The 55,972-nt window shown below is 64.7% G+C and carries 56 protein-coding genes (1 of these 56 cut by a window edge); 32 read left to right on the top strand and 24 right to left on the bottom strand.

The genetic code is table 11. The features are described from left to right. The 5 genes in view from V8U06_RS21380 to V8U06_RS21360 are tightly spaced (at most 12 nt apart) and all read left to right on the top strand, a layout consistent with a single transcriptional unit that may run on beyond the window. Positions 1–1,370: the 3' portion of an ABC transporter substrate-binding protein gene (locus V8U06_RS21380; protein ID WP_427142413.1), read on the top strand. Its footprint begins 280 nt before the window's first position; only the last 1,370 of its 1,650 coding nucleotides appear in the window; its start codon lies off the left edge, out of view; its stop codon occupies positions 1,368–1,370. Between the two features lie 12 nt (positions 1,371–1,382). Further along, complete coding sequence (locus V8U06_RS21375; RefSeq protein WP_427142412.1) at positions 1,383–2,444, top strand: ABC transporter permease; 1,062 nt, start codon at positions 1,383–1,385, stop codon at positions 2,442–2,444. Next, complete coding sequence (nikC, locus tag V8U06_RS21370; RefSeq protein ID WP_427142411.1) at positions 2,441–3,358, top strand: nickel transporter permease; 918 nt, start codon at positions 2,441–2,443, stop codon at positions 3,356–3,358. The genes V8U06_RS21375 and nikC overlap by 4 nt, the downstream gene beginning before the upstream one ends. Then, positions 3,355–4,188 (top strand): ABC transporter ATP-binding protein, encoded by an 834-nt coding sequence (locus V8U06_RS21365; protein WP_427142410.1) that lies wholly within the window; start codon positions 3,355–3,357, stop codon positions 4,186–4,188. Before nikC ends, V8U06_RS21365 begins: the two co-directional genes overlap by 4 nt. Next, positions 4,185–4,934 carry an ABC transporter ATP-binding protein gene (locus tag V8U06_RS21360; RefSeq protein WP_427142409.1) on the top strand — a complete coding sequence of 250 codons (750 nt, stop codon included), beginning with the start codon at positions 4,185–4,187 and terminating at the stop codon, positions 4,932–4,934. Before V8U06_RS21365 ends, V8U06_RS21360 begins: the two co-directional genes overlap by 4 nt. Before the next feature lie 50 nt (positions 4,935–4,984). On the opposite strand, the gene V8U06_RS21355 is transcribed toward V8U06_RS21360, so the two are convergent. Further along, positions 4,985–7,384 (bottom strand): transketolase-like TK C-terminal-containing protein, encoded by a 2,400-nt coding sequence (locus V8U06_RS21355; protein ID WP_427142408.1) that lies wholly within the window; start codon positions 7,382–7,384, stop codon positions 4,985–4,987. 131 nt (positions 7,385–7,515) lie between these two features. On the opposite strand from V8U06_RS21355, the gene V8U06_RS21350 reads away from it, so the two are divergent. Next, positions 7,516–8,001 carry an Lrp/AsnC family transcriptional regulator gene (locus V8U06_RS21350; RefSeq protein WP_226923054.1) on the top strand — a complete coding sequence of 162 codons (486 nt, stop codon included), beginning with the start codon at positions 7,516–7,518 and terminating at the stop codon, positions 7,999–8,001. On the opposite strand, the gene V8U06_RS21345 is transcribed toward V8U06_RS21350, so the two are convergent. Genes V8U06_RS21345 through V8U06_RS21305 form a run of 9 tightly spaced genes read right to left on the bottom strand, consistent with a single transcriptional unit; the run spans position 8,002 to position 15,477 of the window. After that, entirely contained in the window at positions 8,002–8,325 is a 324-nt protein-coding gene (locus tag V8U06_RS21345; protein ID WP_427142407.1) for a 2Fe-2S iron-sulfur cluster-binding protein, read from the bottom strand. Positions 8,326–8,342: 17 nt separating this feature from the next. Then, positions 8,343–8,723, bottom strand: a complete 381-nt coding sequence (locus tag V8U06_RS21340) for a RidA family protein (protein WP_427142406.1) — start codon at positions 8,721–8,723, stop codon at positions 8,343–8,345. Between the two features lie 4 nt (positions 8,724–8,727). After that, positions 8,728–9,345 carry a TetR family transcriptional regulator C-terminal domain-containing protein gene (locus tag V8U06_RS21335; RefSeq protein WP_427142405.1) on the bottom strand — a complete coding sequence of 206 codons (618 nt, stop codon included), beginning with the start codon at positions 9,343–9,345 and terminating at the stop codon, positions 8,728–8,730. Between the two features lie 55 nt (positions 9,346–9,400). After that, positions 9,401–10,402, bottom strand: coding sequence for an ABC transporter substrate-binding protein (locus V8U06_RS21330; protein WP_427142453.1), 1,002 nt, complete (start codon positions 10,400–10,402; stop codon positions 9,401–9,403). A gap of 32 nt (positions 10,403–10,434) precedes the next feature. Beyond that, positions 10,435–11,802 carry an FAD-binding oxidoreductase gene (locus tag V8U06_RS21325; protein WP_427142404.1) on the bottom strand — a complete coding sequence of 456 codons (1,368 nt, stop codon included), beginning with the start codon at positions 11,800–11,802 and terminating at the stop codon, positions 10,435–10,437. After that, entirely contained in the window at positions 11,799–13,010 is a 1,212-nt protein-coding gene (locus tag V8U06_RS21320; RefSeq protein WP_427142403.1) for an amidohydrolase family protein, read from the bottom strand. Before V8U06_RS21320 ends, V8U06_RS21325 begins: the two co-directional genes overlap by 4 nt. 5 nt (positions 13,011–13,015) lie before the next feature. Continuing rightward, the gene (locus V8U06_RS21315; protein WP_226923047.1) at positions 13,016–13,870 is read right to left on the bottom strand and encodes an ABC transporter permease; all 855 of its coding nucleotides are present in this window, start codon (positions 13,868–13,870) and stop codon (positions 13,016–13,018) included. After that, complete coding sequence (locus V8U06_RS21310; RefSeq protein ID WP_427142402.1) at positions 13,851–14,675, bottom strand: ABC transporter ATP-binding protein; 825 nt, start codon at positions 14,673–14,675, stop codon at positions 13,851–13,853. Before V8U06_RS21310 ends, V8U06_RS21315 begins: the two co-directional genes overlap by 20 nt. A gap of 1 nt (position 14,676) precedes the next feature. Next, positions 14,677–15,477, bottom strand: coding sequence for a creatininase family protein (locus V8U06_RS21305; RefSeq protein ID WP_427142401.1), 801 nt, complete (start codon positions 15,475–15,477; stop codon positions 14,677–14,679). A gap of 217 nt (positions 15,478–15,694) precedes the next feature. Here V8U06_RS21305 and V8U06_RS21300 point away from each other — a divergent pair, with 217 nt between their 5' ends. From V8U06_RS21300 to V8U06_RS21285, 4 genes are all read left to right on the top strand, one after another. Continuing rightward, the gene (locus tag V8U06_RS21300; protein ID WP_427142400.1) at positions 15,695–16,657 is read left to right on the top strand and encodes a 2-hydroxyacid dehydrogenase; all 963 of its coding nucleotides are present in this window, start codon (positions 15,695–15,697) and stop codon (positions 16,655–16,657) included. 151 nt (positions 16,658–16,808) lie between these two features. Next, positions 16,809–18,011, top strand: coding sequence for an NAD(P)/FAD-dependent oxidoreductase (locus V8U06_RS21295; protein ID WP_427142399.1), 1,203 nt, complete (start codon positions 16,809–16,811; stop codon positions 18,009–18,011). A 127-nt stretch (positions 18,012–18,138) separates the two neighbouring features. Continuing rightward, on the top strand, positions 18,139–19,296 hold the full coding sequence (locus V8U06_RS21290; RefSeq protein ID WP_427142398.1) for a CaiB/BaiF CoA transferase family protein: 1,158 nt from the start codon (positions 18,139–18,141) through the stop codon (positions 19,294–19,296). Next, entirely contained in the window at positions 19,293–20,438 is a 1,146-nt protein-coding gene (locus tag V8U06_RS21285) for an extracellular solute-binding protein (RefSeq protein ID WP_427142397.1), read from the top strand. The genes V8U06_RS21290 and V8U06_RS21285 overlap by 4 nt, the downstream gene beginning before the upstream one ends. On the opposite strand, the gene V8U06_RS21280 is transcribed toward V8U06_RS21285, so the two are convergent. Then, positions 20,422–21,210 (bottom strand): IclR family transcriptional regulator, encoded by a 789-nt coding sequence (locus V8U06_RS21280; RefSeq protein ID WP_427142396.1) that lies wholly within the window; start codon positions 21,208–21,210, stop codon positions 20,422–20,424. The genes V8U06_RS21285 and V8U06_RS21280 overlap by 17 nt on opposite strands. Before the next feature lie 160 nt (positions 21,211–21,370). On the opposite strand from V8U06_RS21280, the gene V8U06_RS21275 reads away from it, so the two are divergent. From V8U06_RS21275 to V8U06_RS21230, 10 genes are all read left to right on the top strand, one after another. Then, positions 21,371–22,687: a sugar ABC transporter substrate-binding protein gene (locus V8U06_RS21275; protein WP_427142395.1), complete on the top strand. Its 1,317-nt coding sequence runs from the start codon at positions 21,371–21,373 to the stop codon at positions 22,685–22,687. 223 nt (positions 22,688–22,910) lie between these two features. Beyond that, positions 22,911–23,807 carry a carbohydrate ABC transporter permease gene (locus V8U06_RS21270; RefSeq protein WP_226923039.1) on the top strand — a complete coding sequence of 299 codons (897 nt, stop codon included), beginning with the start codon at positions 22,911–22,913 and terminating at the stop codon, positions 23,805–23,807. A gap of 1 nt (position 23,808) precedes the next feature. Beyond that, positions 23,809–24,675 carry a carbohydrate ABC transporter permease gene (locus tag V8U06_RS21265; RefSeq protein ID WP_427142394.1) on the top strand — a complete coding sequence of 289 codons (867 nt, stop codon included), beginning with the start codon at positions 23,809–23,811 and terminating at the stop codon, positions 24,673–24,675. 3 nt (positions 24,676–24,678) lie between these two features. Next, the gene (locus V8U06_RS21260; protein WP_427142393.1) at positions 24,679–25,776 is read left to right on the top strand and encodes an ABC transporter ATP-binding protein; all 1,098 of its coding nucleotides are present in this window, start codon (positions 24,679–24,681) and stop codon (positions 25,774–25,776) included. Between the two features lies 1 nt (position 25,777). Then, positions 25,778–26,896: a mandelate racemase/muconate lactonizing enzyme family protein gene (locus V8U06_RS21255; protein ID WP_427142392.1), complete on the top strand. Its 1,119-nt coding sequence runs from the start codon at positions 25,778–25,780 to the stop codon at positions 26,894–26,896. Between the two features lies 1 nt (position 26,897). After that, on the top strand, positions 26,898–27,227 hold the full coding sequence (locus tag V8U06_RS21250) for an L-rhamnose mutarotase (protein WP_427142391.1): 330 nt from the start codon (positions 26,898–26,900) through the stop codon (positions 27,225–27,227). 47 nt (positions 27,228–27,274) lie between these two features. After that, on the top strand, positions 27,275–28,342 hold the full coding sequence (locus V8U06_RS21245) for a Gfo/Idh/MocA family protein (RefSeq protein WP_427142390.1): 1,068 nt from the start codon (positions 27,275–27,277) through the stop codon (positions 28,340–28,342). 9 nt (positions 28,343–28,351) lie between these two features. Next, positions 28,352–28,801, top strand: a complete 450-nt coding sequence (locus V8U06_RS21240) for a MaoC/PaaZ C-terminal domain-containing protein (protein ID WP_427142389.1) — start codon at positions 28,352–28,354, stop codon at positions 28,799–28,801. 15 nt (positions 28,802–28,816) lie between these two features. After that, positions 28,817–29,548, top strand: coding sequence for an SDR family oxidoreductase (locus V8U06_RS21235; protein ID WP_427142388.1), 732 nt, complete (start codon positions 28,817–28,819; stop codon positions 29,546–29,548). A gap of 95 nt (positions 29,549–29,643) precedes the next feature. Continuing rightward, positions 29,644–30,924 (top strand): L-fuconate dehydratase, encoded by a 1,281-nt coding sequence (locus V8U06_RS21230; RefSeq protein ID WP_427142387.1) that lies wholly within the window; start codon positions 29,644–29,646, stop codon positions 30,922–30,924. 140 nt (positions 30,925–31,064) lie between these two features. Here the strand turns inward: V8U06_RS21230 and V8U06_RS21225 are convergent, their stop codons facing one another. Next, positions 31,065–31,547, bottom strand: coding sequence for a hypothetical protein (locus V8U06_RS21225; protein ID WP_427142386.1), 483 nt, complete (start codon positions 31,545–31,547; stop codon positions 31,065–31,067). 265 nt (positions 31,548–31,812) lie between these two features. Between V8U06_RS21225 and V8U06_RS21220 the strand changes: the two genes are divergently transcribed. The 4 genes from V8U06_RS21220 to V8U06_RS21205 all read left to right on the top strand — a co-directional run bounded on the left by V8U06_RS21220 (position 31,813) and on the right by V8U06_RS21205 (position 35,866). Further along, entirely contained in the window at positions 31,813–33,747 is a 1,935-nt protein-coding gene (locus V8U06_RS21220) for a methyl-accepting chemotaxis protein (protein WP_427142385.1), read from the top strand. Positions 33,748–34,030: 283 nt separating this feature from the next. Further along, positions 34,031–34,513: an NUDIX hydrolase gene (locus V8U06_RS21215; protein WP_427142452.1), complete on the top strand. Its 483-nt coding sequence runs from the start codon at positions 34,031–34,033 to the stop codon at positions 34,511–34,513. Between the two features lie 262 nt (positions 34,514–34,775). After that, positions 34,776–35,084: an I78 family peptidase inhibitor gene (locus V8U06_RS21210; RefSeq protein ID WP_427142384.1), complete on the top strand. Its 309-nt coding sequence runs from the start codon at positions 34,776–34,778 to the stop codon at positions 35,082–35,084. A gap of 278 nt (positions 35,085–35,362) precedes the next feature. Next, positions 35,363–35,866 (top strand): DUF2165 family protein, encoded by a 504-nt coding sequence (locus tag V8U06_RS21205; RefSeq protein ID WP_427142383.1) that lies wholly within the window; start codon positions 35,363–35,365, stop codon positions 35,864–35,866. Between the two features lie 111 nt (positions 35,867–35,977). Here V8U06_RS21205 and V8U06_RS21200 read toward each other — a convergent pair whose 3' ends face one another. Next, positions 35,978–37,189 carry an MFS transporter gene (locus tag V8U06_RS21200; protein WP_427142382.1) on the bottom strand — a complete coding sequence of 404 codons (1,212 nt, stop codon included), beginning with the start codon at positions 37,187–37,189 and terminating at the stop codon, positions 35,978–35,980. 105 nt (positions 37,190–37,294) lie between these two features. Here V8U06_RS21200 and V8U06_RS21195 point away from each other — a divergent pair, with 105 nt between their 5' ends. Then, positions 37,295–38,260 (top strand): LysR substrate-binding domain-containing protein, encoded by a 966-nt coding sequence (locus V8U06_RS21195; RefSeq protein WP_427142451.1) that lies wholly within the window; start codon positions 37,295–37,297, stop codon positions 38,258–38,260. Positions 38,261–38,295: 35 nt separating this feature from the next. Here the strand turns inward: V8U06_RS21195 and V8U06_RS21190 are convergent, their stop codons facing one another. After that, positions 38,296–38,541 (bottom strand): WGR domain-containing protein, encoded by a 246-nt coding sequence (locus V8U06_RS21190; RefSeq protein ID WP_226923025.1) that lies wholly within the window; start codon positions 38,539–38,541, stop codon positions 38,296–38,298. Between the two features lie 381 nt (positions 38,542–38,922). Here V8U06_RS21190 and repA point away from each other — a divergent pair, with 381 nt between their 5' ends. From repA to repC, 3 genes are all read left to right on the top strand, one after another. Beyond that, positions 38,923–40,176 carry a plasmid partitioning protein RepA gene (gene repA, locus V8U06_RS21185; protein WP_427142381.1) on the top strand — a complete coding sequence of 418 codons (1,254 nt, stop codon included), beginning with the start codon at positions 38,923–38,925 and terminating at the stop codon, positions 40,174–40,176. Continuing rightward, a complete protein-coding gene (repB, locus tag V8U06_RS21180; protein ID WP_427142450.1) occupies positions 40,176–41,261 on the top strand; it encodes a plasmid partitioning protein RepB in 1,086 nt (361 codons plus the stop codon). Before repA ends, repB begins: the two co-directional genes overlap by 1 nt. Before the next feature lie 310 nt (positions 41,262–41,571). Beyond that, positions 41,572–42,786 (top strand): plasmid replication protein RepC, encoded by a 1,215-nt coding sequence (gene repC / locus V8U06_RS21175; RefSeq protein WP_427142380.1) that lies wholly within the window; start codon positions 41,572–41,574, stop codon positions 42,784–42,786. A gap of 132 nt (positions 42,787–42,918) precedes the next feature. On the opposite strand, the gene V8U06_RS21170 is transcribed toward repC, so the two are convergent. From V8U06_RS21170 to V8U06_RS21140, 7 genes are all read right to left on the bottom strand, one after another. Continuing rightward, complete coding sequence (locus V8U06_RS21170; RefSeq protein WP_427142379.1) at positions 42,919–43,941, bottom strand: LLM class flavin-dependent oxidoreductase; 1,023 nt, start codon at positions 43,939–43,941, stop codon at positions 42,919–42,921. 157 nt (positions 43,942–44,098) lie between these two features. Further along, positions 44,099–44,476, bottom strand: a complete 378-nt coding sequence (locus V8U06_RS21165; protein ID WP_427142378.1) for a glyoxalase superfamily protein — start codon at positions 44,474–44,476, stop codon at positions 44,099–44,101. Positions 44,477–44,636: 160 nt separating this feature from the next. Beyond that, positions 44,637–44,933, bottom strand: coding sequence for a hypothetical protein (locus V8U06_RS21160; protein ID WP_427142377.1), 297 nt, complete (start codon positions 44,931–44,933; stop codon positions 44,637–44,639). Between the two features lie 167 nt (positions 44,934–45,100). Next, a complete protein-coding gene (locus V8U06_RS21155; RefSeq protein WP_427142376.1) occupies positions 45,101–46,315 on the bottom strand; it encodes a multidrug effflux MFS transporter in 1,215 nt (404 codons plus the stop codon). Between the two features lie 136 nt (positions 46,316–46,451). After that, positions 46,452–46,874: a GFA family protein gene (locus V8U06_RS21150; protein WP_427142375.1), complete on the bottom strand. Its 423-nt coding sequence runs from the start codon at positions 46,872–46,874 to the stop codon at positions 46,452–46,454. 259 nt (positions 46,875–47,133) lie between these two features. Next, complete coding sequence (locus V8U06_RS21145; protein ID WP_427142374.1) at positions 47,134–48,075, bottom strand: lytic transglycosylase domain-containing protein; 942 nt, start codon at positions 48,073–48,075, stop codon at positions 47,134–47,136. Positions 48,076–48,182: 107 nt separating this feature from the next. Further along, on the bottom strand, positions 48,183–49,310 hold the full coding sequence (locus V8U06_RS21140) for a tyrosine-type recombinase/integrase (RefSeq protein ID WP_427142373.1): 1,128 nt from the start codon (positions 49,308–49,310) through the stop codon (positions 48,183–48,185). 125 nt (positions 49,311–49,435) lie between these two features. Here V8U06_RS21140 and V8U06_RS21135 point away from each other — a divergent pair, with 125 nt between their 5' ends. Continuing rightward, the gene (locus V8U06_RS21135) at positions 49,436–50,389 is read left to right on the top strand and encodes a DUF1403 family protein (RefSeq protein ID WP_427142372.1); all 954 of its coding nucleotides are present in this window, start codon (positions 49,436–49,438) and stop codon (positions 50,387–50,389) included. Positions 50,390–50,391: 2 nt separating this feature from the next. Beyond that, the gene (gene scpB, locus V8U06_RS21130) at positions 50,392–51,078 is read left to right on the top strand and encodes an SMC-Scp complex subunit ScpB (protein WP_427142449.1); all 687 of its coding nucleotides are present in this window, start codon (positions 50,392–50,394) and stop codon (positions 51,076–51,078) included. 326 nt (positions 51,079–51,404) lie between these two features. Here scpB and V8U06_RS21125 read toward each other — a convergent pair whose 3' ends face one another. Further along, positions 51,405–52,748, bottom strand: coding sequence for an NAD(P)/FAD-dependent oxidoreductase (locus tag V8U06_RS21125; protein ID WP_427142371.1), 1,344 nt, complete (start codon positions 52,746–52,748; stop codon positions 51,405–51,407). A 143-nt stretch (positions 52,749–52,891) separates the two neighbouring features. Here V8U06_RS21125 and V8U06_RS21120 point away from each other — a divergent pair, with 143 nt between their 5' ends. Together V8U06_RS21120 and V8U06_RS21115 are read left to right on the top strand one after the other, a co-directional pair. Beyond that, positions 52,892–53,173 carry a LysR family transcriptional regulator gene (locus V8U06_RS21120; protein ID WP_427142370.1) on the top strand — a complete coding sequence of 94 codons (282 nt, stop codon included), beginning with the start codon at positions 52,892–52,894 and terminating at the stop codon, positions 53,171–53,173. After that, complete coding sequence (locus V8U06_RS21115) at positions 53,170–53,787, top strand: LysR substrate-binding domain-containing protein (RefSeq protein WP_427142369.1); 618 nt, start codon at positions 53,170–53,172, stop codon at positions 53,785–53,787. The genes V8U06_RS21120 and V8U06_RS21115 overlap by 4 nt, the downstream gene beginning before the upstream one ends. Here the strand turns inward: V8U06_RS21115 and V8U06_RS21110 are convergent. Both V8U06_RS21110 and gfa read right to left on the bottom strand, forming a co-directional pair. Beyond that, positions 53,784–55,193 (bottom strand): FAD-binding oxidoreductase, encoded by a 1,410-nt coding sequence (locus V8U06_RS21110; RefSeq protein WP_427142368.1) that lies wholly within the window; start codon positions 55,191–55,193, stop codon positions 53,784–53,786. The two genes, V8U06_RS21115 and V8U06_RS21110, sit on opposite strands and share 4 nt — an antisense overlap. 62 nt (positions 55,194–55,255) lie before the next feature. Continuing rightward, on the bottom strand, positions 55,256–55,828 hold the full coding sequence (gfa, locus tag V8U06_RS21105; protein WP_427142367.1) for an S-(hydroxymethyl)glutathione synthase: 573 nt from the start codon (positions 55,826–55,828) through the stop codon (positions 55,256–55,258). Positions 55,829–55,972: the final 144 nt, after the last annotated feature.

Here is a 55,972-nt window from a genome sequence, read left to right as displayed (position 1 = left end):
TTTCCGACGACGGCCTCACCTATACGTTCAAGCTGAAGCCGGGCATCAAGTTCGCCTCCGGCAACCCTGTTACCGCCGAGGACGTCGCCTGGTCATTCGAGCGCGTCGTCAAGCTCGACAAGAGCCCCGCCTTCATCCTCACCCAGTTCGGCCTGACGGGCGAGAACGTCGCCGAGAAGGCCAAGGCCGTCGACGAGACGACCTTCGTCTTCACCGTGGACAAGCCCTACGCGCCGAGCTTCGTGCTGAACTGCCTCACCGCCACCGTCGGCGCCGTGCTCGACAAGAAGCTGGTGATGGAGCACGCTGCCGCCACCACGCCGAGCGACGAGTACAAGTACGACACCGATTTCGGCTATGCCTGGATGAAGACCAATTATGCCGGCTCCGGTCCCTTCAAGATTCGCGACTGGCGCGCCAACGAAATCCTCGTGCTCGAGCGCAACGACAATTATTACGGCGACAAGCCGGCGCTGACCCGCGTCATCTACCGCCATGTGAAGGAAAGCGCGACGCAGCGCCTGATGCTGGAAGCCGGTGACGTCGACGTCGCCCGCAACCTGGAGCCGGGCGACCTCGACGCCGTTTCCAAGAATCCGGAGATGACGACGGCCAGCGCGCCGAAGGGCACGGTCTACTATATCAGCCTCAACCAGAAGAACGAGAACCTCGCCAAGCCCGAGGTGCGCGAGGCCTTCAAGTATCTGGTCGACTACGACGCCATCGGCGCGACGCTCATCAAGGGCATCGGCGAGATCCGCCAGACCTATCAGGCCAAGGGCGTGCTCGGTGCGCTGGATGCGAGCCCCTACAAGCTGGACGTCGCCAAGGCCAAGGAACTGCTGGAAAAGGCCGGCCTTAAGGACGGTCTCTCCGTCACCTTCGACGTGCGCAACACCCAGCCGGTGACCGGCATCGCCGAATCCTTCCAGCAGACGGCCGGCCAGGCCGGCGTGAAGATCGAGATCATCCCCGGCGACGGCAAGCAGACGCTCACCAAGTACCGCGCCCGCAATCACGACATGTATATCGGCCAGTGGGGCATGGATTACTGGGATCCGAACTCCAATGCGGAGGCCTTCACCTCCAACCCCGACAATGGCGACGATGCTTCCGTCAAGACGCTCGCCTGGCGCAATGCCTGGGACATTCCGGAGCTGACGGCCGAGGCGAAGGCCGCCCTTCTCGAGCGTGACGCCGACAAGCGCGCCGAGATGTACAAGAAGCTCCAGCAGGAAGCGCTCGACACCAGCCCCTTCGTCATGATCTTCCAGCAGATCGAAGTGGCGGGCGTGCGCGGCAAGGTCAAGGGTTACAGGCTCGGTCCGAGCTTCGACTCGAACCCGCTCGCACCCGTCTCCAAGGAATGACCTTCCTTGAGCATGACTGAAACCGCAAAGCCCGTGCGGCGCGCCAACCGGCGCGCCCATGCACGGCTGAAGGCGGTGGCCGGCTTCCTCGTCGTCGTCGCCACCACCTATCTCGGCCTGCTGGCCGTCACCTTCTTCATCGGCCGCGTCGTGCCGATCGATCCGGTCCTGGCGATCGTCGGCGACCGCGCGCCCGCGCATGTGGTTGCCCGCGTGCGGCAGGAAATGGGCCTCGATCTGCCCTATTACCAGCAGTTCTGGCTTTACATGAAGGGCGTGCTGCAGGGCGATTTCGGCACTTCAGTGCTGACGACCAATCCTGTCATGACCGATATTAGGCGCGTCTTCCCCGCCACCATGGAACTTGCGACCGTCGGCACCATCATCGGCGCGGCGCTCGGCATTCCGCTCGGCGTGCTCGCGGCCGTCAAGCGCGGCAGCCTTGCCGACCAGGTGGTGCGCATCATCGGCCTCATCGGCTATTCCGTGCCGATCTTCTGGCTGGGCCTGCTAGCGCTCCTCGTCTTCTATGCCCGGCTCGGCTGGGTGTCCGGCCCCGGCCGCATCGACGTCGTCTTCGAATATACGTTCACGCCCGTCACCGGCTTCTTCCTGTTCGACGCGATCTTCAACCGCGACTGGGCCGCCTTCCGCGATATCGTCTCGCACATCATCCTGCCCGCCTCGCTGCTCGGCTATTTCTCCATGGCCTATATCAGCCGCATGACGCGCTCCTTCATGCTGAACGAACTCGGCCAGGAATATGTCGTTGCGGCGCGCGCGAAGGGCCTGTCGGAAACGCGCATCATCTGGGGCCATGCGCTGCGCAATGCCGCGGTGCCGCTCGTGACCGTGATCGCGCTTTCCTATGCCGGCCTGCTCGAAGGCTCGGTGCTGACGGAGACCGTCTTCGCCTGGCCGGGGCTCGGTCTCTACATCACCAATTCGCTGCAAAACGCCGACATGAACGCGGTGCTCGGCGGCACCATCGTCATCGGTTCCGTCTTCATCGCCATCAACCTTCTTTCCGACGTGCTCTATCGCATGCTCGATCCGCGCACGAGGACACGATGAGCGAAACGACCATGACCCGCCGCGAATGGCTCCTGACCGACCGACCGCAGTCCCGCCTGCAGGCCCGGCTTGGCCGCGCCTATGTCGCCTGGCGGCGCTTCACGGCCAACCGGCTCGCCGTGCTCGGCCTTCTCATCATCCTCGGCCTCGTCTTCCTCGCGGTTTTCGCGCCGCTGCTGGCGCCCCATTCGCCCTATGTCGGCGACCTCGCCAAGGCGCGCCTGCTGACGCCGGGGCCGGGGCACTGGCTCGGCACGGACGATCAGGGACGTGACATTCTCTCGCGCCTCATCTACGGCTCGCGCCTTACCTTGCAGGTCGTGCTGCTGGTGGCGGTGATCGCCGCGCCCATCGGCCTTCTGGTCGGCACGGTCGCCGGTTATGCCGGCGGCTGGGTGGATGCGGTGCTGATGCGCATCACCGACATCTTCCTCGCCTTCCCGAAACTCGTCCTGGCGCTGGCCTTCGTCGCCGCGCTGGGGCCGGGCATCGGCAACGCCATCATCGCCATCGCCATCACCTCCTGGCCGCCCTATGCCCGCATCGCCCGGGCCGAGACGCTGACGGTGCGCAACTCCGACTATATTCTCGCCGTGCAGCTGATGGGCGCCTCGCCCTGGCGCATCGTGCTGCGCCACATCATGCCGCTGTGCATCTCCTCGCTCATCGTGCGCGTGACGCTCGACATGGCCGGCATCATCCTCACCGCCGCCGGCCTTGGCTTCCTCGGCCTCGGCGCGCAGCCGCCGCTGCCCGAATGGGGCGCGATGATCGCCTCCGGCCGCCGCTTCATCCTCGATCAGTGGTGGGTCGCCGCCATGCCGGGCGTCGCCATCCTCATCGTCAGCCTCGGCTTCAACCTGCTCGGCGATGGATTGCGCGATGCGCTCGATCCGCGGGGGAGCGGCCAGTGAGCGCGCTACTGACCGTCGAGGACCTCCGCGTCTCCTTCCCGACCCGCACCGGCCTCATCGAGGCGGTGCGCGGCGTCTCCTTCACGCTCGGCCGCGAGCGGCTCGGCATCGTCGGCGAAAGCGGCTCCGGCAAGTCGCAGACCGGCCGCGCCATCATGGGCCTCACCGCCGAACACGGCGTTATCGACGCAAAGCGCCTCGACTTCAACGGCATCGACCTTCTCAAGGCCTCGAAGGCCGAGCGGCGGGCTTTGCGCGGCAAGCGCATCGCCATGATCCTGCAGGATCCGAAATATTCGCTGAACCCGGTCATGACCATCGGTCGCCAGATCGTCGAGACGCTGCGCGCCCACGAGCCGGTCGGCCGCGCGGAGGCGCGCAAGCGCGCGCTCGACATGCTCGCCGCCGTGCAGATCCGCGATCCCGAGCGCGTCTTCGATCTCTACCCGCACGAGGTTTCGGGCGGCATGGGACAGCGCGCCATGATCGCCATGATGCTGATCGCCGGTCCGGAACTCCTGATCGCCGACGAGCCGACCTCGGCGCTCGACGTGACGGTGCAGCTCGACGTGCTCGCCATCCTCGACCGTCTCGTCGTCGAGCGCGGCATGGGACTGATCTTCATCTCGCACGACTTGCGCCTCGTTTCGTCTTTCTGCGACCGCGTCATCGTCATGTATGCCGGCCGCATCGTCGAGGAACTGCCTGCAACAAAGCTTTCCGAGGCCAAGCATCCCTATACGCGGGGTCTTCTCAACTGCATGCCCGAGATCGGCGCCGACAGGCATCCGCTGCCGGTGCTCGACCGCAAACCGGAGTGGAGAACATGACGCCGGCTCTCGCCATCGACGGCCTCGGCGTCGCCTACGACGATTTCGTGGCGCTGGACGATGTCAGTCTCAAGGTCGCGCCGGGCGAATCCTTCGGGCTCGTCGGCGAGTCCGGCTCGGGCAAGTCGACGCTCCTGCGCGCCGTGGCGGGCCTTGCGCCGGTTTCCGCAGGCACGATCGTGGTGGACGGCAAGCCGCTCGGTGAAAAACGCGACAAGGCCTTCTATCGCAAGGTGCAGATGGTGTTCCAGGATCCCTACGGCTCCCTGCATCCGCGCCAGACGGTCGACCGGCTGCTGCTCGAACCGCTCGCCATCCACGGTTTTGGCGATACGGAAAGCCGCATCGTTCGCGCACTGGATGAGGTGGGCCTCGGCTCGAGCTTCCGCTTCCGCTATTCGCACCAGCTCTCCGGCGGCCAGCGCCAGCGCGTGGCGATTGCCCGCGCGCTGATCCTCGAGCCGTCCATCCTGCTGCTCGACGAGCCGACCTCCGCGCTCGACGCCTCCGTACAGGCCGAGGTGCTGAATCTGCTCGAACAGCTCCGCTCTGCCCGCAAGCTCACCTTCGTCATGGTGAGCCATGACCTCGCGGTCGTCACCCATATGTGCGATCGGCTGATGGTGATGCGCGGCGGCCGCGCGGTCGAGGAACTGGCCTCCGGCGACCTCGCTACCCGCAAGGTGAACGCGGACTATACTCGCGGCTTGCTCACGGCGAGCGAGGGTTTCCGCCGCAACGGCTGAACGCAAAAGGGCGGCGCCATCGGCACCGCCCTTTCTCTTCCATCCTGTTTTCAGGCCGCGCCGGCCCGGCGCGGCTGCGCCTCGACGCGGAGGACGGATTCCGCCGCTTCGATGATGGCATGGGTGTCGATGCCGAAATGGGCATAGAGATCGGCGATGGTGCCGGTCTGGCCGAAATGCTCGACGCCGAGCGAGATCGTCCGGTGGCCCTGGACCGAGCCGAGCCAGCCGAGCGTCGCTGGGTGCCCGTCGGTGACGGTGATGACGGTCGCGGCGCGCGAGACATCATCGAACAGCGCTTCGATATGGCTACAGGCGCTGGCGTCGCCATGGCGACGGGCGCGCTGCGCCGCCGTCCAGCCGGCATTGAGCCGGTCGGCGGAGGTGACGGCGAGAACCGCGACATCGCCATGCGCCTCGGCAAGCTGCCCGGCGGCCATCAGCACTTCCGGCGCGACGCAGCCCTGATAGGCGAGCACGATACGGGTGCGGGCGGACGGCGCGCGCAGCCAGTAAGCCCCGTCGATCACACCTTGCCGGAAGGCCGGGTCCTCGCGGCGCAGCGCGATCTGCTCCAGCGGCCGGGTGGTGAGGCGCAGATAGACCGAGCCGCCGGTGCCGTCGCGAAGCCAGGTGCGCGTGTCATGCGTGCCGCCGCCGTCGCGCTGCATGTAGTCGAACGACCAGTCCATGATGACGGAGAGCTCGTCGAGATAGGCGGGTTCGAAGCTCGCAAGGCCGTCCTGGCTCATCCCGATGAGCTGTGAGCCGATGGACTGGTGCGCGCCGCCTTCCGGGGCCAGCGTCACGCCGGAGGGCGTGCCGACGATCATGAAGCGGGCGTCCTGGTAGCAGGCGTAGTTGAGCGCATCGAGGCCACGCGCCACGAAGGGATCGTAGACCGTGCCGATGGGCAGCAGCCGCTCGCCGAACAGCGAGTGGGAAAGCCCTGCCGCACCGAGCAGCAGGAAGAGGTTCATTTCGGCAATGCCCAGCTCGATATGCTGGCCGGCCGGGCCGAACTCCCATTTCTGCGCCGAGGGCACGCGCTCGTCGCGGAACGTATCGGCCAGCTTGCCGCGGGCGAAGAGGCCGCGCCGGTTGACCCAGGGGCCGAGATTGGTCGAGACCGTGACGTCGGGCGCGGTGGTGACGATGCGTGCGGCAAGTGCGTCGTTTCGCTGGGCGAGCGCATCGAGGATCTTGCCGAAGCCGGCCTGCGTGGAAAGCTCGCGGTCGTCGAGGAAGACCGGACCGGGCGTGGCGACGGCGGGCGAGGAGAAGCGCCGCGCGCCTTCGGCGAAGAAGGGTACGGACTTCAGGAAGGCGCGCACCGGCTCGGGCGCGGGGATTGCGCCGAACGTGTCCCATTCCTCGCCGGACTTGACGCCGATGCGGGTCTGGAAGGTTTCCATCTGCGCCTTGGTCATCAGGCCGGCATGGTTGTCCTTGTGACCGGCCAGCGGCGTGCCCCAGCCCTTGATCGTATAGGCGAGGAAGACGGTCGGCCGGTCGTGGTCGATGCTCTCGAAGGTGCGGATCAGCGTTTCCAGGCAGTGGCCGCCGAGATTGTTCATGAGGTCGGAGAGCTGGTCGTCGCTGCGCGCGGCGAGCAGCGCGACAACGCCCGGCTCCGTGCCGATCTCGTCGGTGAGGCGCTTGCGCCAGGCTGCGCCGCCCTGGAAGGTGAGGGCCGAATAGAGCTGGTTCGGGCAGCGGTCGATCCAGCCGCGCAAAGCCTCGCCGCCCGGCTCCTTGAAGGCGGCTTCCTGCAATGCGCCGTATTTCAGCACCTTCACGTCCCAGCCGAAGGCGGTGAAGATACCCTCGATGCGCTGCCACAGGCCTTCGCGCACCACGCCGTCGAGGCTCTGGCGGTTGTAGTCGATCACCCACCAGGTGTTGCGAAGGTCGTGTTTCCAGCCTTCCTGCAGACACTCGTAGATGTTGCCCTCGTCGAGTTCGGCATCGCCCACCAGCGCGATCATACGGCCCTCGGGGCGCTTCGACCATTGCTTGGCGGCGATGTAATCCTGCACGATGGAGGCGAAGGCGGTGATGGCGACGCCAAGACCGACGGAGCCCGTCGAGAAATCGACGTCATCGATATCCTTGGTGCGGCTCGGATAGGACTGCGCACCGCCGAAGCCGCGGAAATTCTCCAGCTTCTCGCGCGTCTGGTTGCCCATGACATACTGGATGCCGTGGAAGACGGGGGAAGCATGCGGCTTGACGGCCACGCGGTCTTCCGGCCGCAGCACATGGAAGTAGAGCGCGGTCATGATCGCGGCGAGCGAGGCGGAGGAGGCCTGGTGCCCCCCGACCTTCACCTCGCCCTTCTCGCGCAGATGGTTGGCATTGTGGATCATCCAGCAGGCGTGCCACAGGACCTGTCGTTCCAGATCCTTCAGGCATGCCAGGGTCGCAGGCGATACGGCCGGCTTCGTCATGGTGTCTTGCTCCTCACTTCCCATTCCGCAGAAATTCTACACCCCGTTCCCGGGAAAAACTGATCTCAGTTGATCTTCTTGGTGGATTTTGCGAATGGTTTTGCCGGTTCTTCGCAAAATTCCGGTCAATCATGCCTCATTCTTTGGACGCCGCTTCCATCCGCATTCTCGACCTCCTCCAGCAGAACGCCGAGATGAGCGTTGCGGAGCTTGCGGAGGCGACCGGCCTTTCGGCGTCGCCCTGCTGGCGACGCGTCAACGAGCTGAAGGAAAGCGGCGTCATCAAGGGCTCCGTGGCGCTGGTCGATGCGCCCTCGCTGGGGCTGGCAGTCAATGTCTTCGTGCAGGTTTCGCTCAAGCAGCAGGACCGGCAATCGCTGGATATTTTCGACGCGGCCATCCGCACCAAACCTGAGATCGTCGAATGTTACCTGATGACGGGCGAGGCGGATTACATGCTGCGCGTCGTCGTGGAGGACCTGTCGAAATTCCAGGCGCTGGTGGTGGATTTCCTGACGCTCATTCCCTGTGTCGCCAATATCCGCTCCAGCTTCGCCCTCAGTCAGATCAAGTATACGACGGCGCTGCCGACCGGGCACCTGAAGGGCAAGGCGTGATCATCCCTGCCGCTCGGGCAGGTCGACGATGAGCCCGTCCAGCGCGTCCGTCAGCTTGATCTGGCAGGAGAGGCGCGAGCGAGCCGGATCCGGCGCGTGGGCGAAGTCCAGCATGTCCTGTTCCAGCGCCGAAATGGCCGGCAACCGATCCACCCATTCGGGCGCGACATAGACGTGGCAGGTGGAACAGGAGCAGGCCCCGCCGCATTCGGCGACGATGCCGCGTACGTCGTCGTCGCGCGCCGCTTCCATCAGCGTCATGCCGGCGGCGGCCTCCACGACATGGCGGTTTCCGCCGTGTTCCACAAAGGTGATCTGGACCATCGCTTCTTCCTTGTCTGTTAGGGCAGGACCGCCGTCGCCTCGACCTCGACCAGGAATTCCGGCCGGGTGAAGCCGGAAACGATCATCAGCGTGGAGGCGGGCTTGACCTCGAAGTCGGCGACGAGGCGGTCGCGCACGGCCATGTATTCGGCCATGTGCGCGCGCTCCGTCACGAAGGCGTTGAAGCGCAGGACATGGGAGAGGTCCGCCCCGGCCTCGGCGAGGATCGCCTTGATGTTGGCAAAGCACAGTTCCGCTTGTGCGGTGACGCCCTCGGGGATCGTGCCATCGGGAGAAAGCGCAAGCTGGCCGGAGGTGACCACGATCTTCTCAGCGGCGACGCCATGGGAATAGCGGCCGAAGGGCGCGGGCAGGGCGGCGGGTTGCAGCGTCTTCATCGTTTCAGGCCTCCTTCAGTCCGCAGCGGCGCAGGAAAAGCTGGGTCGCCTCGGCGATGATGCGGTCCGCATCGAGCGGTTCGTCGTTGGGCTTGCCCATCAGCACGCGGGCCTGCGCCTCGTATTCGGCATAGTGCTGGGTCACGGCCCAGATGTTCATCTGGAAGAGCAGCGGATCGACGGGCGCGATCTTGCCGCTGTCCACCCATTGCTGGATGACCGCATTCGCCTCCTCGACGGCGGCCTTGAGGGCGCCCCAGTGCGGGGTCATTTCCGGCGCGCCGCGGGCGATCTCGTTGGCGAAGAAGCGCGAGAGGTCCGGGAATTCCAGCGTATGGCGCACCTTGCGCTCGATATACTGGGTGATCGCCAGCGCCGGATCGTCGCGCGAGGCGGAGAGGAAGAAGATGTCCTTGTAGGCCTCCACGATGTCGCTCAGCACATCCTGGTACAGCTCCTCTTTCGAGGTGATGTAATAGTGAAGCTGCGCCTTGGTGATGCCGGCCGTCTGGGCGATCGCCTGGGTGGAGGTCCCCGACAGGCCGTTGCGCGCGAATTCCTGGATCGCGGCATTGCGGATCGCGGCGTGGATTTCCTTGCGCTTTTTCTGAACAGTGCTCATGGCGGTCCTGGCGATGGAGAGCAGGCCGGCGCGTAGCGCCGGCCCGGGGTTTCGGTTACTTGCCCGTCAGCTTGGCCTTGATGTCGAGGCCCTTGCCCTTGTTGACGAAGCGTGTGTCGGCGACCTTGGAGAGGTCGACCGAGCCAGCCTCGATGATCTTGCTTTCGACGGCAAGGTCATGGAAGGCCTTGATGCGCTCGGCGCTCATCGCGCCGATGCCCTTTTCCACGGCATCGCCGGAATCGATGATCTGCAGCTTGTCGAACTGCGCCATTTCGGCGTCGAGCTTTTCGACCGTCATTTCCGGGTTGGCGGCGATGATCGCCTCATAGGCCGCCTTGCGGTCGCCGTAGAGGTAGTTGTTCCAGCCCTCGATGGAAGCGTCGAGGAAGCGCTGCACGAGGTCGGGGTTCTTCTCGACCAGTTCGCTGCGCGTTTCGATGATCGAGCCGTAGGTGCTCCAGCCCTGATCGGCGAGCAGGAACACGTCGACGTCGGCGCCTTCCTTCGCGGCATAGAGCGGCTCGGCCGTGCCATAGGCCTGCTGCACCATCTTCTTGTCGCTCAGGAACTGCGCGAGGTTGAAGCCGTAGGGGCGAAGCTGCTCGTCCTTGAAGCCGAGACGGGTGACCATCCACTGCCAGAAGCTGAACTGGCCGTCCTTGGAAACGAGGATGGAGGGCGCGGTGGTGAGCGCCGCGAAATTGGCATATTCACCCTTGTGCGCCATGAAGGCCTGCGGGTCCTTCTGGAAGATCGCCGCGACGACGGTGGTCGGAATGCCGTTGCGCACGTTGTCGAAGGCGAGCAGCAGGTTGCCGCCCATCAGGAAGTCGAGCCGGCCGGCCGGCAGCATCGGCCGGGTATTGACCTGCGGGCCGCCCATCTTGATCTCGACGTCGAGGCCGTATTTGGCATAGGTGCCGTCCACTGCGGCCTGGTAGAAGCCGCCGTGGCCACCCTGGGCCAGCCAGTTGGTGCCGAAGACGACCTTGTCGGCCGCCCAGGACGAGCCGGCGGCGAGCAGCAGGCCCACGGCGGTGAAAAGACTTGTCATGCGCTTCATGGAAGTTCTCCCCTTTTGCTATCTCAGATGTCGGTGCGGGCCATGCCGTCGGTCCAGCCCCGGGTCTTGCCGGGGTTCATCAGGCCATACGGGTCGGCGCGTTTCTTGAATTCGATCTGCGTCTGGTCGATCTGCTTCATGCCGCCGTCCTCGATGGTCACGACATGGGGATCGAAGATCGTGCAGCCGTCCGTTTCCTCGAGCTCGGCGATGAGCTTGTACATGGCTTCCTCGCCGCGATACCGCACCAGCGGCAGGGCGAAGATCTGCACCTCGCCGTCCATGCGCGCCATCTCGTGGTGCCAGTAGATCTCCTCGCCGTAGCGGGCCATCTGGCGGAGCACCAGTTCGGGATCGAAGGGGCGCGGATAGGCGACCTGGAGATAGGTCCAGCTCTTGTCGACCTTGAGGGCCTGCAGCGTGGTGTGGTTCCAGCCGCATTCATAGGCCGGCTGAAGCCCGGCGGCGCGGATTTCCGGCTTGCTCATGGCAAAGGAAATGCGCCCGCCATGGGCCTCGGCCTCGGCGGTGAAGCGGGCCATTTCCTCCGGCGCGACCATGGCGAAGACCGCGTCGCGATCGGCCGGGAAGAGATCGCCGAGCTTGTTGTAGAAGGGCGCGAAGCGGCGCTCGACGGTGGTCAGCAGGTAACAGTCGAGACCCTTTTCCTGCGCGTCGCTGGCAAAGCGCAGCGCGGCATCGTAGCCGTCGAAAAGCGCCGCGGTGTGGATCCAGTCCGTCGCACGGGTAAGGCCGACACCGAGTTCCACGACGATGCCGTTGGTGCCATAGGCGTGCTGTACCTTCTGCACGTCCTCGCCGAAGAGTTCGATCACCTGCGGTTCCGGCTCGACGGTGACGACCTTGGCATAGGTGAGGTTGCCGGGATCGCGCAGCATGCCGTGGCGCAGCGAGCCGATGCCGCCCGAGCCGCCGGCGACGAAACCGCCGATGGTCGCCATCTGGCGCGTCGAGGGATACATCATCAGTTCCTGGCCGGTCTCGTGCGCGGCATCGTCGAGCCGCGAGATGCGGGCGCCCGCTTCGACGCGCACATGGCCGTCGGTGATCTCGATCACCCGGTCGAGGCGGGTGAGATCCATGACGATGCCGCCCTCCAGCGGCACGCACTGGCCGTAATTGCCGGTGCCGCCGCCGCGCAGCGTCAGCGGAACCTTGTGACGCGCGACGACGGAGGCGACATGCACGACCTCCTCGATGTTCTGCGGCACGACGATCAGTTCGCCGAGCTTGTCTTTCAGCTGCTCGTTGAGGATCGGGCTGTACCAGAAGTAATCGCGCGAACGTGCGGCGATGTAGTTCGCGTCGTCATGGGCGCGAATGCCGTTCAGCGCCGCCTTGATCGACGCCCAGTCGCGGTGTCCGGTCATGTCTGTTCTCCTTGGTGATCGGTCAGGATGCGGCCGTTGCGCCAGACCGCGCGGTCGGCACGGGGGCGGCTCAGGGCATCGGTCAGGTCCTCGGCGTCGAGCCGGATGAAATCGGCGGGGCCGCCCTCGGCAAGCGCCAGGCTCCGGCCCATCCAGCGGGCCGGCGCCTCGCTCACCGCGTTCAGCCAATCCTCGGGCTGAAGGTGGCCGAGGAGGACCGCGCCGCGGAAGGCGTCGAAAAGGTCGTAGTCGCCGAAGGGGAAGAAGGCGTCGCGCACATTGTCCGAGCCGATCATCACCTCCAGCCCGGCGGCGCGCGCCTCGTGCAGGGGCGCAAGGCCGCGCAGGCGCGGCGTGCGGCCGGCCCTGGCGTCCTGGAGATAGGCGTTGCAGCCGGGCAGCGCCGTGAGGCCGACGCCCGCGGCGCCCGCGCGGGCGAGAATTCCCGCGACCTCGTCTGGATCGCGCACCGAAAGCGCGCAGCCATGACCGCACAGCACCCGGCCGGCAAGGCCGCGCCGCTCGGTCTCTGCCACGATGGCATCGATGCCGCGAGCCTCGATGTCCAGCCCTTCGTCGACATGGAAATCGAGCGGGAGATCGTGCTTTTCGGCAAGGTCGAAGACCGCGGCGAGCCGGGCTTCGAGATCGTCGTTGCGATAGATGAAGGCGCCGAGCACGGCGCCGGCCGCCTTGACCTCGCGGGCGATGGCTTCGCCCACCTCGGCGAAGAGGTCGAGCGGCGTCAGCGAGGCAAGTTCTAGCTGGACGCGGTCCCGCCATTCGCCGGCAAGATCGCGCAGCACATGCCACCCTGCCGGCGGCGTTGCGCCGTACCAGTCGACATGGCTGCGCATCAGCGCCGTGCCGTGGCGATATGCCCGGTCCAACCCCCGGCCGGCCCGCCGGGTGAGGTCGGCATGATCCCAGCGCGCGGCGTCGGCCTGCATCATTTCGATGGCATGGAACAGCGAGGTGGCGCGGGCCGGCATGCGCGACGCGGTGAAGGTCTTGTCGAGATGGGTATGGATATCGGCCATCAGCGGCAGGACGAGACCGCCGTCCCTCTCCGTGGAGGGATCGAGGGCCGCGATGCGGCCGCCCCGGATGGCGATATCCCAGTGGCCGCCCCGGCCGGCGATACGGACGCCGGCAAGGCGTGCGCCGCCCGCGCCGGCATCGGCGATGGTGTTGTCTGCGGTCCGCATGGCGCTCACGTCTCGCGCTTGATTTCGCTTTCGTGCCAGTGGCCGAGCACGAGGTTCGACAGCCAGGACGTGACGAGGAAGATGCCGACGCCGAGCACCGAGACGAGGAACAGCGCGGCGAACATGCGCGGGATCTCGTTACGGAAGCTCGATTCGAGGATGCGCGAGGCAAGGCCAGTGTTCTGGCCCGCCGTGCCGGCGACGAATTCGGCGACGACCGCGCCGATCAGCGAGAGACCGCCGGCGATCTTCAGGGCCGCCATGAAATAGGGCAGCGCCGAGGGGATCAGCAAATAGCGCAGGCGCTGCCAGGGTGTCGCCTGATAGAGGCGGAACATGTCGCGCAGGTTATGGTCGGCGCTGCGCAGGCCGATCGCCGTGTTCGACAGGATCGGGAAGAAGGCGACGATCCAGGCGCAGATGAGCAGCGCGAAGAAGGTGTTGCTGACATAGATGAGGATCAGCGGTGCTATGGCGATGATCGGCGTCACCTGCAGGATGACGGCGAAGGGGAAAAGGCACATTTCCACCGTGCGCGACAGCGCGAAGAGCATGCCGAGCAGCACGCCGCCGATGATCGCAAGGCTCAGCGACAGCAGCGTCAGCTTCACCGTGAAGGCCGCGCTCTGCATCAGCGAGGACCAGTCCTGCACCAGCGTCTTGGCGATCAGGCTCGGCGCGGGGATGAGGTAATGCGGCACCTCGTTGTACCAGACGAGGAATTCCCACAGACAGAGGACCGCGAGGATCGAGACGATGGGCATGATGACGCGCAGGCGCCGCTCGCGGCGTTCGAAAAGGATGCGCGGATCGACGATTTCGCTGTCGGCGGCAGCCGGATCAATGGTTGAGATCGACATGGTCCATGGTCCCTTCGAGCGCGTTGCTGACCAGACGGCAGTTCTCGGTGTACTCGGATGTCATGCGGTAGGCGCTCGTCCGGGTCTCGGCGCCGGGCAGCGCGATGTCGTGCACCACGCGGCCGGGGCGTGCGGCCATGACCACGACGCGGCTGGAGAGATAGACGGACTCGAAGACCGAGTGGGTGACGAAGATCACCGTCAGCCCGTGCGAGCGCCAGAGGCCCAGCACCTCGTCGTTGAGCTTGGAGCGCGTCATCTCGTCGAGGGCGGCAAAGGGTTCGTCCATCAGCAGCAGCTTCGGCTTCGTCACCATCGCGCGAGCGATGGAGACGCGCATCTTCATGCCGCCCGAAAGTTCGCGCGGATAGGAACGGGCGAAATTGGCAAGCCCGACCATGGAGAGCGCCTCTTCCACGCGGGCCTTCGCCTCGCCCTTGCCGAGGCCCTGCAGCTTCAGCGGCAGGAAGACATTGTCGAAGACCGTCGCCCAGGGCATCAGCGTCGCCTCCTGGAAGACATAGCCGATATCGCTGCCATGCGGGCTTTCGCCGGCCGGATGGCCGTTGACGGTGATCGAGCCCGAGGAAAACGACAAGAGGCCGGAGATCATCTTCAGCGCCGTGCTCTTGCCGCAGCCGGACGGGCCGAGGAAGGAGACGAACTCGCCGTTGCGGATCTGCAGCGACATGCCGCGCAGCGCCACGGTGCCGTTGGCGAAGCGCTTGGAGACGTCCTTCATGTCGATGAGGACGGGGCTTTCGGTCAGGCCGGCGGCCTTGGGGAGGGGGCTTGCCGCGTTCATGCTACCACTCCGGTTTTCTGTCCAGCCAGTCGGCCGGCAGGCTGTCGATTTCCGCCATGGCCTCCACGAGGCGGACGATGGCGTGGTCGAGGGTCGCCTCACCTTTCGCGGCGGTGGCGAGATGCGCTTCGCCGCAGGCCCCGGCGGTGCTGAAGTCCTGCGTCTTCCAGCCGGGCTTCGCGCCGCGACCGAGGCCGAGATGACGATAGGTCTCGAAGAGGTCCTGGCCGCGCGAGCGGAAGTCGCGGGCGGCCGTCATGTTCACATTGCCGGGGTCGAGCGCCAGCATGACCGAGGTTTCCATGTCGCCGGCATGGATGCCGTGGGTGCGCTCGATGTCGGAATAGATGCCGTCGGGCATGCCGAAGCCGAACCAGTTGACGGAGAAGGCCAGCATGTCGTGCGCGACGCGCAATTGGCGGGTCACGACGTCCATGACCGGGATATTGCCGCCATGGCCGTTGAGAAGGACGAATTTGCGCACGCCCGAACGCGCCACGCTGGCGCCGATCTCGGTAAGGACGCGGATCAGCGTTTCCGCTGAAAGGGTGAGCGTACCGGGATAGTCGATGTGCTCGTCGCTCTTGCAGACGGCCTGCGTCGGCAGGAACAGCACCGGACTGTCCTCCGGCAGGGCCCTGGCGAGGCGGCGGGCCACCCCGTCGACCGTACAGCTGTCGACGGACATGGGCAGGTGCGGTCCGTGTTGTTCGACGGCCCCGATGGGCAGGACGGCGATGATGCGATCGCGGTCGAGCGCGGCGAAATCGCGGCTGGAATAGTCGGCCCAGAAGCGCTTCATCGCGAAGCCTCCGTGCCGCCAGGGATACCTGTTGCTGACAGAAACTCCATCTTGCTCCTCCTCTTCCTCCGAGGTTAGATAAACAAATTCATAGCAAATGGTCAAACTGTTTGGTATGATATTCCCAGATGTTACGATAAGCTTTTGATTATCATCATGTTTATTCGTGGCTTTCGGTCGCCGGGAGGGCGACTGGAGCAGGGTCTGGGAGGGACTTATGAGACGACCGCGCCTGCTGATCACCCGGCCCCTGCCGGAGCCCGTCCATGCGCGCGCGGCCGCGCTTTTCGACCTGACGATCCGCAAGGAAACCGGCCCGACGACCGCCGCCGATCTTTCCGCCGCGCTCCGCGACCACGACGCGATCCTGCCCTCGCTCGGCGATGTTTTTTCGCCTGACGTCTTTGCCGGCGCGCCCGCGCCGCGCTGCCGGATCCTCGCCAATTTCGGCGTCGGCGTGAGCCATATCGATCTTGCCGCCGCCGCGGGCGCGGGCGTTGCCGTTACCAACACGCCGGGCGCCGTCACCGGTCCGACCGCCGATATCGCCATGCTGCTTCTTCTGATGACCGCGCGCCGCGCGGGCGAGGGCGAGCGGCTGGTGCGCTCCGGCACGTGGCAGGGCTGGCATCCGGTGCAGCTTCTCGGCCAGGACGTTTCCGGCAGCACGGTCGGTATCGTCGGCATGGGGCGCATCGGGCAAGAGGTGGCCCGCCGCGCTGCGGCCGGTTTCGGCATGCGGGTGCTGTTCCACAACCGGTCGCCGAAGGCGGTACCGGGCGTGGAGACGGAACAGGTGCCGCTCGACGAGTTGCTGCAGCGCGCCGATTTCGTCGTGCTGACCGTTCCCGGCGGCAGCGAGACGCGCCACCTGATCGACGCGCGCGCCTTAACGCTGATGCGGCCGCATACACATCTTATCAATGTCTCGCGCGGCGAGGTGGTCGACGAGGCGGCGCTGATCCGCGCGCTCGAAGGCCGGCAGATCGCCGGAGCGGCACTCGATGTCTACGAATTCGAGCCTGCCGTGCCGGCGGCGCTGCGCGAACGCGACGATGTCGTGCTGCTGCCGCATCTCGGCTCGGCGACCCGCGCCGCGCGCGAGGGCATGGGCATGACGGCGCTCGACAATCTGGAGGCCTTCTTCCTTGGCAGGGTGCCGGAGAACAAGGTGGCCTAGAGCATGTCAGGTTCAGATTGAACCAGACATGCTCTAAATTCTTTTGTTTTCGTTTGTCTTGTCGGGAAAACCGGTTCCCACTTTTCCCTGACAAACTCTAGAGCAGTTCCGGCACAGGTGTGATGCGGGCAGAAACGAAGGGGAGGAAGGCATGAACCATATTGCGATCCTGGGGGCCGGGCAGGCCGGCTCGTCGCTGGCGGCAAAACTGCGCGGTCTCGGCTTCGGCGGGCGGATCACGCTGATCGGCGAGGAGGACACGCTGCCCTATCAGCGTCCGCCACTTTCCAAGAAATATCTGATGAAGGAAATGACGCTGGAGCAATTGCACCTGCGGCCCGAGCGCTTCTATGCCGACAACGACATTTCCCTGCATCTCGGCCGGAAGGTCGATGCCATCGATCCGGCCATGCGGCAGATCCGCTTCGGCGAAGAGCTGCTTTCCTACGACCAGCTGGCGCTGACGACAGGCGCGACGCCGCGCGCGCTTCCGGCGGCGCTCGGCGGCGACCTGCCCGGCGTCTATGTCGTGCGCAACCTTGCCGATGTCGACCGCATGGCTCCGGAGTTTGAGGCGGGGCGGCGTGTGCTGGTCGTCGGCGGCGGCTATATCGGGCTCGAGGCGGCGGCGGTGGCGGCCAAGCTTGGCCTCAAGGTGACGCTGATCGAGGCGGCGCCCCGAATCCTCCAGCGCGTCGCCGCGCCGGAAACGTCGGATTATTTCCGGGGTCTTCATGCCGGCAACGGCGTCGAGATCCTGGAAGGGGCAGGGCTTGCCGGGCTGTCGCGCGGGGAGGCGATCACGGTGGCACTGTCGGACGGTTCGCGCCGCGAGGTCGATTTCGTCATCGTCGGCATCGGCGTCGCGGCCAATGACGGGCTGGCGGCGGCGGCAGGCATTGCCTGTGACGGCGGCATTCTCGTCGATGCGCATGGGCGCACGAGTGATGCGGCCATCTGGGCGGCCGGCGACTGCGCGCGCCTGCCCTATCGCGGTCAGATGATCCGGCTGGAAAGCGTGCAGAACGCCATCGACCAGGCCGAAGCGGTTGCCGCCAACATGCTGGGCGCGGAGGCGGACTACGTGCCGAAGCCCTGGTTCTGGTCCGACCAGTACGACGTCAAGCTGCAGATCGCCGGGTTGAACATGGCTTTCGATCGCGTGGTGACGCGCCCCGGCGCAAGCGAGAAGGCGCGATCCCACTGGTATTACCGCGGCGACACGCTGCTCGCCGTCGACGCCATGAACGAACCGCGCAGCTACATGGTCGGCAAGCGCCTGATCGAGGCAGGCCGTTCGCCCCTGCCGGAACAGGTGGCCGACAGTGCCTTCGACCTGAAAAGCCTGATCTGATCTTTCCCACCGCGAAACGAGCAACGACGCCGGCGGCTCTGCTGCCGGCGTCATTCGTCGTTGACAAGCTGTCTGCGTGCTCTCATATATGAAGCATAGATTTAAATAAGAATTCTAAGGAGGAGGCATGCAAGACGACAGCGGACTGCTGGCTGGCTTGACCGTGGTCGACATGAGCCAGTTTCTCTCCGGTCCCTATTGCTCGCTGCGTCTTGCCGATCTCGGCGCGCGCGTCATCAAGGTCGAACGGCCGGACGGCGGCGACCTCTCCCGCCGGCTTTATCTCAGCGACACGGAAGTCGGTGGCGATTCCACGCTCTTCCATGCCATCAACCGCGGCAAGGAAAGCCTCGGCATCGACCTGAAGAACCCGGACGATCTCGCCTTCCTGCGTCGGCTGCTCGCCAAGGCCGACGTGCTCATCCAGAATTTCCGCCCTGGCGTCATCGAACGCCTCGGCCTCGACTACGAAGCGGTGAGGGCGATCAACCCCGCCATCGTCTATGCCTCGATCAGCGGCTATGGCGAGGAGGGGCCCTGGGTCATGCGGCCGGGGCAGGATCTCCTGGCGCAGGCGCGTTCCGGCCTGATGTGGCTGAACGGCGACGAGGCGCAGGGGCCGGTGCCCTTCGGCCTCGCAGTGGCCGACATGCTGGCCGGGGCCAATGCCTGCCAGGGCATTCTCGCCGCGCTGGTGCGGCGGGGCATCGCCGGCAAGGGCGCCCATATCCAGACCAGCCTGCTCGAAAGCCTCGTCGACTTCCAGTTCGAAGTCCTGACGACCCATCTTAACGACGGCGGTCGCCGGCCGAAACGCTCGGATTTCCGCAGTGCCCATGCCTATCTCTCCGCGCCCTATGGCGTATACCCTGCCAGGGACGGTTATCTCGCCATCGCCATGACGCCGCTCGGCCGCCTGCAGGATCTGCTGGGCATCGCGGCGCTCGCGCCCTATCGCGACGATGCCAAGGCCTGGTTCACGGAGCGCGACGCGATCAAGCGCATCATCGCCGCGCGCATCGGCGAGGAGACGGTCGAGTACTGGCTCTCGGTGCTGGAGCCGGCCGATATCTGGTGCGCCAAGGTGCTGGAATGGCCGGAGCTGCTGGCGAGCGAAGGCTTCCGCATTCTCGACATGCTGCAGACCGTGACACGCGAGGATGACGTTTCCATCGGCACGACACGCTGCCCGGTGCGGGTCGACGGCCGCCGTCCAGTGGGGGGAAGGGCGGCCCCGCGCATCGGCGAGCATACGGCCGGCATTCGGGCGGAGTTTTCCGCATGAGCAGCATCACCCTCAAGGGAATGACCTGGAGCCACCCGCGCGGCTACGACCCGATGGTGGCCTGCGCCGCGGACTGGCAGGCGGAGACCGGCGTCGCCGTCGAATGGGACAAGCGCTCCTTGCAGGATTTCGAGAGCTATCCGGTGGAGGAACTGGCGCGGCGCTATGACCTCATCGTCATCGACCATCCCCATGTCGGCCAGATCACGGCCGAGGGGTGCCTTGCGCCGCTGGACATTCCTGGCCGGGACGCCGCCCTCACGGCACTGGCGAAAGGCTCGGTCGGGGCGTCCTTCCCGAGCTACAACTGGCAGGCAAGGCAATGGGCCTTTCCCATAGATGCGGCGACTCAGGTGCTCGCCTATCGGCCTGACAGGCTTGCCGCGCCGCCGGTTTCCTGGGGTGAGGTGCTCGACCTTGCGCGACAAGGGGAGGTGCTGCTGCCGCTGCGCCCGCCCCATTCGCTGATGTGCCTCTTCACGCTTTGCGGCAATCTCGGCCGACCCTGTGGGGTGGAACGGGAAGGACCGTTCATCGATGCGGAGGCGGGTGTTGCGGCCATCGAGGCGATCCGCGAACTCGCCGCCCTGATCGATCCTGCCTGCGTTGCGATGGATCCCATCGCGGTGCTGGACCGTATGAGCGGCCCGGACGCACGCCACAGTCTGGCGCCACTGATCTATGGTTATGTCAGCTATAGTCTGGAGGGCTTCCGCCCCGGCCGCATCGCCTTTGCCGACATGCCCGTCATGGGGCAGGGCGGGCCGGTCGGCTCTGCGCTCGGCGGCACCGGCATTGCAGTCTCCGCCTTCTCCGTTCATCGGGAGGCGGCGTTCGATTTTGCCTACGCGGTTGCGGGCGGTGCGATACAGGCGGGCCGCTACTGGCGCGCCGGGGGTCAGCCGGGCCATGCGGCGGCCTGGGAAGATGAGGATGCCAATGCGGCGACGCTGGGCTTCTACCGCAACACGCGCCGCACGCTGGAAGGCGCATGGCTGCGACCGCGGCACAACGGCTACATGCCCTTCCAGGAGGCGGCGTCGCAACGCATCAATGCGGCCGTCACGGGCCGGGAGCCCGCGGCCAGGGCGGTCGCGGACCTCAATGCGCTGTTCCTGAAGAGCTTCAGCCCTCGGACTTGAAACCTGCCCCGGTCATTTCGGAGAGCTTGCGGGTCGTATCGACCAGAAGCTGGATCGTTGCGGAAATATCCGGCGCGCCGGGTGCGTTGATCAGCGTGATATAGGGCACGGTGAGCGAGGCGATGGCGGTGCCGTCCGCGCCGAGCACCGGGGCGGAAAGATTGATGACGCCGGCCGTCTGGGCGCTCGGCATCATCTCGTAGCCGCGGGTGCGGATGAGATCGAGCCGCGCCAGGAACTCCGCTGTCACGCGCCCGTCCGCGCCGCCTTCGCCGGTGTGCTCGGCGATCATGCGTGCGCGCTCCTCCGCCGTGTGGAAGGCGAGCAGGGCATGGCCGGACCCGGTGTCGAAAAGGCCGATGCGCGAGCCGACACGGATGGAGATGCCCCAATAGCCGGGCGCCTCCTGCTGGGCGATGACGACGGGATTGCCGCGGTCGAAGACGACGAGCTGGTTGGCCTGCCGCGAGGCCTCCGCCAGCTCGCGCATCAGCGGCACGGCGAAGGATACGAGGCGGCGCACCGGCGCGTGCAACTGGGCGAGGCCGAACAGCTTCAGCGTCAGCGAGAAGCGGTCGCCGTCGATGCGGGTGACGTAGCCGCGTTTCACCAGCCGGTCGAGCATGCGGTAGAATTCGTTCGGGCTGCGGTCGAGCCGCTTGGCGATTTCCGCCTGCGTGAGGCCGCCGTCGACGCCCGCCAGAAGCTCCAGGATATCGAGCCCCTTGTCCAGCGCCGGCGCGCGGTAGCGATCATTGTCTTCGTCCGACACTGGAGCCCTCTCTGGTAAATGACTAATTTCATATGCGCAGAAATGCCGACTGACAATCCCGCGGAGCTGAATTTCGCTTGACGACTTATGAATAGTTAGTTTGTATATGAAGGAAGCTCTTGCGGACAAGGGCTGGCGAGGAGCCAAACGGGAGGAGAAGATGTCGAGATTTCTAGCCGGCGTTGCCGCCGGCGCCATGATCTGCGCATGGGCCGGGTCTGCGCTTGCCGCCGATCTGCCGGGTAAGTTCGAGGGCGTCACCATCGATGCCAAACTCATCGGCGGTCAGCAGTATGAAGCGCTCTATGCGCGCATCGCCGAATGGGAGAAGGCGACCGGCGCGAAGGTGAACGTGCTTTCCAAGAAGAACCATTTCGAACTGGACAAGGAGATCAAGTCCGACATCGCGACCGGCAGTATCGGCTGGTGCGTCGGCTCGAACCATTCGTCCTTCGCCCCGCAATATCCCGATATCTACACCGACCTCTCGGCGCTGCTGCCGAAGGAGGAGATCGACGCCTTCGTGCCGGCCAACATCGCGTCCTCGACGCTCGCCGGCAAGCTGGTGATGCTGCCGCGCGCCCAGTTCGACGTCTCGGCGCTCTATTACCAGAAGAGCCTCTACCAGGACGAAGCCAAGAAGACGGCGTTCAAGGAGAAATACGGCTACGACCTCGCCCCGCCGGATACCTGGCAGCAGGTGACGGATCAGGCGATCTTCTTCGCCAGCCCGCCGGATTTCTACGGCACGCAATATGCCGGCAAGGAAGAGGCGATCAACGGCCGCTTCTACGAAATGCTGGTGGCCGAAGGCGGCGAATATCTCAATGCCGACGGCAAGCCGGCCTTCAACTCGGAAGCGGGCGTGCGCGCGCTCGACTGGTTCGTCAACCTCTACAAGGCGAAAGCCGTGCCGGCCGGCACGACGAACTACCTCTGGGACGATCTTGGCCAGGGCTTTGCCTCGGGCACCATCGCGGTCAATCTCGACTGGCCTGGCTGGGCGAGCTTCTTCAACGATCCGAAGTCGTCCAAGGTCGCCGGAAATGTCGGCGTGAAGGTGCAGCCGGCCGGTTCTTCCGGCAAGCGCACCGGCTGGTCGGGCCATCACGGCTTCTCGGTCACGGAAAGCTGCGCCAACAAGGAGGCGGCCGCCTCGCTCGTCTGGTTCCTCACCAACGAGGACAGCCAGAAGCTGGAATCCTCCGCCGGTCCGCTGCCGACGCGCACCGCCGTCTGGGATTACAATATCCAGCAGGCGGAAAACGATCCTTACCGCAAGGAGGTCCTGACGGCCTTCCAGGAAGCGGCCAAGCATGCCTTCGCCGTGCCGCAGACGCCGTCCTGGATCGAGATTTCCAACGCCGTCTACCCGGAGCTGCAGGCCGCCATCCTCGGCGACAAGACCTCCAAGGAGGCGCTGGACGCGGCCGCCGAGAAGGCGACGCAGATCCTGGAGGATGCGGGCGCGCTTTGAGGGCGCGTTTGCCTCCGCGTTCTCACCCTCTCCCCGCGCGCGGGGAGAGGGACTTGCACCACAGCTGACGATAGACTGAGAACAGGGAGTGGCCCGTTCCCTTCTCCCCGCTTGCGGGAGAAGATGGCCGACAGGCCGGACGCGCGCGCTTCCGTCAACACGCGAAGGACCGTATCCGCGGCCCTTCCAACGGCATGCCGCAATCACGAGGGAGGATGCATTCATGAAAGGCTGGAGGCCATCGGCGCCGTTTCTGCTGCTGTTGCCCGCCGTCGTGGTGCTCGCCGCCGTGGTCGTCGTGCCGCTCATCCTGTCGCTCTATTCGAGCTTCACGCCCTTCCGGCTGACCCAGCCCGCCTCGCTCTACACCTTCGCGGGCTTCCGCAACTATGCGCGCATCCTTGCCGATCTGGAGTTCTGGACGGCCTTCGGGCGCACCGTGCTGCTGCTCACCGTCGCGCTCAACGTGGAAATGCTGCTCGGCCTCGGCCTTGCCATGCTGGTGGAGAAGGCGACGCGCGGTCAGCGGCTGCTGCGCACCATCATGATGTTTCCGATGATGTTCTCGCCGATCCTCGTCGGCTTCCAGTTCAAGTTCATGTTCAACGACAATATCGGCCTCGTGAACAACGCGCTGCAGTCGCTTGGTCTCACCGACCAGGCCATCCCCTGGCTGATCGACGGCACGCTGGCCTTCGTCGCCATCCTGATCGCGGAAATCTGGTCCTCCACCTCGGTCTTCGCCATCCTCATCCTTGCCGGCCTGCTCGCCATGCCGAAGGAGCCCATCGAGGCGGCACGGGTCGATGGCTGCACGCCCTGGCAGACCTTCCGCTATGTCACCTGGCCCTTCATCATGCCCTTTGCCTATATCGCCATGACGATCCGCTCGCTCGACGTCGCAAGGGCCTATGACATCGTGAAGATCATGACGGACGGCGGCCCGGCCAAACGCACGGAACTGCTCTGGACGCTGGTCTCGCGCACCGCCTATTCGGATGCCCGCATGGGCCTTGCCAATGCCATGGCCTATGTGGCGATCCTGCTCTCCATCCTCTTCACCGTCTATTTCTTCCGCAAGCTTGCGGCAGCGCGCAGCCAGATCGCGGCGGAGTGGTGAGATGAACGACAACGCAAAAGCCCGCCTCAACGGCTTCCTTCTCTCCGCCGCCCACAAGATCGGCCTGTTCCTGGCGATGACGGTCATCTGCCTGCCGGGTCTGTGGATCGTGCTCGCCTCCTTCCGTCCGACGGTGGAGATCATGGCCAAGCCCCCCGTCTGGATGCCGCAGGATCTCTCCTTCGACGCCTATGTCGCCATGTTCTCCGGCGTCGGGCAGGGCGGCATTCCGGTCATCGATTATTTCCGCAACTCGCTGATTGTCTCCGTCACCTCGACGGCCATTGCGCTCGTCATCGGCATGGCCGGCGGCTATGCCTTCGCGCGCTTCCGCTTCAAGGCGAAGTCGTCGATCTTCCTCGGCCTGATGCTGACGCGCACGGTGCCCGGCATCGCGCTCTCGCTGCCGCTGTTCTTCGTCTATTCGCGGCTCGGTATCATCGATACGCATTTCGGGCTGATCCTCGCCTATGTCGCCCTCAACGTGCCCTTCACCATCTGGCTGATCGACGGCTTCTTCCGGCAGGTGCCGAAGGATCTGGCGGAGGCGGCGCAGATCGATGGCTGCACGCGCTGGCAGGCCTTCTGGCAGGTGGAGTTTCCGCTCGCCGGCCCCGGCATCGCCTCGGCGGGCATCTTCGCCTTCCTCACCTCCTGGAACGAGTTCGCGCTCGCTTCGCAGCTCACCCGCTCCGTCAATTCCAAGACCCTGCCCGTCGGCCTGCTCGACTACACCGCGGAATTCACCATCGACTGGCGGGGCATGTGCGCGCTTGCGGTGATCATGATCGTTCCCGCCCTCGTGCTGACCTTCGTGGTGCAGAAGCATCTCGTGTCCGGCCTCACCTCCGGCGCCGTCAAAGGATAGTCCATGGCAACCGTTTCGCTCGAAAACCTGGTCAAGCGCTATGGCGCGCTGGAGGTGGTGCACGGCATCGACCTCGAGGTCGCGGACCGCGAATTCATCGCGCTGGTCGGCCCGTCCGGCTGCGGCAAGTCGACGACGCTGCGCATGATCGCCGGGCTGGAGCCGATCTCCGGCGGCAATCTCAGGATTGGCGGCAAGATCGTCAACGACCTGCCGCCGCGGGCGCGTAACCTCGCCATGGTCTTCCAGTCCTATGCGCTTTATCCCCACATGACGGTGCGCGAGAACATGGGCTTCTCGCTGAAGATCGCCGGCATGACACCGGCCGAGATCGCCCCGCGCGTCGAGGAGGCCGCACGCACGCTCGACCTCACTCATCTCCTCGATCGCCGCCCCTCGCAGCTTTCCGGCGGCCAGCGCCAGCGCGTCGCCATGGGCCGCGCCATCGTGCGCGATCCCGATGTCTTCCTCTTCGACGAGCCGCTCTCCAATCTCGATGCGAAGCTCAGGACGCAGATGCGCGTCGAGATCAAGAAGCTGCATGCCAAGGTGCAATCGACGGTCATCTACGTCACCCACGACCAGGTGGAGGCGATGACGCTCGCCGACCGTATCGTCATCATGCGCGACGGCCATATCGAGCAGGTCGGCACGCCGGAGGACGTGTTCCAGCGCCCGCAGTCGAAATTCGTCGCCGGCTTCATCGGCTCGCCGCCGATGAACCTGAAGGATGCCGAGATTTCGGATGGCCACGTGGTCTTCGGGAATGGCGACCGCCTGCCGCTGCCCTCGCGTTTTCGCGAGCGCGTCTCGGCCGGTCAGAAGGTGACGTTCGGCCTGCGCCCGGACGATCTCTATCCCGCCGGCCATGGCCTTCATTCCGGTACGGATGCCGATGTGCAGAAAGTGGATTTGCCCGTCATCCTGACGGAACCGCTCGGTAACGAGACGCTGGTCTTCGCCGGTTTCGGCGGCGCGGAATGGGTCGGCCGGATGCTGAATCCGAAGCCGCTGCGAACGGGCGAGGCGTTGTCCTTCTGTTTCGACCTGTCGCAGGCCCATCTCTTCGATGGCGCGACCGGCAAGACGCTGCGGGGCTGACATGGCGCGGATCGAACGCATCGAACTGAAAATGGTCGACCTTCGCCCGAAGGTCGAGCGCACGGACGCCATCCAGAGCTTCGTGTCGCAGGAAACGCCGCTCGTCACCATCACCGACAGCGACGGCGCGGTCGGCATGGGCTACAGCTACACCATCGGCACCGGCGGCTCTTCCGTCATGCGCCTCCTTGCCGATCATCTCGTGCCGCGCCTTCTCGGCCGCGATGCCGACCGGATCGAGGCGATCTGGCACGAGCTGGAATTCGCCACCCATGCCACGACCATCGGCGCGATCACCTCGATTGCGCTCGCCGCCATCGATACCGCGCTCTGGGACCTCAGGGCCCGCCGCCAGAACCTGCCGCTGTGGAAGCTCGCCGGTGGAGCAAAGGATCGCTGCCCGCTCTATACGACCGAGGGCGGCTGGCTGCACATTCCGGTGGAGGCGCTGGTCGAGGATGCGCTGGAGGCGCAGGCGAGGGGCTTTTCCGGCTCGAAGGTGAAGATCGGCAAGCCGCATGGGTCCGAGGACTTCGCCCGCCTTGCCGCCGTGCGCAAGGCGGTGGGTGACGACTACGAGATCATGACCGACGCCAATCAGGGCTTTTCTGTCGACGAAGCGATCCGCCGCGCCGAGCGCCTGCGCGATCTCGATCTCGGCTGGATCGAGGAGCCGCTGCCGGCCGACGATATCGACGGTCATGTCCGCCTGAACAGGGCCACCGCCACCCCGGTCGCCATCGGCGAGTCGCTCTATTCCATCCGCCATTTCCGCGAATACATGCAGAAGGGCGCGTGCTCCATCGTGCAGGTCGATGCCGGCCGCATCGGCGGCATCACGCCCTGGCTGAAGGTCGCCCATGCGGCGGAAGCCTTCGACATGCCCGTCTGCCCGCATTTCCTGATGGAACTGCATGTCAGTCTCGCCTGTGCGGTGCAGAACGGCAAATATGTCGAATACATCCCCCAGCTCGACGACATCACCGCGACGAAAATGGTGGTCGAGAACGGCATGGCACTCGCCCCCACCGCGCCGGGCCTCGGTATCGACTGGGACTGGGATGCCATCCGCAGCCGCTCGATTCAAGAATTCGAGCGCGATTTCCGCAAGGGAGCATGACATGCAGCGCATCGGCATGGTGATCGGCATCCGGCCGGAGAAGATCGCGGAGTACAAGCGCCTGCACGCCGCCGTCTGGCCCGACGTGCTGGCGATGATCTCCGCCTGCAACATCCGGAACTATTCGATCTTTCTGAAGGAGCCCGAGAACCTGCTGTTCTCCTTCTTCGAATACCATGGCGACGACTATGCCGCCGACATGGCCAAAATGGCTGCCGACCCGAAGACGCAGGAATGGTGGTCTGTCTGCATGCCCTGCCAGGCGCCGCTGGAAACCCGCAAGGCGGGCGAATGGTGGGCCGGCATGGAGGAGGTGTTCTTCTATGCGTGAGGCTGTCGTCGCACGTCACCCCCCTCTGCCCTGCCGGGAGGCGCGCCATGCCGTTTGATCCGACGTCGCTCGCTCAATCCTGGCCGCTGCCGGCAAACCCGCGCCCGATCGTCACCTTCGGCGCAGGCTCCATCGTCGGCGATGCCCATTACCCCGCCTATCGCAAGGGCGGCTTCCCGATCGCCGGGCTTTACGACCCCGACCACGACAAGGCGAAGGCGCTGGCGGAGAAATGGGGTGTTACCGCCTATCGCACCGTCGAGGAGGCCGCCGCGGTCGAAGGCGCGGTCTTCGATCTTGCGACCCCGCCGGCCGCCCATGCAAGGGTGCTGTCGGCGCTGCCGGACGGTGCGGCGGCGTTGATCCAGAAACCGATGGGCGCGGACCTTGCCGCCGCGACGGAGATCCTGCAGCTCTGCCGGGCGAAGAACCTCACCGCCGCCGTCAATTTCCAGCTTCGCTTCGCGCCGATGCTGCTGGCGCTGAAGGATGCCATTGCCAGGGGCCTCCTCGGGGAGGTGGTCGATTTCGACGTCTATCTGGCGCTCGATACGCCCTGGCAGCTCTGGTCGTTCCTCGAAGGCCTGCCGCGCATCGAGATCGCCATGCATTCGATCCACTATCTCGATGCCATTCGCCAGATTCTCGGCGATCCCACCGGCGTGCACGCCAAATCCATCGGCCACCCGAACCATCGGATGGCGCAGACGCGCACCACGGCGATCCTCGATTATGGCGAGCGCGTGCGCTGCGCCCTCTCGATCAACCACGACCACCGGTTCGGCCGCCGGCATCAGGCCTGTGAATTCCGTGTTTCAGGCACCGAAGGCGCGGCCTATCTCCAGCTCGGCGTCAATCTCGACTATCCGCGCGGCGAGCCTGATATCCTCGAGATTTATCCGAGGGGCGGCGCGGGCTGGGTGCCCGTACCGTTGACGGGCACGTGGTTCCCCGACGCCTTTGTCGGCCGCATGGCGAACCTCCAGCGTGTCGTCTCCGGCGAGGATAGGGAACTGGTCTCCTCGGTAGAAGATGCCTGGGCGACGATGGCGCTGGTCGAGGCGGCCTATGCTTCGAGTGCTGCGCCCGCCACGCCCCTTGCCGAAAAGCCCTGAGGATCCAGGATGGAACAGACAAGATATTTCGAAGACTACGCGATCGGCGAGGGGCGGGTGACCAGCGGCAGGACGATCACCGAGACGGATTTCGTCGTCCATGCCGGCCATACCGGCGATTTCTTCCCGCACCACATGGATGCGGAATTCATGAAGACGCAGCCCTTCGGCCAGCGTATCGCCCATGGCACCATGGTCTTTTCCATCGGCGTCGGCCTTACCGCTAGCGTCATCAACCCTGCGGCCTTCTCCTATGGCTACGATCGCCTGCGCTTCGTGCGTCCCGTCTTCATCGGCGATACGATCCACACCCGCGTGACCATTACCGGCAAGGAGGACGATCCGAAGCGCGCGGAGGCCGGCCGGGTGATCGAGCGCACGGAAGTCGTCAACCAGAAGGGCGAGGTCGTGCTTGCCGCCGACCATATCTATATCGTTTCGCGCCGCCCCAGCGCCTGAGCCAAGGAGTTTTTCATGTCCCTTCCCCTTCAAGACAAGCGCGTCCTCATCACCGCCGCCGGCCAGGGCATCGGCCGTGCGAGCGTGCTCGCCTTCGCGAGAGCCGGCGCGAAGGTGCTGGCGACTGACATCAACGCTGCCGCGCTCGAAAGCCTGGCGGGGGAGGGGATCGAAACCCGTATCCTCGACGTTCTCGACGATGAGGCGGTGCAACAGGCCGTTGCTGAAGCCGGCCCCGTCGATGTGCTCTTCAACTGCGCCGGCTTCGTTCATGCCGGCACGATTCTCGAGATGGCCGACAGGGATCTCGACTTTGCTTTCGATCTCAACGTGCGCGCCATGGTGCGCATGATCCGCGCCGTGCTGCCCGCCATGCTGGAGCGGAAGGACGGGGCGATCATCAACATGGCCTCCGTCGCCTCCAGCCTGAAGGGCGTGCCGAACCGCGCCGCCTATACGATCACCAAGGCGGCCGTCGTCGGCCTCACCAAGTCGGTGGCGGCCGACTATGTGGGGCAGGGCATCCGCTGCAACTGCATCTGCCCCGGCACGGTGGAAAGCCCCTCGCTGCAGGATCGCCTGCGCGCGCAGGGCGACTACGAGACAGCGCGCGCCGCCTTCATCGCCCGCCAGCCGATCGGCCGCATCGGCTCGCCGGAGGAAATCGCCGATCTCGCCGTGCACCTTGCCGGCGCCACCTACACGACGGGCCAGGCCTACGCCATCGACGGCGGCTGGACCATCTGACACGCCATCGTCGCCGGTCGCCGGCGGCGCAACCGATCCCGTCCTGAACTGCCGGCGCAACCGGCGGCAGGGTTTCCTATTGCAAAGGCCGCGCCATGACCAAGATCACCAGCCTCCGCGCCATCGACCTGCGCTTCCCCACCTCGCAGAGCCTCGACGGCTCGGATGCGATGAATCCCGATCCTGACTATTCCGCTGCCTATGTGGTGCTCGGCACGGATCGTGACGGGCTGGAAGGCCATGGCCTCACCTTTACCATCGGCCGTGGCAACGAGATCTGCTGCGCTGCCATCACGGCGATGAAGCATCTCGTCGTCGGCCTCGATCTCGACGCCGTGCGGGAAAATCCCGGCCGCTTCTGGCGGCATGTCACGGGCGACAGCCAGTTGCGCTGGATCGGCCCGGACAAGGGGGCAATGCATCTTGCAACCGGTGCCGTCGTCAACGCCGTCTGGGACCTGCTCGCCAAGGAGGCCGGCAAGCCGGTCTGGCGGCTGGTGGCCGATATGAGCCCGGAAGAAATCCTCGCCATCGTCGATTTCCGCTATCTCACCGACGCACTGACGCCGGAGGAGGCCCTCGTCCTCCTGAAGAAGGCCGAGGCCGGCAAGGCAGAGCGCATCGCAACCCTCGAACGGGAAGGTTATGCCTGCTACACGACCTCGGCCGGCTGGCTCGGCTATGACGACGAGAAGCTGCGCCGCCTCTGCCGCGAAGCCGTCGAGGCGGGCTTCACCCATATCAAGATGAAGGTCGGCCGCGACCTTGAGGACGACCGCCGCCGGCTGAAGATCGCCCGCGAGGTGATCGGCGACGACCGCTACATGATGATCGACGCCAACCAGGTCTGGGAGGTGGGCGAGGCCATCGACTGGGTGAAGGCGCTCGCGCCCTACAAGCCCTTCTTCATCGAGGAGCCGACGAGCCCGGACGATATCGCCGGCCATAAGGCGATCCGCGAGGGCGTGTATCCGGTGAAGGTCGCGACCGGCGAAATGTGTCAGAACCGCATTGTTTTCAAGCAGATGATCGCCGGCGGAGCCATCGACATCGTGCAGATCGACGCCTGCCGCATGGGCGGCCTCAACGAGGTGCTGGCCGTCTTGCTGATGGCCGCGAAATTCGGCCTGCCGGTCTGGCCCCATGCCGGCGGCGTCGGCCTTTGCGAATATGTTCAGCATCTCTCGATGATCGACTACATCGCCGTTTCCGGTACGAAGGAAGGCCGCGTGATCGAATATGTCGACCATCTGCACGAGCACTTCATCGATCCCTGCCGCATCGAGAACGCCGCCTACATGCCGCCATCACTGCCGGGTTTCTCCATCGAGATGAAACCGGAATCGATTGCGGCCTACACCTTTTCGGGCGCGTGAAGGGCGCCGATAGCGCAGTCCCTCAGAAAGCGCGTCTCCGGCTTGTTTCGGCCAGAGGCGCGCTTGAAAACAGAATGTACCAATTTCATCAAAGTAATTTCATAAGTTTAATTATGGAACTCACGCAATTGAACCCGCCATTAAAGCGGGCAGCGCTTCAGCACCTGTTCGATGCGGCGTTTTGCATTCGTCAGCTCGAACTGCGTCGTATAGTGGAACGGTGCATCGACGGTTTCGAGATCGGCCCAACGGCGGCCGGACGTCAGGGCTTTCAACAGACGCGGCTGATCGGAAAAGCGGGTAAGCCGCTCGCCGGCACCGCCTTTGTCCAGCTTGATCACGGCCTTGTAGCTGCCGATGCCGAGGCGAACGCTGCGCACGTCGTCTTCCTCGCCGCCCGTCGTCTGGATGACGAAGACCGGCCCGGCCTTTTTCTCGCAGCGCACGATGTAGCAGGTGTTGCCCTCGCCGCCGTCGACATCCGGGCAGGTTCCGACGGCGCCGGCATTGTGGCCGGAAAGCGCGATCCATGGTCGCGGCTGTTCGGTTTCCTGGGCGAAGGCGGTGAGAGACGAGGCGCAGAGTGCGATCAGGGCGACTGTCGCGGCGCGTGTGCAGGCCATGCGATGATCCTCCGGAACGAGTGGGCCGCTTCGATACCCGGGGCAGCCGCAGTCCATGCTCTGCCAAACCGGGGCGATTGACAAGGGTGCGGCTCCCGGTTGCATCGGGTTCTTTGCCAGGCCCTGCCCATACGGGAATTGCGGAAAAACAGTTTACGCTGTCTGGTTGATAAAAAGTTGTATTCGGCAAGCTTAAGTTTAATGAATTCTTCAAGGAATACCCGACAAAAGAGTGGAACGTGCCCTCCTACAATCGAGAAGTTCCATGAAAAACATTCCCATTATCGGCAAATTCATCGTCATCATGGCGATTTTCGGCCTCTTCTCGCTGGCAGTCGCGATCTACGGCAGTGTGCAGGTCAAACATATCGATGCGGAGAACACCGCTCTGCTGGACAACGAGGCGAAGGCCTCGCTGATGATGGCGCGCTCCAACCGTGCGTTGCAGGCCGCACGCGGCGCCATCGGCGATCTGATGATCGCCCGCACCGCCGAGAACAATGCTGCTGCCATCGCCGAACTCAACGGTACCAAGGCGAAGTTCGAGGAATTCATGGGGCAGGCCATGGCCGCCATGCCGGCCAATCAAGCGCTCGCCGGGCTGAAGGCGGACGGCCTGAAGCTGCTCGACGATATCTGCGGCCCGGCGATCCGTCTCGCAGAGGCCGCGACGGTCTCGGCCGATATCGTCCGCTCGCAGGATGTCTTCACCGCCGATTGCCAGCCGCAGTTCAGCACGCTTGCCGCGCGCTTCACCACGGAAACCGATGCCGTCGTCGCCGAGGCAGACAGGAAGAGCCATGACCTCGAAGTGCTGACCGCCTCGACGGTCAAGGTCATGCTCGTTTCCGTCGTCATCGGCCTTACCGTCGTCATCGGTCTTGGCTATGTCGCGATCCGTGGCTGGCTGGTCCTGCCCATTCGCAAGCTCGAGGGCACGATGACGGTGCTGGCCGGCGGCGATCTCTCCGTCGGCGTCGATGGCACCGAGCGCAAGGACGAAGTCGGCGCTATGGCGCGCGCCGTACAGGTGTTCAAGGACGAGGGTCTGCGCGCTCGCGAACTCTCCCGCGATGCCGACGCCGCCCGCGAAGCCCGCGAGGCCGATCGCCTGCGCACCGCCGAAGCCGATCGGCAGCGCGCCGAAGCCATGGCCGCAGCGACCGGCGGCCTTGCCTCCGGCCTCACCCGCCTTTCGGCCGGCGATCTCACCGTCGCGCTTGAACAACCCTTCGCCACGGAATTCGAAGGCCTTCGCCGCGATTTCAACGCCGCCGTCACGCAACTGCGAGAAACGCTCGGCGCCGTCGCCGCCGCTACCGCGGCCATCGATTCCGGCTCGCGCGAATTGTCCGGCAGTGCGGACGACCTCTCCAAGCGCACGGAACAGCAGGCCGCCTCGCTGGAGGAGACCGCAGCGGCTCTCGATGAGATCACTGTCAACGTCTCCAACTCTTCCAACCGCACGGAAGAGGCCCGGTCCATGGCCGTTGCGGCAAACGAATCCGCCCGCCAGTCGGCGGTCGTGATGACCAAGGCCGTCGATGCCATGCAGCGCATCGAAGAATCCTCGACGCAGATCTCCAACATCATTTCCGTGATCGACGAGATCGCCTTCCAGACCAACCTCCTCGCCCTCAATGCCGGCGTGGAAGCGGCGCGCGCCGGGGAAGCCGGCAAGGGCTTTGCGGTCGTGGCGCAGGAGGTGCGTGAACTGGCCCAGCGTTCGGCCAAGGCGGCCAAGGAAATCAAGGAACTGATCCGCCACTCCGAGGAGGAAGTGCAGAGCGGCGTCCAGCTCGTCAGCGCCACGGGCGAAGCGCTTCAGGCCATCGAGCAGCGTGTTGCCGCCATCAACGGCCAACTCGACGCGATCGCCACCTCGGCGAAGGAACAGTCGGTCGGCCTTTCGCAGGTCAATGTCGCCGTCAATCAGATGGACCAGGTCACGCAGCAGAACGCCGCCATGGTGGAAGAAGCCAACGCGGCCAGCAGCTCGCTGGCGATCGAGGCGGACCGTCTGCGCCAGCTGATCGGCCGCTTCCAGCTTGGCGCGGCGCCCGCTGCCGGCCGCCCGGCTGCCGTTTCGCACGCTTCGGCGCCGGCCCCCTCCCCGGCCCGGCGCATGGTGAACAAGCTCGTCGCCACCTTCGGCGGCGGCGCCGCAGCGGTGAAGCAGGACGACTGGCAGGAGTTCTGAGACCGCTAATCCACCGGAAGGAAGCCGGGCGCTGGAAAGCGCCCGGCTTTTCGTTGATCTCCCCCTCCCCTCCCCTCCCCCACCGCGTCGCGTGAGCAGGCATATCCTGCCCGCGGGAGTGGTGTGGCGGGCCATATTCAACGATTTCGGAAAGGTCATATTCACCTTTCCTGCATTGCGCTGAAGCGACGGAAGAGCAAAAAGGAGCGCTCTGCGCTTGATGCGCGGAGACCCCCGCCCATGATGGCGGCGGGGAACGATCGCCGGCCGGGGAGTATGTCCCATCGCGAAATCCAAGTCGAACAGCGCCGTTCTCGAAATCCAGTACGGCGCCCTGCCCTATCGCTTTACCGACACTGGCGGGATTGAAATCCTGCTCGTGACATCGCGCAGCCGCCGGCGCTGGATTCTGCCGAAGGGCTTGCCCGTGGAAGGGCTGGAACCATCGGAAGCGGCGGCCCGCGAAGCCTTCGAGGAAGCCGGCGTGCGCGGCACCGTGCGCAGCGAACCCATCGGCCGTTTCACCTATGACAGACGTGTCGACGAGGATGGACGATCGATCTCCTGCGAGGTCGCGGTCTATCCGCTCGAAGTGGTGCGGCAGCACCAGATCTGGCCGGCGGTCTGGCAGCGCGAGACCCGCTGGCTTGCGCCAGGCGAGGCCGCCGCGCTCATCGGTGATGCCGGCCTGAAACCGTTGCTGCAGGCCTTTGCCGCGAAAATGACCGCCCGGCGCCGCCCGGCCAGTCGCCGGACACAGGCCTGACGCTTCTTCCGGCTGTCGGATGCGGGCCGTTTGGCCCCTCCCCTCCCCCGAAGACGGATTCGCCCACGGCGAATGTTGCAAAATCATCGCCGCCGCGCTCGCTTCCTCCTATTCCATCGATTTCATTGCTTATAGAAGATGCTAGGCCCCTCCCCTGCCCTTCGGAGTAGGGGAGGGCCGGCTCCTCCGCGCGAATTGGGTTGCGCCCCGCTGTCGCCGCATTCTGTTGGTTGTTGGCGGCTTTCGAGAGAAAGGATTTGCCTTGCTTCCCATTCGTCACACCGCTGCGCTTGCAGCCACCGTCCTCGCCCTTCTCGCCGCCGGCTGCCAGAAGGAAAAGGAACCCGAAGCGGCAGCGACCGTCGAACCCGGCATCTGCAAGCGGGAAGCCGCCGACGCGCTTGTCGGCAAGGACAAGATCACCGATGCCGAGGCCATGCAATTGACGGGCGCGACGATCGTGCGCCAGATCAAGCCCGGCGACGGGGTGACGATGGATCTGCGCCAGGAGCGCGTGACCATCGAAACCGACCCGGCCACGGGAAAGATCACCCGCGCCATGTGCGGCTGATCGCCGTTATCCTGATCGCTGCGACGGGGAGGAAAGGTCCGGAGAGGACCTTTCCTCCCCGTTTTCGTTATGCCCCCTGCCCCCATATTTCGCGCGTTGAACGCGTCCGGCGAATCGCGGCAACCCCTGATGACGCGGAAGGAGGGCAATGGAGCCGGCCCTTCCGCGCCTGGAACAGGTCCGGCAAGAAAAGGCCCGGTCCTGCAAGAAGCAAAAGGAAAGGACGTTTCGCCTTTCAAGGAACGGCGAGGCGCCCCGAACCGCAAAGGACGCCCATCATGATCATCACCCGCCTGAGCAAGACCGCTCTCGTTGCCGCTATCGCCTTCTTCGCCTCACTGGTGGCCTTCGGCAACATCACCGACTACGGCACGAATTTCGCCTTCGTCATGCATGTCTTCGCGATGGACACCATCTTCCCCGATGCGACGATCACCTATCGCGCCATCACGAGCCCCCTCCTCCAGAACCTTGGCTATATCGCCATCATCGCGGCTGAAACGCTGACCGCGGTGCTGTGCTGGGTCGGCGCCTTCGTCATGCTGCGCCAGCGCAAGGCCGGCGCCGCCGTCTTCAACCGCGCCAAGGGGCTTTCCATTGCCGGCCTGACGCTCGGCTTCCTCGTCTGGCAGGTGGGCTTCATGTCCGTCGGCGGCGAGTGGTTCGGCATGTGGATGTCGAAGACCTGGAACGGCGTGCCCGATGCCTTCCGCTTCTTCATCACCATCATCGCCGTGCTGATCTATGTCGTTCTGCCGGACGGCGAACTCGACGGCCGCTAAGACCTCCGCTCCTCCCCTGCCCTCGCCGGGGCGGAGCATTTTCCCACACCTCTTTGTTTTATTTAATGAATCGTAAATTTCGCTGGAATGCCGGGCTCGTCGTGGCCGGCCTCATTGCGCCGTTTCTCTTTCCTGCGGCCTGCCGGGCATCAATAGGGCCAGCAAGGCTGAGGCCACCGCCGCGCCTGCCATGACGAGATAGGCCGGCAGGAAGGATCCCGTGGCCGTCTTCAGCATCCCACCCAGCACGTTGCCGAGAATACCGCCAAGGCCGAGTGCGATGTTGCCGAAGGCGAAGACCAGTGCGGCGCTTCCCGCCCCGAACATCTGGCCGATATAGGCCGGCACCAGCCCGAAGATTGCATAGAACGAAAGACCGAAGGCGACCGCGGCGAGGGTGAGGCGCAGGTTCGCTCCGCTGCCTCCGACCGTGATCAGGGCCTGGCAGGCGCCGGCGAGAACGAGATAGGTCACGACCATGCCCCAGCGCAGCGTGATGCGGTCGGCCAGCGCACCCACGGCAAAGCCGCTCACCATGCCGACAAGGCCGATGATGCGCCAGGCCCACGCCGCCGTCTCCGCGGGATAACCCGCCTCCCCTTGCAGGAAGGCCGACAGATAGGTCTGGAACGGCATGCAGGCGAGACCATTGAGAAACATCATCAGCAGGACGGCTGCCGTCAGTCCTGACGGCATGGCACGCAGCCGGGCGCGGACGGAAGGCCCAGAGGCTTCCGCCGCAGACCGGGCGGTGGCAAGACCGCGCAACCGCCAGAAGCCGGCAAGGGCAAGCAGGGTGGCGAGCACGCCCGTTACCAGCCAGAGCATGCGCCATCCGCCGGGTCCCGCAAGGCCAGTCAGGAGCAGGCTGTTGAGGAAGACACCGTAGCTCGTGCCCGATGACATCAGGCCCAGCGCCTTGCCCTGATGGGTCTCTGGGATGAGCTGCCGGGCCACGTCCACCATCGGTACCCAGATCGCCGCCGCGCAGCCACCGAGCAGTGTCAGCAGCGCGGCCATGACGACGACGTCGGGCGCAAGCGACAGGCCCACCAGACAAAGAGCGCAGAGGGCGATGGCGCCGAGGATCGTCGGCAGGGCACCGATGCGCAGCGTCGCAAATCCGGCCAGGAGCGCGGAAATCATGAAGCCGGCTTGCACCAGGCCGGACACCACGCCCATTGCGCCATAGGAAAAGCCGATATCTGCGCGTATCGGCTCGATCATCGCCGGAAAGAGATAGAGACCGAAGCCATAGGTCGCCGCAATGAAGGCGGTGAAAAGCAGGGTGATTTCCAAACCGCGACGGGAACCGGAAGCCATCGTGAGGGGCCTTTGATCGAAACATCCAGGCATGGCCTTCGCGATCCGCTGCCAAGGCTGCGCCTAGCCCTAGGCAAGCCGCTGTGTCCCGACAAACGAATCCTGTTGCCGTTCGATTTAGGCTGGCTAAACTCAAGCCATGTCTCTGCCTGTCTCCTCCCTGCCCTGCGCGCATTTGTCGAAGTCGGCCGCCATGGCAGCGTCAAGGGCGCGGCCGGCGAACTCGGCGTGACACCTGGCGCAGTGAGCCAGCAGATCAAGATGCTGGAGGGCCAGCTCGGCGTCAGCCTTTTCGAACGGGGTAACCGTGAAATTCGGCTGACGCGGGAAGGGCTGCTGCTCTACGGCAACCTCGCGCCCGGCTTCCGCCAGATCGACGACGCTCTCCACGCCTTTACCGAGCGGCGGCCGGGGCCGGACACGCTCGTCGTCAGCACGACGCCCTCTTTCGCCGCCTGCTGGCTCGCCGAACGCATCGGCCGCTTCACGCGTGTCCATCCGGGCATCGAACTGCGTCTCGAAACCTCCGAGCAGGTCATGGACCTCAGAGCCATGGGCATCGACCTTGCCATCCGTCACGGTTCCGGCCGCTGGCCCTCGCTCGAGGTCACGCCCCTCTTTCCGACGCGCCTCGTCATGGTCGCCGCGCCCGGGATCCTTCTCGATGGCCCTCTCGCCATGCCGGAGGATTGCCTGCGCTATCCCCTCCTCCATGATCGTAACCGGGCGGACTGGCTCACCTGGCTTTCGGCCCGGGGCGTCATGCCGCCACGTGGCGCGCTTAAGGGATTGAGCTATGCCGACGACGCCCTGCTGATTCAGGCTGCCGCTGCCGGCCAGGGCCTTGCTCTCGTTCGCGATGTCTCCGCCTTCGATGATCTCGCCGTGGGAAAGGTCGTCTTGGCGACACAGGCGACCGTGCCCCTCCCCGACGGGTACTTCGTCGTTACACGTCCGCAAAGTGCCCGCACGCGCAAGGTGGAGATTTTTCGTCGCTGGCTTCTGACCGAAGCGGAAGCGATGATGCGCGGCATGGCGACGTGGCCGGAGAATGGTGCCGAGGGCAGTTGACGGAGATGGGCTGCGTTGACAGCTGTCAACGGCCCTCACCCGGCGACGGGCGCATAACCGCGGCGTAGCTTTTGAGCTGTCAGTCGCGCGGCGGCACGAAGGGCCTCGGCAGCATCCGTCTTCTCCTCGCAACGGCGCTGGCAGGATACGCCGATGCGACCCCACTCCCGGATCAAGAGAACGGTGCCGAAGAGATCGCGTGTTATCGTCAGGCGATAGAATCGCTTCATGTTGCGCGCGGCATCGCGACGCTCGAAATGACTTGACCGTGTTTCATCCATACGGAGAAGATCGCCGGGTCGGCGAATCCTGTCCAACGACTTTATTGAATCGATGGCGGTTGATCGATTCACTGTGCTGATGGGTCGCAAGGTGCGTTGACAGCTGTCAACGACCGACTCCGAGCCCCTCATTTTCCAGCCTTCTGCAGGTTGTGCATAGATTTTACGGTGGCCGAAAAGGGCTTGACGCGACTCGGACCTTGCCCCACCGTTCCTAACGGAATGCGGCGAAGATTGTTTAAATCGCCGTTACTGCCGAAAGCTTCTGTAGATTTCGTCGCCTCCGCATATCCCAGGCGAAGAGAATCGCGCAGAGAATAGGCAAGGCGGTCTGCCACGCACATGAGGCGCGGGCGGGCCGGCAAGACTGGAGAAGAGTGGATGGCCCTGCCGTCGGAGACAAGCATGGTAGAGGAAGCGCCGATCCTTCGTCCGGCGGACGAAACCATTGCCGAGGATGCACAGGCCCTGTCCGTGCAACTGAAGGCGATGCGCGACCGGCTGTTCCCGCCGACGTCGCGCAAGACGTTGCGCAGCTTCACGTCGGGCGAAGCCGCGCGGCTGATCGGCGTTTCAGACGGCTACCTGCGGCAGATCTCGCTGGCCGGCGAAGGGCCGGACCTGCCGACCGGTCCCGGCGGGCGTCGCATGTATTCGCTCGCCGATATCGATGCGCTGCGTCATCACCTGGCCGAGCAGGCCCGCACCAAGGGCAACGCCGCCAAGGCGCGCTCCTATGTGAAATGGCGTGATGCTTCGCGTGGTGAGCACCTGCAGGTCATCTCCGTCACCAACTTCAAGGGCGGTTCGGGCAAGACGACGTCGACCGTGCATCTCGCCCAGCATCTCGCCATGACCGGCCACCGGGTGCTGGCGATCGACCTCGATCCGCAGGCCTCGCTCTCGGCGCTGTTCGGCTACCAGCCGGAACTCGATCTTGCCGGCAATGACACGGTCTATGGTGCCATCCGCTACGATGCGGAAGTCCGCCCGCTCGCCGACATCGTGCGCAAGACCTATTTTCACAATCTCGATCTCGTGCCGGGCAATCTGGAACTGCAGGAGTTCGAACATGCGACGCCGCGCGCGCTCGCCGAACGCCGGCCGGGCGATCCGCACGGCCTGTTCTTCACGCGCGTGCAGACGGCGCTCGCCTCGGTCGCCGACAATTACGACGTGGTCGTCATCGATTGCCCGCCGCAGCTTGGCTACCTTACGCTCTCGGCGCTCTGCGCCTCCACCTCCGTCATCGTCACCGTGCATCCGCAGATGCTGGACGTCGCTTCGATGAGCCAGTTCCTGTTCATGACGTCCGACCTGCTCGGTGTGGTGCGGGAGGCGGGCGGCCAGCTCAATTTCGACTTCCTGCGCTACCTCGTCACCCGCTACGAGCCGCATGACGGGCCGCAGGCGCAGATCGTCGGCTTCCTGCGGTCGCTCTTCGGCAACCGCGTGCTGACATCGCCCATGCTGAAATCCACCGCCGTCTCGGATGCCGGCCTTACCAAGCAGACGCTCTACGAGGTCGGTCGGGAAAACTTCTCGCGCGGCACCTATGACCGGGCGATGGATTCGCTTGAAGCCGTCAACAACGAGATCGAACAGCTCATTCATACCGCATGGGGGCGCACATGATGGCGAGCCGCGACCGCAAGAACTCGATCAAGGCGCTGTTCGGCGGCGACATCCTGCCTGCTACCAATGAGCCCGCGGCGGAGATCAGGTCCATACCGGCGGCGAACGAGCCGGCCGGCGGCCCGACGCGTGCGTCTTCCGGCGCGGTCAAGGCCATGGGCCTGACGCTTTCCTCCATCACCCGGGAGGCCGAAGAGGCGCGGGTGCTGCGCCAGGCGCTGCAGGAAGGCGAGCGCATCGTTTCGCTCGATACCGACAAGATCGACGCCTCCTTCGTCAACGATCGTCTCAGCGATGAGGAGCGGGACGACCCGGACTTCCTGGTGTTGGTGGAAAGCATGCGCGAAAGCGGCCAGCAGGTGCCGATCCTCGTGCGCCCCGCGCCGAAGGACGGAGCGGACGAGGGGAGGGAGCGCTATCAGGTCGCCTATGGCCACCGCCGTCTCAGGGCTGCCCGTCGTCTCGGTCAGCCGGTCAAGGCGATCATCAAGACCCTCAGCGACGATGAACTGGTGCTGGCGCAGGGCAAGGAAAATGCCGAGCGACGCAATCTCAGCTTCATCGAGCGTGCCCTCTTTGCCCATACGCTGGTCGGGCGCGGCTTCGAGCGGAAACTCGTCTGCGATGCGCTGGCGGTGCAGAAGAGCGAGCTGTCGCGTCTCCTGCAGGTGGCGGAGGCCGTGCCCTCCCGCTTCGTGCGCGATATCGGCCCGGCGCCCAAGGCCGGCCGTGAACGCTGGATGGCGCTCGGTGCGCTCTTCCAGAACGGCAATGGCGTGGAAATCGAAAAAGCCGAGGATGAGACGTCCGGCGAGCGCTTCCGCAATGCGCCGAGCGACGAGCGTTTCCAGATGCTCTTCGACCGGCTGATGCGCCGCACGGCGAAGACAGCGCCCGAGAGCGAGGCTCTGACGCGCCCGGACGGCGGGGTCTTCGCCAGGATCGAACGCAAGGGCAAGGCGGTCCGCATTGCCTTCACGCCGGATGTGGATTCTGCCTTCATCGATGCGCTGACGGCGCGCATGAAGGACGACTATGCAGCCTTCCTTGCCGCTGGAAACGGCGCAAAGACGGGGAAGAGCTGAGCGGAAAGTTGTGTGATTCGGCTGCGTGAGCGGCCGGTGAACGCCTGAGAAACCAGCGAAAGGACACGCGGAGACAAGAAAAAAGGCCCCCAAAACGTCACCATTTCGGAAGCCCTCTTCTATGTAGCAATTCGAGAGAATCACTTCCAACAGTCAAAGTCAAGAGTCGTCCGACACCCGTGTCGTGCGAGCGTTGAACTTCGTCTGCCAAAAGCATGTCGCGCGAAAGCTTCCAGCAGGTTTTGCAGCGTCGCCATGCCGTATGGGCGACGTCGACGGGACCTCCTTGCCTCGGAAAAGGGGACCCGACATGATGGAGCATATTGCGACGACGCCTTTCGGCGGCGGCAGGATGAGCGCGCGCCTTTTCGTGCGTCAGCGCGAGGCGGCTGAGCGGCAGGAAAAACTGCGTGCCGGCGAGGGCGGCAATGACAGCGGCCGTGCCGACAAGTGGCAGCTGATGCGCGCGCTGACGGAGGCCCGTCAGGCCTATGGTATCGGTGACCGCACGATTTCCGTGCTGGAAGCCCTCATTTCATTCACCACAGCGCGGGAACTGGACGGCACGGTGCCGATCATCGTCTTTCCGTCCAACCGAGAGCTTTCGGTGCGTGCACGTGGCATGGCGCCGGCGACGATCCGGCGGCACCTGGCGGCGCTCGTGGAGGCCGGCATGATCTTCCGCCGCGATAGCGCCAACGGCAAGCGCTACTGCCGCCGCGATGAAAAGGGTGTGCTGGAAGATGCCTTCGGTTTCGATCTCGCGCCGTTGGCACTGCGGGCCGGAGAAATCTTCGAGGCTGCGGAAGCTGCCCGAGCCGAGGACCGGGCTATCCGGGCGCTGCGCAGCGAAGTGACGCTGCACCAGCGCGATATCGCCAAGATCATTGCCTGCGCGCTGGAAGAGGGGAGGGCCGGTGACTGGCTCGATCTTTCCGAACGTCTCACCGCTCTTGTCTTCGGCCTCGGCCGCCGCACGTCTCCGGATATTCTCGCGGCTCGCCGGGACGATCTGCAGCATCTGCGCACTGAAGTGGAAAACGCTTATCTTTCAAGTCTTTCAGAGCAAGAAATGAGCGGCAATGACCTTCATACTGAGCATCATATTCAGAATTCAAAATCAGACCTAACATTTGAAATAAACGGCCGAGAAACTAATACAGGCGAAGCCGCACATGCCGAGGGGAGGGCACCGGAGCAAAAGGTGGCGGTCAGCCTGGACAGATTGATGCGGATCTGCCCGGAAATCGCCGATTATGCAAAGGGTGGCGTGCGCTCCTGGGCCGATCTTCTGGCGGCGGCTGAACTGGCGCGCTCCATGCTCGGTATTTCGCCGGATGCCTGGCGCAAGGCGAAGGCGGCCATGGGCAATCAGGCGGCCGCAGTGGTGATCGCGATTCTTCTGGAACGGGGAGAAACCATCCGCTCGCCGGGCGGATACCTGCGCAATCTCACGGAAAAGGCCGGCCGCTCCGCTTTCAGCATCTATCCGATGCTCCAGGCGCTCGAACGGGCGCAGGGATAGGCAGGGACTGCCCTTTAGCCCTTCCGCCGCGGGCCGCGAGGACCGGGGTCGCAGATGCGGTTTGAAGCGGGGCAGAGAGGATATGCTGGCCGGATGGAGGGCGTTCAGGCGCCCCCCAGGAACGGAAAGGTCTCACCGCCAGCCGAGGGCCGGCGCGACGTGCTTCAGGATCGCCTCGATGACATGGGCATTGTAGGCGACGCCGAGCTGGTTCGGCACGGTAAGGAGCAGCGTATCGGCCTCCCGGATCGCCTCGTCGGCAGCAAGCTGGGCGATCAACTTGTCGGGCTCGTCGGCATAGGAGCGGCCGAAGATGGCCCGCGTCTTGTCATCGATGAAGCCGATGGAATCCTGTTCCTTGCCGCCGCGGCCGAAATAGGCGCGGTCGCGGTCGTCGACGAGGGCGAAGATGCTGCGGCTCACCGAAACGCGCGGCGTGCGGCTGTGGCCGGCCTCCTTCCAGGCTTCGCGATAGGCGCGGATCTGGGCGGCCTGCTGGACGTGGAAGGGTTCGCCCGTCTCATCGTCCTTCAGGGTCGAGCTTTGCAGGTTCATGCCGTGTTTGGCGGCCCAGACGGCCGTGGCATTGGAGCCTGCGCCCCACCAGATACGCTCGCGCAATCCTTCCGAATGCGGCTCGAGGCGCAGCAGACCGGGCGGATTGGGGAACATCGGGCGCGGGTTCGGCTGCGCGAAGCCTTCGCCTTTCAGTACGTCGAGGAAAACGTCGGCATGACGGCGGCCCATATCCGCATCGCTCATGCCCTCCTGCGGTTCGTAGCCGAAATAGCGCCAGCCATCGATAACCTGCTCGGGCGAACCACGGCTGATGCCAAGCTGCAGGCGGCCGCCGGAAATGAGATCCGCCGCGCCGGCATCTTCGGCCATGTAGAGCGGGTTCTCGTAGCGCATGTCGATGACGGCTGTACCGATCTCGATCTTATTCGTGCGTGCGCCGACGGCGGCGAGCAACGGGAAGGGCGAGGAAAGCTGCCGGGCGAAATGGTGCACCCGGAAATAGGCGCCGTCCGCGCCCAGTTCTTCCGCCGCCACGGCCAGTTCGATGGATTGCAGCAGCGTGTCGCCGGCTGAGCGGGTTTCCGATTGCGGGGAGGGGGTCCAGTGACCGAAGGAAAGGAAGCCGATCTTTTTCATGAACATGTCCGTCTGGCGCCGTGCGCCCGTTGCAGGAGAGTTGCCTGCAAGATGGGCAATCCCGGCCCGCTTGAAAAGGCCGGGAAGGAGAACGCTGCGTTCACAGATCGGAAGGGTAGGATGGGCCGATAGGACGTGCCTTGCGACCCGCCTCCGATCAGATCCGCTGACCGACGTCGATGCGGTTGCCGTCCGGATCGGCGAAAACGAAGGCCCGCAGGCCATAATCCTTGTCCTGGAGGCTCTTGAGGATGCGCAGGCCATGACGCTGGCAGAGAGCGTGCAGCGTATCGACATCGTCCACCAGCAGGTGGGCGACGTTGAAGGGGGCGGCTTTGTGCTTCGGCTGCAGGGTCAGATGCAGCTCCGCATCGCCGCGCTTCAGGATCATGAAGCCGACGGGCGTGCCGTTTTCAAAGGTTTTCGTAAAACCTAGGACCTGTGTGTAGAAATCATGGGCGGCAGCCATATCCCGGACGGGAAGCATGGCGGCGATGCGTCCGAACCGGACGCCGTGATCGGCGATATCGTCCATCGCAGAACCTCTCTGCTTGCGGCAAAGTCGCAAACGTTCGGTCAGACGGTGCTGCCCGGTGCGCTGCGCTTCGGGTTGATCAAGAGGACGGTGCCTGCGCGGAGCACCCTAGCGGATACCTGTGCCGAGCGAAAGAGGCTGCTGCGTTACTTAGGCTGCGTCAGGAGTCGAGTTCGGAATCGAGCCGGTTATAGGTTGCCTGTACCATGTCGATATCGTTGAGATGGCTGGCGACTGCCAGTTCCACCATCACATTGGCGACTGCGGCGTCGACCCGTAGAGGCGCTGCGGAGCGGGGTGCGGCGGCAAGCGCTTCCGCCCTTTCCTGATCGCCGCCCAAGGCAAAATAGAGATCCAGCGCGCTTTGTAGAAACGGCGTGCCGCGCGCGAAGGACGAGCGCAGCTCTCCCTCGCTCTGTTCCGCCAGCGCCACCGCCTTATTCTGTAGCTCGCTCATTCCGCTTTTCCCAAACCCGCTTCGCTTGCCGCCCCGATGGCCGACATTTTGCCTATCTAAGCGTGCAAACCTAGCCCGAGCCTGATCGGGGTGCGCTTTCGGGGTAGGGTAGGGCCTCTCGTCGCCTGTTCGGCGAGGGGCCATTGTCATTGGCATCGCGCGTATTTTTACCGAACGGCCTCCACGGGAGTGGAGGATACCCGGGCGGACGTTTCAACGAGAAAGAAGGAAAGTGCGCCAGCCACCAGAAAGCCGAAAGCGAGGGCGAGAGGCGTACCATCATGGAAACGGCCCATGCCGATGGCGAAGCCCGTTGCGATGAGGCTTGATCCGGAGGCAATCAGGGAGGCGCCCAGGCCAGCGACCTGCCCCAGCGAGCGCATCGCCATCGCATTGAGATTTCCAAAGAGGAGGCCGATGGAAAAGAAAGCGGCAGAAACCAGCGCCATGAAGGCCGGAAGCGGCAGATTCCCCTTCAAAGACAGGACTGCGAGCACCATTGCCAGCCCTGTCAGCGTCAAGCCCGCAAGGGCGGCGCGCGCCATGGCCTCCATGCCGAAACGCTGCACGAACCGGGCATTGAAATAGGAGGCAAGACCAATGCTGGCCGCGAGCGCTGCGAAATAGAAGGGGAAGGTTTCCGCAATCGCGTAGGCATCGAAGAAGAGGTCGGCTGCCGTGCTGAGATAGAGAAGCTGTGCGCCGAAGACGAGACCGGTGGCGACGATGAGAAGTGCCACGCGCCTATGGGAAAGAATGCGTAGGCCATTGCGCAGCAGGAGCTTCGGCCGGAAGGGGATGCGCCGCTCCGGTGGCAGGGTTTCTGGCTGGCGCGCCATCAGCCACAGGCCGAGCAGCCCCGCGGCCGCGAGATAGAGCACGAAGACGCTCCGCCAGCCCGCAACGGCGATGAGGCCCTGCGCCAGAGCCGGCGCAAGCATCGGCACGAGGATGAACAGCGAGAAAAGGAGGGAGAGAACGCGGGCCATGGCATCGCCCTCGTACTGGTCGCGGATCATCGCCCGCGTGGCGATCTTCGGGCCGGATACCCCGACGCCTTGCAGGAACCGCCCAAGAATGACCATCTCCAGCGATCCTGCCAGCATGGCGACGACCGTTCCCGCCGCATAGACGCCGAGGCCGAGCACAAGCGCTGTCTTGCGGCCCAGCGCATCCGAAAGCGGCCCCAGCAGCAGCTCTCCGAACGCCATGCCGAGGATGAACAGCGAAATGACATGCTGCGTGGAAAGCGGCGGCGAAGGGCCGAAATCCGTTCCGATCGCGCGCAGACCCGGCAGGAGCGCATCGATGCTCAGCGATGTCAGGGCGGTGAGCAGGGCATAGAGCACGATGCGTTCGCGAGGGCCGACCGATCCTGCCATGTATCTTTTTCCTTCGAGAAATCCCCGCGGTTGCCGCGAGACCGGACGTAAGCGAGACCATCACGGAGAGCAAGGCCGCCGGTCTCGACCTTCCAAGCGACGTTGAATGGCCGTGACCGCCGACGAACCGCTGGACTTACTCTGTCGCTTGAAACCTCAGGATACCCGCTACCCGTGGCGCGGAGCCGTCGGAGGGATGCGCAATCCCGTCCATCACGGCAATTTCGGCAAAATCGAAGGGACTGACGCCCTCGATGCAGGCGACGTTAATGCCGAACTGGCTCGGATTCGAGCGGCGTTGATGGTGCGTATAGATCCCGCAGGTCTTGCAGAAGTAGTGTTTCGCCGTGCCCGTATTGAATTGATAGAGCGTGAGGTTCTCCACGCCCTCGACAAACTCGATGTCCTCGAGCGGCGCGGACACGGCAACAGCGCCGCGCATCCGGCAATAGGAGCATGTACAGCGGCGGATCGACTTGAAGTCATCCGCCAGCCGAACCCGGAACCTCACCGTTCCACAATGGCAGGCTGCACTATGCGGTTTTCCGTCCTGATTCATGGAAGCCTCTTTGTATCGCGTCTGTGCGCGGGCCGGAATTTCGGCCCCCAGATATCCCGGAATGGGGACGTCATCGTTACCTGCCTTTGTCGGCGCCGCAAAATGGCAGTTTCATGAAACAGCCGGGCTCAAGGCCCGGCTGCTCGGTGATGTCGCTGCATCCAGTCGCCAGCGCCTAATTCTTGACAGGGGAGGGGCAGTCGTTCGAAGCAAGGAGCCTGCTTATCCGGGCAGCGACGCGCAACGTCCCAGCCTCTCGTTACGGTCGGTTCCTGAAGACGACGCAGGCACCTCCACGATTGCGGACCTCACGGCACACGGCTTCGGCCTCCTGCCGGGTCTGGCGGCCAATTCGGGCGGTGTATCGCAGTCTCGTCCCGAAGGCGGGGTTGCGTTCCTTTTGGATCAGGGGTTTTTCCTTGTTCAGCGGTGCGGGCAGCGACCGCACGGTCGACAGGAACAGCCTGACCGCCACCGATTTCTGGAAATGCCCGGCCAGTTGCGCACCCCACGGCGCCCAGGCGCCTTCCACTTCAAATTCCAGCCCCTTGAGGCGTCGTGTGTCGGCGAGTGCGATGCAGGCGTCTTCGAAGGACTTCTGCCCGTCGAGGCGCAGATCGACGGTGGCGGGCGGCTCGTCGCGCCAATCCTCGGCCGCGTGAGCCGTGATATCGAGGACGTAGTTGCGAGTCTCCTGCGGCAGGCTTCCGGTTTTCAGGAACGTCCGCAGTCCGCCTTCGCCGGCATTGTAGGCAGCGGCCGCCAGACCGATATTGCCAAAGCGATCCCGCAGGTCATCGAGATACTCGGCCGATTCCTTCAATGCCTCTAGAGCGTCGAAACTGTTCGACAGGCCGCGCAGTCTTGCGGTGGACGGAATGAATTGCGCTATTCCTTCCGCGCCCTTCGGGCTGACGGCATCAGGACGAAACCGGCTTTCCGCCCAGATCAGCCGCGCGAAGAAATCTGGGGGGAGATCATTCTCGCCGGCGAAGCGGGCAAGCGCACCGCATATGTCGCGATTGAAGCTGGCCTCGCGAACGCAGAGCGTGCCCGTGCTGGAGGTCATTGAGTAGGTACACGGCGGCGCTCGCCATTCGATCTGGGCGATCGCAGTGTCCGGCGATGTTCCGAAGACCAGCCCCCCGGCAACCAGCAAGGCAAGTTTTCCCCTGTCCCGTCTCCGTCGTGCGTGCAACATCGCTCCCTCGTGTCACCGATGCGAAAGGCGACTGGACTCTACCTCCTTTTGTGGGGGGAGTTCCAATCCCAATAGATTCCACTTGGGAGCCTTGATGGAAGGGGCGCCTACAGCCCGGCTGCCTTGGTGAGGTTGACGCGGAACCGGTCGCGCCGGCGCTGGTAGCGGCGGGTCATTTCGGCCGAGGCATGGCCAAGCTGTTTTTGCACATGGCGCTCGTCCACTTCGGCCGAGGAGGCAAGGCCGGCGCGCAGCGAATGGCCGGCAAAAAGCTGCCCGCGCTCGGTCTCCGGCAGGTCGCTGCGCACCCCGGCCGCCAGCACCGCCTTCTTGACGAGGCGTGCCACCTCCTGGTCGTTCAGCCGGTCCGGTCCGACATCCTTGCCCCTGCCGGTCACGCGGCGGAAGAGGGGTCCTTTGGCGAGCCGGGCGAACCTGATCCAGGTGTCCAGCGCGACGAGGGGGCAGGTGGCGTCGGAGGATCCGCGGCCGACCTCGACCTCCCGCCAGCCTGTCTTGCCGCGTAGCGTCACCAGCACGCCCTTGTCGGTGATCTCGATCCAGCCGCGCCCGTCTTCGCTCTGGTCGCGGCCGAGATCGAGCCCGGTGATTTCCGAGCGGCGCAGGCCGCCGGCGAAGCCGAGCAGCAACATGGCGCGATCGCGCAGCCCGCGCAGCGAGCCGCGGTCGAGCGTCTCCAGCATGGCGATCAGATCCTCCGGCAGGATCGCCTCCTTCTGCCGCGGCGGGGCGGCGTGCCGGTTTCGAATTCCGGCCATGACGGTTGCGATATGCCGGTCCTTGCGATCGAGCCTTTCCCCACCGCGTTGGGCATAGTTCCAGCACAGCGACGACAGTCGTCGCTCGATGGTGGCGACACCCATCGTCTTGTCCGCTTGTGTCGGCGCGCCGGTACTGCTGCCCGAGGCGCAGGCGGTGATGTAGAGGCCGACCACCTGGGGATCGGGCGGAAGCACGGAAAGCCCCTGCCACCGGCACCAGGCGGAGAAGTGCTTCCAGTCCGAGGCATAGGCCTTGCGCGTATTGGCGGAACTCGCCGCCGCGACATAGTTGCGGGCCTGCTCTGCAAGCCCCTGCAGATGATCCGGCAGGGGAGGGGAGACAGGGTCAAGTACGGCATCCCCGCGCTCATCGCCTGAATCCCCTGTGCTGAGAGAGCGAGCAGACGGTACTTCGCTACGGTTTTCGGCATTCTGCTCGACGAGAGGGCGCATTTTTCAATAATGAGCTAGAATGAACGATAATGCAAGATTATCCTTCATTATATGGGAAAGACAAGCCGTGCGGTTTGTGTCGTAATCTATAGCATAAACCGCGCATCCATTATAGGATGGCGGCCATGGATTTGCCCGTCACCCCTCTCTTCGCCTCGCCGGTATTCCCGGCCACCTTGCCCGGCTGGACCCTGACGCGCGGCCGCGAGCCGGACGAGATTGCCGCTGCCTTCGCCGCCGGCATCGCGTTGAAATCGCTTGATGATCTTGTGCGCTCCTCGCCCGTTTGGGCCGGCTGCTGGCGCTCCCGCCAAGCCCTGAAATGCGCTGCGGTCACAGTCCGGCTGATGGGGCGGAACGAGGACGAGGCCGCGTTGCGGGATGCGCTCTTGCTGACGGCCGCTGGTGACGATCCGGGCCCTGCCGGCCGGGTGCTTTTGGCTTACAAAAAGGTTTCCACGCGAAAACCCGCTTTTTCCTCGAAGGCGGTGGCTGAGCTTGCCGATCTGTTGGGGCTTGCTTGGGACGACAGGCTGACCACGGCGGTCGATCATGCCGATGACGCGCTGCAATCGGTTCGTCCCGCACCGATCGCTGCGGCGGGCCTAGTCACGGCCCTGCATGCGGTGCGGCCGGATGCCGAGCCGCTCGCCTGGATGCTGGCCGACCTGCTGATAGCCGCGCTGCTGAAATGGGATTTTGCCGTACCGCTGCTGATGGCCGAGCGCTATGGACCGGCCTTCAAGACGCTTGGGGGCAGGGGCCGCGTGCGCCCGGGTGAACCGGCCTTTGCCCGGGCCGTCTGCCTAGCCCTCACCGAGACAACGGGCGCGGCCCTGCGCACCGCCGGTGAGATCGCCCGCCGCGCCGAGACGCTGCGCACCGTCGCACCAAAGGTTCGCACGAAAGGCGCCGGGGCCGTCATCCAGGCCCTGCTCAATGAGGACGCGGTGGCCGCCTCGGCGCCCGGCATCTCTCTATCGCGCTGGGCGGCAACCCGGCTGTTCGACCGTCTGGAAGGCTTTGGCGCCGTGCGGGAACTGTCCGGCCGCAGTTCATTCCGGATCTATGGGTTGTGATGATGAGCGAACCGGAGACGGCCAGCACGCGACGAGGTCGCAGATCGACATCGGAGGATGAAATCCTCCTGGATCGGGAACTGGTGGATCTGCCGCCGGAACTGCGCTGGCGCGAATGGATGTTGCGCGTCGAGGCGGTGATCTTTGCCGCGGCCGAGCCGGTCGGCCGTGAGACGCTAAGCCGTGTCGTCGGCAAGGACTGCAGCGTGGATCTCCTGATCGGTGACCTGCAGGAAGAACTCCGTGACCGGCCCTATGAGATCGTCTCCGTCGCCGGCGGCTGGCAGCACCGAAGCCGCTCGGCTTACGCTTCCGCGATCCGGGCGTCGCAGGCGTCGACGCGGAGTGCGGGGCCAGCGCTGTCCGACTTCGAGGCCATGGTGCTGATGGCCATCGCGTATTTCCAGCCGATCACCCGCGGCGACCTGTCGAAGATCTTCGGCAAGGAGGTCAGCCGCGACACGATCGCCAGCCTGCGCAATGCCAACTTCCTCGCCTCCGGTCCACGCAGCCCGACGCCGGGCGCACCCTATACCTATGTCACGACGAAGCATTTCCTGTCAGCCTTCGGCATGGAGACGCTGCGCGACCTGCCCGACATCGAGGCGCTGGAGGATGCGGGACTGCTGAACAGGCAAGCCATGGCGGCGGAAGCGATTGAGTCCGCTAGTGATGATGATAATAGTTAGCATTGGCCCGGGCCAGTCGATTTCGGATGGACAGGTCTGAATGCGCGGTAGCAGTGCGTCCGCGAACATCCCGATGTTGTGACGACCGATCCGCTGGTTTCCAAGCTCGTTTCTACTCGAAATGATAACCCAACTTCGTTGAGTGTCTTGCCATCGTCGTGTCGATATTAGCTCTCACTCGCCCTTGACGAATTGCGCTCGGATGAATGTTTGGACAATACGCAAGGCCAGTAGCCCTATTCATACAACGGGGTCGACGGTTCGTATCCGTTCAAGAGCATGAGCCAGACGCTGATTGCGCCACATAATTTTGCTTTTAAATTCGCTCAGAAGAGCGAATGCGGCGGCTTGACGTCGCCTTCCGCGTAGCGCGACAGGCGCAGATCATGGAGGTTCATCGGCGGTTGGCCGGTGATCAGCCAATCCGCCAGGGTTTTGCCGACGATCGGTCCCAAAGCGAAGCCGTGACCGCAGAAGCCGGTCGCGACCATCAGGCCACTCGGCGTGGTCGGCGCATCCAGCACGGGGATGCCGTCCGGCAAGACATCGATGCCGCCCGCCCAGCGTTCGACGATCTGGACGTTTCGCTGCGAGGGCATGGCCCTCTTCAGTCGTGCCAGGCAGGCATTGATATCGGCATCATTTGCGGCCAGCAGTGGATCGCGAACACCGACCAGACGGCCATTCACCCGCGTTTCCGATCGCGGCAACCGCTGCCTGACATCATCGAGGAACGTGCCGTTCAGCTTGAAATTGAATGAGCGAAAGTGTTGCAGCAACGGCCCCATATACCATTCCAGGGCGCGCAGATGGCCAAGCGTAACATCGACGTCGACGCGGGCATCATTGGCCAGATTGAAGCTGCCGTCGCTGCGTTGACGCCAGCCGATGCCACCGCCGATCGCGGCGACCGCGCCCACCGAAGGGCCGGATGAGGTGCGCGCGACGGTTCCCCGCACCTGATGCTGCGGCAGGGCTATTCCGAGCGAGCGCAGCACGCGCCAGCTTGCGGCGCCGGCGGAGCAGATGATGTGGTCCGTGCGGATTTCGCCACACTCGGTCCGGGCGGCGATCACCTTGCCGCCGGCCACGTCGATGCCGGTCAGGCCGCAGCCTTCGATGAAGCGAGCGCCGAGTTCCGCGGCCCTACGGGCAAAGGCCGGTGCCACGAGGCGGGGCTCGGCCTGGCCGTCGCTCGGCGTGAAAAGCCCGCCAATCTGCGGCGCCTCGAAGCCGGGCACCTGTGCACGCACCTCGTCGGCCGACAGAAGGCGTGTGTCGACGCCATGCTGCCGGGAGGTTTCCAGGTAGGATTCGTAGCGCGCCATCTGCGCGGCATTGTGCCCGATATAGAGACACCCGCCCTGTCTCCAGCCGAGATCCGCCTGCAACTCTTCCTGCAAGCCGAGCCACAGGCGGTTGCTCGCGATGGCGAGCGGCATTTCCGATGGGTCGCGTCCCTGCTGGCGCACGAACCCCCAGGCGCGCGTCGATTGCTGTCCGGCGATCCTGGATTTGTCGAGGACGACGGCCTTGACGCCCTGCTTGGCGAGATAATAGGCCGCTGCGCAGCCCATGATGCCGGCACCGACAATCACGACGTCGGCGCGTTTCGGCAGGGTAAAAGCATTGCTTTCCGGTTGGGTGCCGGTTTTGGCGACGACGCTCATGGCAGACCTGTCTTCCGTGGTTGATCGTGGCTGGCCGGCTGTCCGGCGGGCTTCACCAGGGCACAATGACAAGGGGGCGCTGGACAATCCAATGCTCATTGTGCAACAGATTTATTTGGAAAACGGATAAATCCGATCGACCGATGCCCAGGCGATTTCCCCCTCTTGCCGGCCTTCAGGCCTTTCTGGCGGTGGCGCGAACTTCGTCCTTCAGCCAGGCTTCGGAAATCCTTCACATCAGCCAGAGTTCGATCAGCCGGCAGATCCTGCAGTTGGAAAACCATTTCCGCAGCACGCTCTTCCTGCGCCACACGCGCCGGGTCGTCCTGACCGACGCCGGAGAGCGGCTGCTGCCCTATGTGGAACAGTTGATCGCCCTTCTGCTTCAGGCGATCAGGCCGTCACGGCGCAGTCACAGATCGTGACCCTGCGCGTCCATCCCTCGATCGCCATCCGCTGGCTGATGCCGCGCCTGCCGGATTTCTACCGGGACCATCCCCATGTGCGCGTCGATCTCGACACCGCCTGGAGCCGCCGGCCTGACTTCGAGCTCGAGGGCATCGACGGTATGATCGAATACGGAGCGGGGCCGTGGCCGAGCCTTGTCGAGGACCGGCTGTGGGAAGAGCATCTGGCACCGGTCTGCCGGCCGGGTCTGGTGGACGACCTTGCAAGCCGTGGTGACTTCGATGGCTTGGTGCTCCTGCATATGGACAGGACCCACGGGACCTGGGAGCGCTGGGCGGCGCAGGCGAAGATGTCACTTGCCGGCGCGCGGCATCTGGTATTCGACACGCTGGATCTCGCGGTGACGGCGGCCCAGCAAGGGCAGGGGATTGCGCTCGCCGACCTCGCTTTGGTCGGTGCTGCAATGCGCGGCGGTTTGCTGATGCAGGCCCATCCGGCCCAGCTCGATGCGGGCATGGGCTACAGCCTGATCGCACCCAGAACGTCAGACAGCCACCAGGGGTTTTGCCAGTTGCGGGAATGGTTGAAGCAGCAGGCGGAGATGACCCGCCGCGAATTGGTCGCCATCTAGACCCTGCCTGCCTCGAGCACCTTTCCGGGATTGAGAAGTGCCGGCGCGTCGAGCGCGTCCTTGATCCGGTGCATCAGGGCGAGTTTTGCCGGATCGGACAAAGCCGATAGCGGCGCCACCCGCTTCGCACCGATCCCGTGTTCGGCAGAAAACGACCCGCCCAGCTCTCCGATACCCCGGTAGATCGCCTCCTCGACGGCACGTGCCTTTCCGGCCGGAATGTCGCTACCGGCGCTGTTGAGCACGATGTGGAGGTTTCCGTCGGCAAGATGGCCGAAGACATAGGGATCGAACGCATCGTCGATCGCCTTCAGATCAGCAAGGCACCGTTCGAGATAGGACGCCACCTGCGAGAGGGGAACGGAAACGTCGTAGGATGGTGCACCCGGATGCTGTCGATAGATGAGGTCCGTGTCCTCGCGAAGCCGCCAGAGGTCGGTCTCCTGCGCGCCGGAAAATGCAATCACCGCTGAGGTGTCGGGATGAACGGCGCTCACGTCCTCATAGATGCGGCCTAGTTCCGATTGCAAGGCGGTCTCGTCCGCGCCGCCGAGCGTCATCAGAAGGTTGACGGGATGGTCGGTGGCGTAGTCCACAGCCGACCAGCGATGGTGGCTGGAGGTCAGGCGGAAATAGCTGTGCCAGATCGCTTCGGCAGCACGAAGATGGCCGTATTCGGCATCGAGCCCCCGGCGCACCGCCTCCAGTGTTGCATCCACCGAGGCCAGGCCGAACAGCGCTGTCGCGGTGGCCAACGGCTGGGGCTCCAGCTTGACGGCAACCCGCGTTATTACGCCGAGCGTGCCTTCCGCACCGACAAACAGATGTTTCAGATCATAGCCGGCGGCGTTTTTCACGACGCGGGTCAGGTCGGAATAGACCGAACCATCCGCAAGCACGGCCTCCAGTCCAAGGATACGATGCCGCATGACCCCGGACCGGAAGGCCGAAATCCCGCCGGCATTCGTCGAAGCCATGCCGCCGATCGTCGCCGAGCCGCGGGACGGCAGATCGATCCCCGGTTCAAGGCGATGCTCTGCGGCCGCCACCTGCAACGCCTGCAGCGTCACGCCGGCTTCCACCACCGCAACGCGTTCGACGGGGCAGAGATGCAGGATGCGATTGAGCCGGGCGGTGGAAAGCACCAGTTCGCCCGGTTTTGACATACCGCCGCCCACAAGCCCGGTTCGCCCACCATGCGTGACGAGCGGGACGCTGTGGGCGCGGCAGCATCTGATAATGGCGGCAACCTCCCCGGTCGTACCGGGGAGGACGATGGCGCTGGCGTCGAGATTTTCCGGCGTAACGCCGTAGTCGATCATGGTGACCGCCTCTCCCTCCCTGAAATTTCCTTCACCGACGATGGTACGGATTTCGGCAGTGAATTCGGGCTTTAGACGGTGCATTGGACAGGTCCTGTCGATGGCATCGGGAAAGAGGGAGAGGCTGATCTTGGGAGGTTAGGGCATTAGGCGTGAAGCGTGCCGTTTTTCTTCGCCGTCCAAGTGGCGATGTAGTCCATCAAGGCGGGGTTGAGGCAGTCGTAGGGCGCGAGATCGAGCTCCCGCAACCGGGTCCGAACGCCGTCCATCTGCGCCGGATCGTAGCCGCTTTCGATGATCGAGGAGACAAAGGCCGCAAAACCGGGCTTGGCCCAGCCGCGCTCTTCGAAACGCTCCGGATGCACGAAGGACAGGCTCTTGAACGGGTGGTCGCGCTCGACGGGGCCGTACATATGCACGCCGCACGCCTTGCAGGCATGGCGCTGGATGAGGGCGGCCGGATCGACGACCGCGAGCTTGTCGCCGTTTTCGACGACCTCGACATTGTCGGTCGAGGCGACGGCGACGACCGAGAAAACGGCGCCGTCCGGCTTCCAGCACTTGGTGCAGCCGCAGGCATGGTTATGGGCGATGTCGCCCTTGATGCGGACTTTGACCGGATTGCTCGCGCAGTTGCAGACGAGCGTGCCGCCGGAAAAGGCGGCATCGGTCGCTTTGAACCCGCTGTCGATGGATGGATGTATCGCGATGCTTGGCATGGGCTTCTCCTCCTTCATGGCCGTCGCGGCATGCGCGGCCGATAACAGGCACCGCCAGCGCTGGCGCAGCGGCGCAACGAATGGATGGCAATGCAGGCGCGCTTCAATGCACGCTCAATAGACGACCACGCCGCGGATGGACTT

Origin of the sequence: Shinella sp. G-2, assembly GCF_050172695.1 — a bacterium.
GTDB lineage: Bacteria > Pseudomonadota > Alphaproteobacteria > Rhizobiales > Rhizobiaceae > Shinella.
The sequence above is the reverse complement of the archived record's forward strand: the minus strand, read 5'-3'. Positions and strand labels throughout refer to the sequence as shown.

Coding starts and splice junctions, on each gene's coding strand:
- V8U06_RS21220 (WP_427142385.1), top strand. CDS start 31,813: ATGAAAAACATTCCCATTATCGGCAAATTCATCGTCATCATGGCGATT.
- V8U06_RS21135 (WP_427142372.1), top strand. CDS start 49,436: ATGGATTTGCCCGTCACCCCTCTCTTCGCCTCGCCGGTATTCCCGGCC.
- V8U06_RS21170 (WP_427142379.1), bottom strand. CDS start 43,941: ATGAAAAAGATCGGCTTCCTTTCCTTCGGTCACTGGACCCCCTCCCCG.
- V8U06_RS21375 (WP_427142412.1), top strand. CDS start 1,383: ATGACTGAAACCGCAAAGCCCGTGCGGCGCGCCAACCGGCGCGCCCAT.
- V8U06_RS21350 (WP_226923054.1), top strand. CDS start 7,516: ATGCCTCATTCTTTGGACGCCGCTTCCATCCGCATTCTCGACCTCCTC.
- V8U06_RS21110 (WP_427142368.1), bottom strand. CDS start 55,193: ATGCACCGTCTAAAGCCCGAATTCACTGCCGAAATCCGTACCATCGTC.
- V8U06_RS21245 (WP_427142390.1), top strand. CDS start 27,275: ATGCCGTTTGATCCGACGTCGCTCGCTCAATCCTGGCCGCTGCCGGCA.
- V8U06_RS21275 (WP_427142395.1), top strand. CDS start 21,371: ATGTCGAGATTTCTAGCCGGCGTTGCCGCCGGCGCCATGATCTGCGCA.
- V8U06_RS21145 (WP_427142374.1), bottom strand. CDS start 48,075: ATGTTGCACGCACGACGGAGACGGGACAGGGGAAAACTTGCCTTGCTG.
- V8U06_RS21325 (WP_427142404.1), bottom strand. CDS start 11,802: ATGACCGGACACCGCGACTGGGCGTCGATCAAGGCGGCGCTGAACGGC.
- V8U06_RS21225 (WP_427142386.1), bottom strand. CDS start 31,547: ATGGCCTGCACACGCGCCGCGACAGTCGCCCTGATCGCACTCTGCGCC.
- V8U06_RS21315 (WP_226923047.1), bottom strand. CDS start 13,870: ATGTCGATCTCAACCATTGATCCGGCTGCCGCCGACAGCGAAATCGTC.
- V8U06_RS21150 (WP_427142375.1), bottom strand. CDS start 46,874: ATGAATCAGGACGGAAAACCGCATAGTGCAGCCTGCCATTGTGGAACG.
- V8U06_RS21255 (WP_427142392.1), top strand. CDS start 25,778: ATGGCGCGGATCGAACGCATCGAACTGAAAATGGTCGACCTTCGCCCG.
- V8U06_RS21120 (WP_427142370.1), top strand. CDS start 52,892: ATGCCCAGGCGATTTCCCCCTCTTGCCGGCCTTCAGGCCTTTCTGGCG.
- repC (WP_427142380.1), top strand. CDS start 41,572: ATGATGGAGCATATTGCGACGACGCCTTTCGGCGGCGGCAGGATGAGC.
- V8U06_RS21340 (WP_427142406.1), bottom strand. CDS start 8,723: ATGAAGACGCTGCAACCCGCCGCCCTGCCCGCGCCCTTCGGCCGCTAT.
- V8U06_RS21355 (WP_427142408.1), bottom strand. CDS start 7,384: ATGACGAAGCCGGCCGTATCGCCTGCGACCCTGGCATGCCTGAAGGAT.
- gfa (WP_427142367.1), bottom strand. CDS start 55,828: ATGCCAAGCATCGCGATACATCCATCCATCGACAGCGGGTTCAAAGCG.
- V8U06_RS21230 (WP_427142387.1), top strand. CDS start 29,644: ATGACCAAGATCACCAGCCTCCGCGCCATCGACCTGCGCTTCCCCACC.
- repA (WP_427142381.1), top strand. CDS start 38,923: ATGGCCCTGCCGTCGGAGACAAGCATGGTAGAGGAAGCGCCGATCCTT.
- V8U06_RS21260 (WP_427142393.1), top strand. CDS start 24,679: ATGGCAACCGTTTCGCTCGAAAACCTGGTCAAGCGCTATGGCGCGCTG.
- V8U06_RS21200 (WP_427142382.1), bottom strand. CDS start 37,189: ATGGCTTCCGGTTCCCGTCGCGGTTTGGAAATCACCCTGCTTTTCACC.
- V8U06_RS21160 (WP_427142377.1), bottom strand. CDS start 44,933: ATGAGCGAGCTACAGAATAAGGCGGTGGCGCTGGCGGAACAGAGCGAG.
- repB (WP_427142450.1), top strand. CDS start 40,176: ATGGCGAGCCGCGACCGCAAGAACTCGATCAAGGCGCTGTTCGGCGGC.
- V8U06_RS21205 (WP_427142383.1), top strand. CDS start 35,363: ATGATCATCACCCGCCTGAGCAAGACCGCTCTCGTTGCCGCTATCGCC.
- V8U06_RS21335 (WP_427142405.1), bottom strand. CDS start 9,345: ATGAGCACTGTTCAGAAAAAGCGCAAGGAAATCCACGCCGCGATCCGC.
- nikC (WP_427142411.1), top strand. CDS start 2,441: ATGAGCGAAACGACCATGACCCGCCGCGAATGGCTCCTGACCGACCGA.
- V8U06_RS21305 (WP_427142401.1), bottom strand. CDS start 15,477: ATGAAGCGCTTCTGGGCCGACTATTCCAGCCGCGATTTCGCCGCGCTC.
- V8U06_RS21320 (WP_427142403.1), bottom strand. CDS start 13,010: ATGCGGACCGCAGACAACACCATCGCCGATGCCGGCGCGGGCGGCGCA.
- V8U06_RS21165 (WP_427142378.1), bottom strand. CDS start 44,476: ATGGACGATATCGCCGATCACGGCGTCCGGTTCGGACGCATCGCCGCC.
- V8U06_RS21360 (WP_427142409.1), top strand. CDS start 4,185: ATGACGCCGGCTCTCGCCATCGACGGCCTCGGCGTCGCCTACGACGAT.
- V8U06_RS21290 (WP_427142398.1), top strand. CDS start 18,139: ATGCAAGACGACAGCGGACTGCTGGCTGGCTTGACCGTGGTCGACATG.
- V8U06_RS21190 (WP_226923025.1), bottom strand. CDS start 38,541: ATGGATGAAACACGGTCAAGTCATTTCGAGCGTCGCGATGCCGCGCGC.
- V8U06_RS21345 (WP_427142407.1), bottom strand. CDS start 8,325: ATGGTCCAGATCACCTTTGTGGAACACGGCGGAAACCGCCATGTCGTG.
- V8U06_RS21330 (WP_427142453.1), bottom strand. CDS start 10,402: ATGACAAGTCTTTTCACCGCCGTGGGCCTGCTGCTCGCCGCCGGCTCG.
- V8U06_RS21295 (WP_427142399.1), top strand. CDS start 16,809: ATGAACCATATTGCGATCCTGGGGGCCGGGCAGGCCGGCTCGTCGCTG.
- V8U06_RS21250 (WP_427142391.1), top strand. CDS start 26,898: ATGCAGCGCATCGGCATGGTGATCGGCATCCGGCCGGAGAAGATCGCG.
- V8U06_RS21300 (WP_427142400.1), top strand. CDS start 15,695: ATGAGACGACCGCGCCTGCTGATCACCCGGCCCCTGCCGGAGCCCGTC.
- V8U06_RS21310 (WP_427142402.1), bottom strand. CDS start 14,675: ATGAACGCGGCAAGCCCCCTCCCCAAGGCCGCCGGCCTGACCGAAAGC.
- V8U06_RS21155 (WP_427142376.1), bottom strand. CDS start 46,315: ATGGCAGGATCGGTCGGCCCTCGCGAACGCATCGTGCTCTATGCCCTG.
- V8U06_RS21235 (WP_427142388.1), top strand. CDS start 28,817: ATGTCCCTTCCCCTTCAAGACAAGCGCGTCCTCATCACCGCCGCCGGC.
- V8U06_RS21265 (WP_427142394.1), top strand. CDS start 23,809: ATGAACGACAACGCAAAAGCCCGCCTCAACGGCTTCCTTCTCTCCGCC.
- V8U06_RS21140 (WP_427142373.1), bottom strand. CDS start 49,310: ATGCGCCCTCTCGTCGAGCAGAATGCCGAAAACCGTAGCGAAGTACCG.
- scpB (WP_427142449.1), top strand. CDS start 50,392: ATGAGCGAACCGGAGACGGCCAGCACGCGACGAGGTCGCAGATCGACA.
- V8U06_RS21125 (WP_427142371.1), bottom strand. CDS start 52,748: ATGAGCGTCGTCGCCAAAACCGGCACCCAACCGGAAAGCAATGCTTTT.
- V8U06_RS21285 (WP_427142397.1), top strand. CDS start 19,293: ATGAGCAGCATCACCCTCAAGGGAATGACCTGGAGCCACCCGCGCGGC.
- V8U06_RS21240 (WP_427142389.1), top strand. CDS start 28,352: ATGGAACAGACAAGATATTTCGAAGACTACGCGATCGGCGAGGGGCGG.
- V8U06_RS21270 (WP_226923039.1), top strand. CDS start 22,911: ATGAAAGGCTGGAGGCCATCGGCGCCGTTTCTGCTGCTGTTGCCCGCC.